The sequence below is a fragment of the Streptomyces gardneri genome, from assembly GCF_006539185.1.
GTDB lineage: Bacteria > Actinomycetota > Actinomycetes > Streptomycetales > Streptomycetaceae > Streptomyces > Streptomyces gardneri.
Genome location: NZ_BJMN01000010.1, coordinates 280,846 through 332,926, shown reverse-complemented (window position 1 = coordinate 332,926; position 52,081 = coordinate 280,846). Strand labels below are relative to the sequence as shown.

Below are 52,081 nucleotides of genomic sequence, written 5' to 3'. Positions count from 1 at the left end.
CCATCGCGGAGCACTACGGGATGATCGTCTCCGTCCACGCGCTCAAGACGGACCTCCCTGGCGACGCGGCGATGGCGCGCGACCGGATCCGGGCCGGGACGATGGGTGCGGAGGACGTCCTGCACGACCTCGGCGCGATCGGGATCACCTCCTCCGACGCCCAGGGCATGGGCAGGGCGGGGGAGACCGTCCGGCGCACCTTCGCCATGGCCGGGAAGATGAAGGCCGAGCTGGGCCCCCTGGAGGGCGACGGCGCGCACGACGACAACGCCCGCGTCCTGCGCTACATCGCCAAGCTCACGATCAATCCCGCCATCGCCCACGGCCTCGCGCACGAGGTCGGCTCGATCGAGGTCGGCAAGCTCGCCGACATCGTGCTCTGGCGCCCGCCGTTCTTCGGGGCGAAACCGCAGATGGTCCTCAAGGCGGGCTTTCCCGCCTACGGCGTCACGGGTGATCCGAACGCCGCCACCGACACCTGCGAGCCCCTGGTCCTCGGCCCCCTCTTCGGTGCCCACGGCGCCGCGCCGGCGGACCTCTCCGTCGCCTTCGTCAGCCGCGCCGCCGCCGAGGCGGGCTCTCTGGGCTCGCCGTACGACACCCTGGCCACCCGGCGCAGGCGTGTGGCCGTACGGGGAACCCGTGGCATCGGCCCGGCCGACCTGGCGCGCAACGCCCGGCTCGGGCAGGTGGACGTCGATCCCCGCAGCGGCCTCGTGACGCTCGACGGCGCTCCCATGCACTCCGAGCCCGCGCAGCAGGTGTCGCTGAGCCGCCTGTACTTCCTCTGACGTCGGCCCGTACCTCTTCTACGTCGGCCCGTACTTCCGCCGACACCGGCCGGACCTCTCCGGCACCGGCCTCTTGGCCGAACCCCCAAATCCGCATCCCTTCTCTTGACTGAATTTTCAGTCGGGAGGAGGATGCTGTTCACACCGCGTACCCGTCCCGCGCTTCCGCCAGGCAGAGCCGGCCACCGCCGACGGGTACTTCTGGCGAAACGATAGAGAGACCCGTGATGACTGCATTCCGTATGCCTGCCGAGTGGTCCGCGCACGAGGGGTGCCTGATGGCCTGGCCGGTCCGGGAGGACCTGTGGAGCAGTGTGCTGGACGACGTCAAGGAGGAGTACGCGAACGTCGCCCGCGCGATCGCCGCGTTCGAGCCCGTGACCATGGTCGCCCCGCCCGGCCACGGCGAGGAGGCCCGCACGCGGTGCGGTGACGGGATCACCGTGGTGGAGCTGGCCCAGGACGACTCCTGGTTCCGCGACTCGGCCCCGATCTTCGTCCTCGACGGCGACGGCAACCGCGCCGGCGTGGACTTCCGCTTCAACGCCTGGGGCCGCAAGCACAGCCCGTACGACTCCGACGACCGGATCAGCGCCCTGATCCTGGAGCACCTCGGCGTCGAGCGCATCGCCTCCGACATGATCCTGGAGGGCGGCGCGATCACGGTCGACGGCGAAGGCACGCTGATCACCACCGAGCAGTGCCTGCTCCACCCCAACCGGAACCCCGGGATGAGCCGGGACGAGATCGAGTCGGAGCTGAAGTCCCAGCTCGGCGTCGACAAGGTCGTCTGGCTTCCCTACGGCGGCCTCCTGGACACCGAGACCGACGGTCACGTCGACGGCGTCTGCGCCTTCGCCGCCCCCGGCAAGGTCGTCGTCTTCCTCCCCGACGACCCCGCGCACCCCGACTACGCCCGGATGCGCGCCAACCGCGCCGTCCTGGAAGCCACCACGGACGCCCAGGGCCGGCCGTTCGAGATCGTCGACGTCCCGCAGGTCGCCTACGCCGACATCGCCGGCACCCGCGTCGAGGTGTCGTACCTGAACTACTACGTGGCCAACGGCGGCATCGTCGTCCCGGTCGCCGGTGTGCCCCAGGACGACGAGGCCCTCGCCGTCATCGCCGCGGCGTACCCCGGCCGCAAGGTCGTCGGGGTGCGGGCGCCCGGCATCGCCTACGGCGGCGGCGGCGTCCACTGCATCACCCAGCAGGTCCCCGCCACCGCCTGACCGCGAACGGAACGCTCCGGGAGGGCCGCACCGGGCGGCCCTCCCACCCCGCCCCCGCACGGACATCACGGAAAGAGAGCGCGACGATGACCCCATCCCCGACCCCCGTCGGCAGACGCCCCCGCGGCAGGCGCGGACGGTTCGCCGTGACGACGGCCGCCCTCACCGCCCTCGCGGCCCTCGCGGCCTGCTCCGGTCCGCCGAAGGACGCCGGCGTCAGCGGCGCCGAGCTCGAGCTCTCCGCCTCGACGCCCCCGGCCCGCGGTGAGATCGACTCCTTCACCTGGGCCGTCTACGCCGAGCCGCCGACCCTCGACTACACGCTCGCCTTCGACTACCCGCAGAACACGGTCCTGGCCAACGTGTGCGAGAGCCTGATGCGCTGGACCCCGGGCCTCACCCTCCAGCCCGGCCTCGCCCGGCAGGCGTCGAACCCGGACCCCACCACCTGGGTCTACGACCTGCGCGCCGGCGTGCGGTTCCACGACGGCAAGGTGATGACCGCCGACGACGTCGTCTACAGCCTCGGCCGGCAGCGGGACCCGAACAACGCCGCCGCCTGGGCGCAGACCTTCCAGAACGTCGCCTCCCTGCGCAAGACGGGCCCGCTCCAGGTCACCGTCAAGCTTAAGAAGGCCGACTCCCAGTTCCCCCAGTACATGGCGACCGCCGCGGGCGTCGTCGCCTCCAAGTCCGGCGTCGAGGCGGCGGGCAAGGACTACGGCACCACCGGTGACCTCGCCTGTACGGGCCCCTTCAAGCTCGGCACGTGGAGCAAGGGCCAGTCGATCGAGCTGGAGCGCTTCGACGGCTACTGGGGCACCAAGGCCAAGGCGAAGAAGGCCGTCTTCCGGGTCCTCACCGACCCCTCGGCCCGTACCAACGCCATGCTCAGCGGGGACGTCGACGGCGGCTACCTGATCCCCACCGAGAGCTACGGCCGCCTGCGCGACAGCGGCCTCGGCACCCTCTACTTCGGCGAGGGCCTCAGCACGGTCAACGTCAACATCACCGACATGAAGGGCCCGCTCGGCGACCTCCGGGTCCGCAAGGCGCTCTCCCTCGCCCTCGACCGGTCCGGATTCGTCAAGGCCGGACTCGGCGGCGCCGGCACCGTCACCTCCTCGCTCACCACCAAGGCCGCCTGGGCCGGAGCCTCCGAGCAGACCCGGAAGGCCGCCTTCGACGCGCTGCCGCCCGCCGCCCAGGACATCGAGAAGGCCAAGGCGCTGATCAAGGAGGCCGGCGCCACCGGCAAGACGCTCACGGTCGCCACCAGCTCCATCGGCCAGGACGTCTCCCTCCTCGCGACCGCCGTACAGGCCGCCGGGACCCGGATCGGGCTGAAGATCAACCTCAAGACCATCGCGCCCAACGCCTTCACGGCGCTCTTCACCGACCCCGAGGCGCGCGAGGGCATCGACATGTTCCCGCTCACCCAGTACGGCTCGATCACCGACCCGCTGGACCTGCTGCAGAACTTCAAGACCGGCGCCTACCTGAACTTCGCCGGCTACAGCGACAAGAGCTACGACGCCCTGGTCGACCAGGCCACCGGCGTCTACCAGCCGCAGCAGCGGATGGAGATCGAGACCAAGCTCCAGAAGCACGCGGCCGAGCAGCTGCTGTGGATCCCGGTCGCCGAGTGGCCCACCGCCGTCTTCCTCAACAAGCGGATCACCGGCGCCCCCACCACCATCGCCTACATGTACTACCCGTGGGCCGCCGACGTGGGGGCCACGGAGTGAGTTTCCTCAGATTCGCCGCACGACGGGTGGCGGAGATGGCCGCCACCCTGCTCGCCGCGTCGTTCGTGGTCTTCGGCGCCATGTACCTGGCGCCGGGGAGCCCGGCCAGCTTCCTGCTCTCGGGACGCTCGGCCTCCCCGGAGGCCCTCGCCGCCATCAACGCCCAGTACCACCTGGACGACCCCTTCTTCGTCCGCTACCTCAGCTGGCTCGGCGACATCGTCCAGGGCGACTTCGGGCGCTCCATCACCTACCGCACCGACGTCTCCCGGCTCCTGGCCGACCGCCTCCCCACCACGCTGCTGCTCGTCCTGATGGCGCTGGTCGTGGTCGCGGTGCTCGGCCTGGTGCTGGGCTGGATCGCCGCCGTCCGCGGCGGCCGCACCGACTCGGCCGTCCTGGTCGGCACCACCCTCGCCGTCGGCACCCCGTCCTTCGTCGCGGCCGTCCTGCTCCAGGGCCTCTTCGCCGTCAACCTCGGCTGGTTCCCCAGCAGCGGCTCCGGCGAGGGTTTCCTCGACCGCGTCTGGCACCTCACCCTGCCCGCGATCGCCCTCGCGCTCTATCTGATCGGCATGCTCGCCCGGGTCACCCGGTCCGCCATGACCGACGCCCTCGACAGCGAGCACGTCACGGTCGCCCGCAGCCGGGGCGTCCCCGAGCGCCAGGTCATCCGCCGCCATGTGTTCCGCAACTCGCTGGGCACCGTCCTCACCACCGGCGGACTGATCGTCTCCACCCTGCTCGTCTGCACCATCCTCGTCGAGACCGCCTTCAGCATCGGCGGCGTCGGCCAGCTCCTGGAACTGTCCACCACGACCAAGGACTTCCCGACCGTCCAGGCCATCTCCCTCATCATCGTGGCCCTGTTCATGGCGGTGAATCTGATCGTCGACCTCGTACTGCCCCTGGTCGACCCGCGGATCACCCTCGGAACGAGGAGTTCCTCCGCATGACCGCCGTCCTGACACGCCGACCGGGCCTCTCCAAGCTCCGCACCGGCCGGTCCCCGCTCCATCTGATCTGCCTGGGCCTCGTCGCCCTCGTCACCGCCGCCGCGCTCCTCGCACCGTGGCTGGTGCCGTACGACCCCAACGCGGTCGACCTCGCCAACGCCCTGGCGGCTCCCTCCCCGGAGCACCTCCTCGGCGTCGACGCCGCCGGCCGCGACACTTTCTCGCGGCTGCTCCTCGGCGCCCGCACCTCGCTCCTCGGTCCCCTCGGGGTCGTGGTCTTCTCCACCGTCGCCGGCGTCGCGGTCGGCATGGCCGCGGGCTGGCGCGGCGGCTGGCTCGACTCCGTCCTGTCGCGCAGCACCGAGCTGGTCTTCGCGTTCCCCGGCATGCTCCTCGCCATCCTGATCATCTCGATCCACGGCGAAGGACTGCTCGCCCCCGTCGTCGCCCTCTCCATCGCCTACCTGCCGTACGTCAGCCGGCTCACCCGCTCGCTCGTCCTGGCCGAACGCGAACGCCCCTACGTCAGCGCCTACCAGGTCCAGGGACACTCGGCCCTCCAGATCTGCCTGCGCCACGTCCTGCCCAACATCGCCCCGGTCGTCCTCGCCCAGTCGACCATCAACTTCGGCTACGCACTGATGGACCTCGCCGGTCTGTCCTTCCTCGGCCTCGGCGTCCCCGCCCTCACCCCCGACTGGGGCCGCATGGTCTTCGACGGCCAGGCCGCCATCCAGCACGGCTACCCGCTGTCGGCGATCCTGCCCTGCGTCTTCATCGTGCTCACCGTCGTCGCCTTCAACGTGGTCGGAGAGCGCTGGGCCGACCGCGTCGCCAGGAGGACCCCATGACACCTACGCACCACCTGCACACCCTCGACGTCCAGGGTCTGCGCATCAGCCTGCCCGGCACCGCCCGCCCCGTCCTCGACGGCGTCGACCTCCACGTCGGCGCCGGCGAGACCGTCGCCCTCGTCGGCGAGTCCGGCTCCGGGAAGACCCTCACCTCGCGCAGCGCCCTGAACCTGCTGCCGCCCGGCGCCGTCGTCGAGGGCGCCGTCCGCGTCCGCGGCGAGGACGTGCTCACGATGAACGCCGACCAGCTGCGCGCCCTGAGCACCGGCACGGTGTCCATGATCTTCCAGGACCCCCGCGCGGCCCTCAACCCCCTGCGCCGCATCGGCGACTTCCTCGTCGAGAGCGTGACCCTGACCGGGAGCATGAGCCGGGCGGACGCCACCGCCCGCGCCGTCGAGCTCCTCAGGGCGGTCGGTCTCGACGAATCCGCCCTGCGCAAGTACCCCGGTCAGGTCTCCGGCGGCATGCTGCAACGCGTCATGATCGCCGCCGCCCTGATGGGCGACCCCGCCCTCGTCCTCGCCGACGAACCCACCACCGCGCTCGACGTCACCACCCAGGCCGAGGTCATCGCCCTCCTGGCCGAACTCCGCGCACGCTTCGGCACCGGCCTGCTGTTCGTCACCCACGACCTCGACCTGGCCGCCGCCATCAGCGACCGCGTCTACGTCATGTACGCCGGACGGATCGCGGAGAGCGGCCCCGCCGAAGCCCTCTTCGCCCGCCCCCGGCACCCCTACACCGCGGCGCTGCTCGCCTCCACCCCCCGCCTGGAAGCCCCGCAGGGAAGGCTCGCCGCCATCGACGGCCAGCCCCCCGACCTCCGGCAGGAACTCGTCGGCTGCCCCTTCGCCGCCCGCTGTCACCTGGCCACCGAGATCTGCGGCCGGCAGGCCCCCGAGCCGCGTCCCGCCCCCGGCAGCCCGCACCACCAGGCCGCCTGCCACCACAGCGACCGCCTCGAAGGGAGCCCCGTCGATGCCCGATAACGTCCTGGAGGCCGTCGGCCTCCACCGCGCCTACGGGAGCGTCCGCGCGGTCGACGACGTGTCCTTCACCCTCCCCGAGGGCGGATCACTCGGCATCGTCGGCGAATCCGGCTCCGGCAAGACCACCACCGCCCGGATCATCGTCGGTCTCGAACAGGCCGACGCCGGAGACGTCCTCGTACGCGGCCAGGCCCGCGGCGCACGGCGGCGCGGCCGGGCCGCGCGCCTGGCCCGGGCCCGCGAGGTCCAGATGGTCTTCCAGGACCCGCTGCTCTCCCTCGACCCGAGGGCCAGCGTCGAACAGGTCCTCCGCGAGACGCTGAGCCTGCACTTCCCCGACGCCGACCACGACCGGCGCGTCCGCGAGCTCCTCGACCAGGTCGGCCTGGGCACCCGCGCCGCCGACGCGCGGCCCCGGCAGCTCTCCGGCGGCCAGCGCCAGCGCGTCGCCATCGCCCGCGCCCTCGCCGTGGAACCGGCCGTCCTCGTCCTGGACGAGGCCGTCGCCGCCCTCGACGTCTCCGTACAGGCGCAGATCCTCAACCTCCTCGCCGACATCCGCGAGGAGACCCGGATCGGCTACCTGTTCATCACCCACGACCTCGGCGTCGTCCGCTGCGTAACCGACGACGTCATCGTGATGCGCCGGGGCCGTGTCGTCGAGGCGGGCCCCACCGCCGAGGTGCTCGCCGCACCCCGACACCCGTACACCCGGCTCCTGTTGGAGTCCGTGCCGCGCCCCGGCTGGGACCCCGAGGCGATCGCCGCCGCGCGCCGGGCGCTCTGAAACCCCCCACGCCGTCGCACACGCACGGTATGCGTGTGCGCGAGGAAAGGCAGGACAGGCATGAGCAATCACACCGCAGGCCGACACGCGAGCCGGGGCCTGAACAGGCGAGGGTTCCTCGTCGCCGCCGGAGCGGTCGCCGTGGGCGGCGCCCTCGCGACGACCCTCCCCGAGAAGGCCGACGCGGCCGGGGGGACCTTCCGCGTACCGGTCGAGGACGTCCGCCACACCCGTACGTGGATGGCGTGGCCGGACAGCACCGCGATCTGGCCCGGCAAACTGAGCGGCGTACAGGCCGACATCGCGCGGATCGCCCGGACGATCGCGAAGTACGAGCCGGTCGTCATGTGTGCCAACCCCGGGAGCGCCGCCAAGGCCCGCTCGATGTGCGGATCGACGGTCACCGTCATCAGCTCCATCCCGGTCGACGACTGCTGGATGCGCGACACCGGCCCCGTCTTCCGCACCGACGGCCGCGGCGGGCTCGACGCCGTCGGCCTCAACTTCAACGGCTGGGGCGACAAGCAGGCCCACCGCAAGGACGCCCGTGTCGCCGAGCGGATCGCCGGCTATGTGGGCGTGCCGATCACCTACGCCGACCTGGTCGGCGAGGGCGGCGCCATCGAGCAGGACGGCGCAGGCACTCTGATGGCCACCCGCAGCAGCCTCGTCAACCGCAACCGCAACCCCGGGATGTCGGAGCGCGAGCTGGAGAGGGCGATGTGCGACGCGTACGGCTCGTCCAAGGTCATCTGGTTCGACGGCGTCTACGGCCAGGACATCACCGACGACCACGTCGACGCGACCTCTCGCTTCCTCGCCCCCGGCGAGGCCCTCGTCCAGATGCCCGTCGCCGGCGACAACGACGCCTACGCCCGTGACGCCCGCCGACAGTACGGCACCCTGTCCGTCTCGACGACCTCCGCGGGCCGCGCGATGGACGTGATACGCCTCCAGGGCCCGGACTACAACCGGATCCGCTCCACCGACCAGGGCTTCCTCGCCTCCTACGCCAACTTCTACCTCTGCAACGACGCCGTCATCTCCGCCCAGTTCGGCGACAAGAGGGCCGACGAGGCCGCCCGGGCGACCCTGTCGCGCCTCTACCCCGACCGGTACATCGAGCAGCTCGACATCGACCGCCTCGGCACGGGCGGCGGGGGCATCCACTGCGTCACCCAGCAGCAGCCCGTCGCCTGACACACCACCGACTGAAATTTCCGTCAGAGAGTTCTGTCTCGGCCATTGACTGAAATTTAAGTCAGTCCTTAATGTGAGCGCACCGTACAGCGTCGGCGGGTCACGCGGGCGCTGTACCGATTCCTGGACGCATCCCTGAACAGGAGCCCACATGGGGCCAGTTGTCTCGCAGACGCATGATTCCGCAGCGCAGCACGCGGGTATCGAACAGCATTCGATCGACTGGGTGCCCCTCTCGGAACGGCACGGCAAACCCTCGAACGTCGGGGCCATCTGGTTCGTCGGCAGCCTCAACCTCACGGGTCTGGCCACCGGCGTCGTGACGCTCTCCATGGGGGCCTCGCTCGTCTGGACGGTGATCGCCACCGTCCTCGGCTCGCTCTTCGGAACGTTCTTCATGGCGTTCCACTCGGCCCAGGGTCCCCAGCTGGGCCTGCCCCAACTGGTCCAGTCCCGGGCCCAGTTCGGCTACCTGGGCGCCGCGCTCACCGTCTGGGTCTTCGCCCTGGTCAACTACGTGGCCTTCAACACCTCGGACGCCCTGCTCTCCGGCCAGGCCATGAACCTGCTCACCGGGATCCCCAACACCGCCGGCTATCTGCTGGCCGCCGGGGTGGCGACGGTGATCGCCCTCTTCGGGTACGAGTGGATCCACAAGCTCAACAAGTGGCTCACCTGGCCCTTCGTCGTCGTCACCGCGGCGATCACCGCGGCCGCCCTCTTCGGCGGCGGCCTGCCGGACGGCGTCTGGACGCCCGGCCCCTTCGAACTCGCCCCCTTCATGCTGGTGTTCGTCTTCGTCGCCGGATTCCAGCTGGGCTGGGCGCCGTACGTCTCGGACTACTCGCGCTACCTCAGACCCGACGTCCCCGTCCGCAGCACCTTCTGGTGGACCTACCTGCCGAGCGCGATCTCCGGCATCTGGGTCTTCGTCCTCGGCGCCGTGGTCTCGGCCGGCGCCCCCGAGGGCACCGACCCGGTCACCGCCCTGAAGCTGTCCGCCGACCGGCTGTTCGACGGCTTCGGAACGATCGCCGTGATCGTCCTGCTGGTGGGGCTGCTCTCCATCATGGCGATCAACCAGTACGGCGGCAGCCTCACGATGATCTCCATCGTCGACTCGTTCCGGCCGGTCAAGCCGACGCGGACGATCCGCGTCGCGACGATCGGCATCATGCTGGCGGCCGTCGGCACGGTCTCCACCCTGGTCGGCATCGACCAGTTCAACTGGTTCTTCGCGAACGTGGTCGTGGTCCTCACGTACCTGTTCATCCCGTGGACGGCCATCAACCTGGTCGACTTCTTCTTCGTCCGACGTGGCCAGTACGTCGTCAAGGAGATCTTCAACCCGCGCGGCATATACGGCCGTTGGGGATGGCGAGGAAACCTCGCCTACCTGATCGGGCTGGTCTGCATGGCCCCCTTCATGGTCATCACCGGCCTCTACGTCGGGCCCGTCGCGAAGCTCCTCGGCGGCGTCGACTGCTCCGTCTTCGTCGGCCTGCCGGTGGCGGGCGCCCTCTACTGGGCCTTCGCCCGAAGCCTCGATCTGACCACCGAACGCCGGCTGGTCCGGGAGGAGGGACTACTGGAAGACCTGCACTGAGCGACCCCGCGCCCGCACGTACAGAACTCTTTGCGAGAAGGAGCACCACGTGAACACAGAGCACGACGGCGTACGCCCCGGCATCAGCCGCAGAACCCTCCTGGCCCGGACCGGAGCGGCCGCCGCCGCCCTGGCGGTGGGACCGGTCATAGGCGGCATCCAGCCGGCCATGGCCGCATCCTGGCGGGTCCCCGGCGAGGACGCCCCGCACAAGAGGACCTGGATGGCCTGGCCGTCCAGCTCCACGATCTGGGGCAGCCTGCTGTCCAAGATCCAGGCGGACATCGCCAAGCTGGCCAAGGAGGTCGCCAAGTACGAGCCGGTGATCATGTGTGCGGACGGCTCGTCGGCCGCCTCGCAGGCCCGGGCGGCCTGCGGGTCCACCGTCACGGTGATCAGCTCCATCCCGGTCTCGGACTGCTGGATGCGGGACACCGGCCCGCTGTTCCGTGTCGACGGAGCCGGCGGCCTCGACTCCTTCGGCCTGAACTTCAACGCCTGGGGCGAGAACGCCACGACCTTCTACGGCCTGCCCTACTCGGCCTACTCCAAGGACCGCGTGCTCGCCGGCCGGGTCGCCGCCTACTCGGGCGTCGGCTTCTCGAAGTCGTCCGTGGTCGGCGAGGGCGGTGGCATCGAGTACGACGGCGACGGCACGCTCATGGCGACCGAGAGCTGCTGGCTCAACAGCAACCGCAACCCCGGCAAGTCGCGCAGTCAGGTCGAGGCGGAGCTGCTGGCCCGCTTCGGCGCCACCAAGATGATCTGGCTGCCCGGCGTCACCGGCTATGACGTCACCGACGGGCACATCGACGGCACCGCCCGCTACATCAAGCCCGGTGTGGTGATGGTGCAGCTCGCCGGCGACGTACGGCCGGACGTCTGGACCGCCAACGCCCAGGCCATGTACAACGTCCTGTCCAACGCGACCGACGCCAGGGGCCGCAGGCTCCAGGTCCTCACCATCGAGGGTCCCGACACCCTGCCCCGTATCCCCTCGGGCAAGCGCGCGGACTTCCTCAGCTCCTACATGAACTGGACGGTGACCAACTCGGCCATCATCACCACCCAGTTCGGCGACACCGCCAAGGACGCGGCGGCCAAGGCGGCGATCTCCGCCGCCTACGGCAGGCCCGTCGTCCAGCTCAACCTGGACAACCTCTACGGCAACGGCGGCGGTGGCGCGCACTGCGTCACGATGCAGGAACCCAACCGCTGAGCCAACGGAAAGAACCGGACCGGGTCTCGTCGGACGAGGCCCGGTCCGGCCGTTGTTCACCGAACCACGCGTTACTTACCGAGCCACGCGTTGTGGATCGTCAGCGTGGACGCGTTGCCCTGCTTGTCCTTGACCTCGGCGAGGAGCGAGACGCCCTTGTCCTTCGCGGGGTTCTTCACGGAGATCCTGCCGTTCCCCACCGTCACCCGCTGCCAGGTCTTCCCGTCGTCGTAGCTCACGGACACCGCGAGCGACCCGAGGTTCTTCCCGGCCGCAGCGCCCTGCACGGTCACCGGGACGGAGACCGTCGCGCCGGCCGGAGCGCGCGAGGTGATGTCGACGGGGGCCGCGAAGCGGACCGTCGACACCGGAAGCGCGGTGGTGGCGGCGACCTGCTTCGAGCGGAACGTGAAGCCGGCGTCGACACGGGTGGAGGTCGCCGCGACCGTCGCCGAGCGCTCCACGGAGGTCGTCAGCCGGTACTCGGCATCGGAGGCGTCGACCGTGAAGGGCATCTCGCCGGTCAGCGGGTCGTCGTTCTCGGCGACCTTGACGCCGTCGCGGTACAGCGACGTCTTGGCCGAGGTGAGCCTCGTGAGACCCGTGTGGCCCCCGCCGTCGGCGAACAGCGACAGGGCGCCGACGATCTGCTGCTCACCGGTGTCCGGGTCGGGCGCGGTGCGGAAGACACCCGACTTCTCGCCCAGAAGCGGGCCGAAGACGCCCGTGTTGAACGTCTCCCGGTACGTCTTGCCGGCCACATAGGTCTTCGGCCGGACCATCTCGTACGAGCCCTCGTAGGCCCGGTAGCCCTGCTCGTCGGGCTCGCCGAACTGGTGGAACCTGGTCAGCCAGGAGACACCGTCGGCGGTGGAGACGAGGAGGGTGCGGATCCCGGGCGCCGCCTGGTACGGGGAGAACGCGTTGCCCTCCGGAGCACCCGGCAGACGGGGGTGGGGGAAGACGAGCGTGCTCTTCCCGGGTGCGGAGGCGCCGAGACCGACCTTGACCGCGGCCAGCTCGTTCGCCTTCACGTGCTTGGTGTAGCCGGTCGCGACCTTGCTCGTCTTGCCGCCGAAGGCCACCGCGTACTGGGTGGTGGCGTCCTTGACGAAGTGCGCGTCCCAGGTCTGCAGGAGCGAGCCGTCGGTGACGGCCGGGCCCAGGTGGGCGGTGCGGAAGCCGGTGAAGCTGTCGAGGACCCAGCCGTTGCCGTAGCGACCGCCCTCATTGGCGACCTCGTAGTACGTTCCGGCGGAGTCCGCCGTGTCGTCGCCGGGCACGGTCAGGGCCACCGGCTTGGTGGTGCGCGCGTCGGCGGTGAGCGCGACGGGGCCGGAGATCTCCAGCTTCGGCTGGGCGATCCAGTCGGTGCCCTTGGTGTAGTCCGACGGGTCCTGGTAGACGGCCGTGCTGAAGGTGTACGAACCCTTGGGCACACGGATCGTCCGGACGCCCGGCTCGTTGTCGACGCGGGCGTTGAACCCCTTGGCGCCGCCGCCGATGCCGGTCAGGGTGTTGGAGAAGTTCACGGCGTCCGTGCCGTCGCGGCCGATGGTCCGGACCGTGATGTCGTAGGACTCCGCCTCGCGGACGGCGACCGCAGCCGTGCGGACGGACTGGCCCGCGCCGGTGGCGGTGACATAGCCCGAGTAGGTGCCGTCGGCGTCGCCGATCCTGGTGTCGGCGATCAGGTCGACCTCGGCCCTGCCACCGGCGGGCACGGTCACCTTGGTGGCGCCGAGCGAGAAGAACCCGGCCGGGGCCGGCTTGCCCGTCGGGTCCAGCGTGGCCACCGAAAGGTCGAGGGTGACGTCGCTGGTCCCGAGGTTGCGGTAGCCGACCTTCTTGGTGACGAGCGGGTCGTCGGCGTGGGGCCACTGGGCCTCGCCGAAGGTCAGCGAGACCGGATCGGCGATCACGCTCTGGGCCAGCGCCCTGTCGACCTGGACGCGGCCCGAACCCTGCTGGAAGGCGGTGTAGTCGCCGCCCTTGGTGGACGCGATCAGCGCACCCTTGAGCTCGGTCGACTTCCAGCCCGGATTCCGCTGCTTCAGGATCGCCGCCGCGCCGGCCACGTGCGGGGTGGCCATCGACGTGCCGTCGATCTGCAGGTAGCCCGGGGCCGGGTGCGGGGTGCCGGGGCGCTTGTCGATCGCGCTGCCGGGGGCGGCGGCCGCGGTGATGGCCACGCCGGGCGCGGTCACGTCCGGCTTGATGGCACCGTCGCCGGCGCGCGGGCCGATGCTGGAGAAGGCCGCCAGCTTGTCGTCCTTGTCGACCGCACCGACGGTCAGCGCGGCGTCCGCACTGCCCGGCGAACCCACGGTCTCAGCGCCGTACTTGCCGTCGTTGCCCGCCGCGACGGCGAACAGGATCCCCTTCTCGGCGGTCAGCCTGTTCACCGTCGCCTCCACCGGGTCGACGCCGGGGGTGTCACCACTGCCGAGGCTGAGGTTCACCACGTCCGCGCCTTCGGCGGCGGCCCACTCCATGCCGGCGATGACGGCGGAGTCGTCCCCGTAGCCCTCGTCGTCGAGGACCTTCCCGCTGATCACCTTGGCGCCGGGGGCGACGCCCTTGTACGCACCGCCGGACTTGGCACCCGTACCCACGGCGATCGACGCGACGTGCGTGCCGTGCCCGACACGGTCCACGGCGTCGGGAGAGGAGGAGAAGTTCTTCTCGCCGACGACCTGGGTACTCAGGTCCTCGTGGGTCTTGTCGACACCGGTGTCGAGGACGGCGATCTTGACGCCGCTGCCGTCGTACCCGGACTCCCACGCCTTGTCGGCGCCTATCTGCCGGACGCTGCGGTCCAGGCTCGCCTTGCGGACCCCGTCCAGCCATACCTTGCCGATGCCGGAGGCAGTGGCGCGCAGGCCGCTCGGCCGCGGGTTCGTCAGCGCCTCCCACACCCTGGCCACGTCGTCCTCCGGCGTACGGAGGGCTTCGGCGTTGAGGGTGGGGAACGTGCGCCGCAGCTGGGTGTCGCCGGCCGAACGCACCTCGGCCCGCGCGGAGTCGGCACCGCCGTCGTACTGCACGATCAGCTTGAGCCCGTCGCGGTGGCTCCTGCGCAGCAGCGGGTCGGCGAGCTCCTCGACGTCGAAGAGCCGCTGGTCCAGCTTGCCCGCGGAGATCAGGCGCTGCGCGTCGCTGGGCACCACTAGCGTGTGGCCATCGGTGCGTTGTACCTGTACGGGTATGTGTTCACGGCCCTTGGCGGGCTCGAAGCCCACCATCCGGCCCTTGGCGTCGACCACCAGCCGGTCGCCCGTGATGAGCCGGATCCGCTGGTCGCCGCCGAGGCGCGGGGTGTCCGGTGTGGCCGTCGTGTGGGCGGCGATCGCCGTCATCGGGCCGGTCATGCCTGCCACGAGGGCCACCGAAGTGGCCGCCGCGACGGTGAGGGCGCGTGCTCTGTGCACTCGTGCGCGCAAGTCTCCCCCAGGAGATAGGGATGAAGTGGAGTGGTCGTCTCCAGCCGGGCGTACTCCGCCCGCCGCTGGTCAGCGCAGTATGTGAAGCGAGCGGGACGTGATCAACGGCAGTCCACGGGACGGGGGTTGATCCGCGCATGTTCAGGCCATCCTGAGGTCGCCCAGTTCGATGGGGCGACGATGACCGTGTGACGGCTGTGTGACACCCGCGCGATGCTTCCGCGACAGCGCCGCACGACGGCCCGCAGGATCGCGCTCCGGGCCAGGCCCCGCATGCTTTCCGGGGCCGGCACCAGGCCGGACGGACCGCGCTCCTCCGAATGGCCCGTTTCCGCACCCCGGCGGAACGATCCTCCATCCGGCCCAAGGGACCGCCCCCGACGGGCCCTTTCGCCTGTCGCCCGACGCCGGATGCGGAGACGGGAATTCACGCCGCAATACCGCTGTACCTCAGCAGCGCGCAAGCGGTTCGACCGAGAAAATCCGTTTCGGCACACTAGACTGACGGGCTGTTTGGCGCTGGATCGGAACAACCCGGGCAGACCCGGGCTCCACCGGCGACCCGGACCATTCCGGGAGCGACACGCGAGGGCCGATGTCAGCCACACCCGAGCTCGGCGAACTCACTCAGCCCGACGACGCGGAGACGTACGAGGACTCCGGCAAAGCGGCCCGGTTCTCCGCCGGACCCGCCGCCCCGCCCCGTACGCTCGTCGACATCCTCGACGCGACCGTCCGGGCGTACCCCGACGAACCCGCCCTCGACGACGGCACCACCCAGCTCACCTACCGCGCCCTCGCGGCCGAGGTCGAGCGCCGGCGCCGCGCCCTCGCCGAGGCCGGGGTCGGACTCGGCGACCGGGTCGGCGTCCGCGTACCCTCCGGGACCAACGAGCTGTACGTCGCCGTCCTCGCCGTCCTCGCCGCCGGGGCCGCCTACGTGCCGGTCGACGCCGAGGACCCGGACGAGCGGGCCGAACTCGTCTTCGGCGAGGCGGGCGTGCGCGCGGTGCTCGGCGCCGGACAGTCCGTCGACATCACCCGGCAACCGGAGCCCGGCCACGCCCCCGCCGCCCGCCCCGGACCCGAGCACGACGCGTGGATCATCTTCACCTCCGGCTCCACCGGCCTGCCCAAGGGCGTCGCCGTCGGCCACCGCAGTGCCGCCGCCTTCGTCGACGCCGAGGCCGCGCTCTTCCTCACGGAGGAACCGATCGGACCCGGCGACCGGGTCATGGCCGGACTCTCGGTCGCCTTCGACGCCTCCTGCGAGGAGATGTGGCTGGCCTGGCGCCACGGCGCCTGCCTCGTGCCCGTCCCGCGCTCCCAGGTGCGCAGCGGCGCCGACCTCGGCCCCTGGCTGGTGGAGCAGGAGATCACCGTCGTCTCCACCGTGCCGACCCTGGCCGCGCTCTGGGACCCCGAGGACCTCGGCGAGGTCCGGCTGCTGATCTTCGGCGGCGAGGCCTGCCCGCCCGAACTGACCCAGCGACTCGTCACCGAGGGCCGCGAGGTCTGGAACACGTACGGCCCCACCGAGGCCACCGTCGTCGCCTGCGCCTCGCTCCTGACCGGTGAGGAACCGATCCGCATCGGCCTCCCGCTCGACGGGTGGGAACTGGCCGTGGTCGACGAGTCCGGCGAGCCCGTGCCCATGGGCGGCAGCGGCCAGCTCGTCATCGGCGGCGTCGGCCTCGCCCGCTACCTCGACCCCGGGAAGGACGCCGAGAAGTACGCCCCGCTCGCCTCCCTCGGCTGGCAGCGCGCCTACCGCAGCGGCGACCTCGTCCGCGCGGAACCCGAAGGGCTCGTCTTCCTCGGCCGCGCCGACGAACAGATCAAGCTCGGCGGCCGGCGCATCGAACTGGGCGAGGTGGACGCCGCACTCCAGGCCCTGCCCGGCGTCGCCGGCGCGGCCGCCGCCGTCCGCACCGCGCGCGGCGGCAACCAGCTCCTCGTCGGCTACCTCGTCACCCAGGACGCCTGGGACCACACCGCGGCCGTCGAGCGGCTGCGCGCCGAACTGCCCGCCGCCCTCGTACCGCTCCTCGCACCGGTCGACGAGCTGCCGACCCGCACCTCCGGCAAGGTGGACCGGGACGCGCTGCCCTGGCCACTGCCCGACCTGGAGTCCACCGGCACCGTCGAGCAGCTCTACGGCACCGAGGCCTGGCTCGCCGAGCAGTGGAGCGAGACCCTGGGCGTGACCGTCACCGGCGCCGCCGACGACTTCTTCGCCATCGGCGGCAACAGCCTCGCCGCCGCCCAGCTCACCACCCGGCTGCGCACCCGCTACCCCGCCGCGGCCGTGGTCGACATCTACCAGCAGCCCACCCTGCGCAAGCTCGCCCGGCGCCTGGAGAAGTCCGTCCAGGACGACACCGCGACCCGGACCGTCGCACCCGTCCCGCTCCGCACCCAGGTGATGCAGTCGATCCTGCTGCTCCCGCTGTTCACCCTGGTCGGCCTGCGGTGGTCGGTGGCACTCCTCGCCCTGGGCAATGTCCTCCACCGGTTCGGTCCCTACCCGTGGGCCCCCACCGCCTCGTGGTGGCTCGTCGCCGCCGGCGCGGTCCTCTTCTACAGCCCGCCGGGCCGGCTGGCCCTCGCGGCCGGCGGCGCCCGCCTCCTGCTGCGCGGGGTCCGGCCGGGACGTCACCCGCGTGGCGGAAGCGTCCACCTCCGGCTGTGGACGGCCGAACGACTCGCCGACCACGTCGGCGCGACCTCCCTCACCGGCTCCTGGCTGGAGCGCTACGCCCGGGCCCTCGGCGCCAAGGTCGGCCCCGACGTCGACCTGCACTCCCTGCCTCCCGTGACCGGCATGCTCAAACTCGGCCGCGGCTGCGCCGTCGAGTCCGAGGTGGACCTCTCCGGTCACTGGCTGGACGGGGACCGGCTGGAGATCGGCCCGGTCAAGGTCGGCGCGGGCGCGGTCGTCGGCACCCGCAGCATGCTCTTCCCCGGCGCACGGGTCGGCAAGCGGGCCCAGGTGGCCCCCGGATCCGCCGTGGCCGGACAGATCCCGACCGGCCAGCGCTGGGCCGGGGCACCCGCCGTCAAGCTCGGCAAGGCCAAGCGCAACTGGCCCGAGGAGCGCCCGCCGCGTGCCGTCCGCTGGCGCGCCATGTACGGAGCGACCGGCCTGTGCCTCACGGCCCTGCCCGTACTCTCCGCCCTGCCGGCGCTGCTGGTCGTCAGCCTGTTCGTGCCCGCCGACGCCGGTCTCGCCGAGGCCCTGCGCGGCGCGCTGGTCGCCGTCGTGCCCGGAGCCCTCGCCTTCGGCCTCGCCTACGCGCTGCTGCTGCTCGTCTCCGTCCGTCTGCTCAGTCTCGGGCTGCGGACCGGGACCCACCCGACGCACAGCCGGGTCGGCTGGCAGGCGTGGACCGTCACCCAGCTGATGGACCGCTCCAGGGAGACCCTGTTCCCGCTGTACGCCGGGCTGATCACTCCCGTCTGGCTCCGGCTGCTCGGCATGCGCATCGGCCGGGGCGCCGAGGTGTCCACGGTGCTCGCGCTCCCGAGCCTGACGACCGTCGGCGACGGCGCGTTCCTCGCCGACGACACCCTGACCGCCCCCTTCGAACTGGGCGGCGGCTGGGTCCGCATCGGACACTCCGAGATCGGCCGCCGGGCGTTCCTCGGCAACTCCGGAATGACCGCACCGGGCCGCAGCGTGCCCGACGACGGGCTGGTCGGCGTCCTGTCCGCCACCCCGAAGAAGGCCAAGAAGGGCAGCTCCTATCTGGGCCTGCCGCCGGTCAAACTGCCGCGATCCACCGCCGACACGGACCGGAGCCGCACCTACGACCCGCCCGCGCGCCTGCTGTGGGCCCGGGGCCTGGTGGAGCTGTGCCGGCTCGTCCCGGTGTTCTGCTCGGCCGCGCTCGCCGTCCTGACCGTGGGCGCGCTGTGCGCCCTGGCCGCGACGACCGGGATCGGGGCCGTCGGGGCCGCGCTGCTGTCCGGGGCGGTCCTGCTCGCCGCCGGGGCGACCGCAGCGGTGGTCTCCGTGGCCGCGAAATGGCTCCTCGTGGGCCGCCACCGGACGGGGGAGCACCCGCTGTGGAGCGGCTTCGTGTGGCGCAACGAACTGGCCGACACGTTCGTCGAGGTCCTGGCCGTGCCCTGGCTGGCCGGATCGGTGCCCGGGACCCCGCTCCTCGCCCTCTGGCTGCGCGGCCTCGGCGCCCGGATCGGCCGGGGCGTGTGGTGCGAGAGCTACTGGCTGCCCGAGACGGACCTGGTCACCCTGGGCGACGCCGTCACCGTGAACCGCGGCTGTGTGTTGCAGACTCACCTCTTCCACGACCGGATCTTGAGGACGGATACTGTGGTCCTCCGCGAGGGCGCCACCCTGGGCCCGGGCGGAATCGTTCTGCCCGGAAGCACGGTCGGGGCCCGCAGCACGCTGGGGCCCGCCTCTCTCGTGATGGCCGGGGAAACCGTCCCCGCCGACACCCGCTGGCTGGGCAATCCGATCGAGGCGTGGCGGTCCTGAAAGGGCCACGGCGTACGAGAACAGGGCAGGGAGCGGAAGCGGCAGTGAGCGGCCAGAGGACAACGGAGTCGGACCCGTACTTTCCGGCCAACGGCGACCCCCGATACCGCGTCCACCGGTACGAGATCGCCCTGGACTACCGCCCCGGCCCCAACCGGCTCGCCGGCACGGCCAGGCTCAGCGCGATCGTCGGCCGGGCGCCGCTCACCGAGTTCGCCCTCAACCTCGCCGAGTTCAAGGTCGGCCGGATCCAGGTGAACGGCCGCGCGCCCCACTACACCCACCGGGGCGGCAGGCTGCGCGTCCGACCGGCCAAGCCGCTCCCCGCCGGCGCCGCCTTCACCGTCGAGGTGCACTGGTCGGGCAACCCCAAGCCGGTCCGCAGCCCCTGGGGCGGCCTCGGCTGGGAGGAGCTCACCGACGGAGCGCTCGTCGCGAGCCAGCCGGTCGGCGCGCCCTCCTGGTACCCGTGCAACGACAGGCCCGCCGACAAGGCCTCGTACCAGATCTCGGTCAACACCCCCTCCGCGTACACGGTCGTGGCCGGCGGCCGGCTGCTGACCCGGACGACGAAGGCCTCCACGACCACCTGGGTGTACGAGCAGGCCGCGCCGACCTCCAGCTATCTGGTCGGCCTGTCCATCGGCATGTACCAGACGGTGCTGCTCGCCGAGCCCGGGCTCGGCGGTGTCCCGCAGACCGCCCACGTCCCGGCGCACCTCCTGCCGAAGTTCTCCCGTGACTTCGCCCGTCAGCCGGCGATGATGCGCACCTTCGAGGAGCTCTTCGGCCCCTACCCCCTCGGCGAGTACGCGGTCGTCATCGCCGACGAGGAGCTGGACGTGCCGGTGGAGGCCCAGGGCCTCTCCCTCTTCGGCTCCAACCACGTGGACGGCGTGCGGGGTTCGGAACGGCTCATCGCCCATGAGCTCGCGCACCAGTGGTTCGGCAACAGCGTCACCATCGGCGACTGGCGGCACATCTGGCTGAACGAGGGCTTCGCGAAGTACGCCGAATGGCTCTGGTCGGAGCACTCCGGAGGCCGCCCCGCGCAGGAGCTGGCGACCACCGCACACCGGCTGCTGGCGACACAGCCGCAGGACCTGGTCCTCGCCGACCCCGGCCGCAAGCTCATGTTCGACGACCGCCTCTACGAGCGCGGAGGCCTCACGGTGCACGCGATCCGCTGCGCACTGGGCGACGGACCGTTCTTCCGGATGCTGCGCGAATGGGCCACGTCCCACCGCCACGGCGTGGTGACCACCGCGGGCTTCGCCGCCCATGTGGCCCGCTACGCCACCGAGCCGGTGGACGGCCTGCTCGCGTCCTGGCTCCACGAGGGCTCGCTCCCTCCGCTGCCCACCCCGTAGGAGTACGCTCCCTGGCGTGATCGAGATCATCTTCGGGCCCGACGATCTGACGCGCATACGCTTCGCCCGCTCCCCGCTCGAGGAGCTCGTGCACAGCGTGCCCGTGCTCGCCGGCACCCGCCGGCCCGTGGTGCACCGGCCCTGGCTGGAGTTCGCGACCGGCCGGGTACGCGGCCTCGACCTGCGGGTCCTGCTGGCGCTCGCCCAAGGCCCGCGTGTCGTCCCGGACTTCCTCGCGCCGCCGCCGGCGGCGATGACCGGCGAGTTCCGCGACGAGCTGGACGCGATCGCCGCGACACCCGCCGCCACGGTGCGCACCGCGCTCGACGAACTGGGCGCAGGGGACCTCCTCCCCGCCGTCCTGCGCCCGCTGTACGAGGACCCGGAGCGGGAACTGCCAGGTCTCGTGGACACGATGGCCGCCTACTGGCGGGCCGCCGTCGAGCCGGTCTGGCCGCGGCTGCGAGCCCTGAACGACGCCGACATCGCGCATCGGGCGGGACAGCTCACCACGGGCGGCCTCGCCAAGGTCTTCGACGACCTCCACCCCGAGGCGCGCTACGAGGTCGACCGGCTCCTCATCGACAAACCCCTCCACTCGGCACGCCGTTCGTCGGACGGCACGGGTCTGCTGCTCGTCCCCTGCGTCTTCGCCTGGCCGCGGCTGCTGGTCCTGCACAACGAGCCGTACCAGCCGACGCTCACGTACTCGCCGCGCGGGATCGGCCGGCTGTGGACGGACGAGACGTCGGGGGAGACGGAGCAGCCGCTCGCCGAGCTCATCGGACGCAGCCGGGCCGCGCTCCTCGCCCACCTCGATCTGCCGTTGTCCACGAGCCAGCTCGCGGCCTATCTGGACCTGACCTCGGCCGCGGTGTCCCAGCACCTTTCGGTACTGCGGCGCTGCAGCCTCGTCACCTCGCGCCGCTCGGGGCGCTGGATGCTGCACCAACGGACCCCGCTGGCAGGCGAATTGCTGGGCGCTCCCGCACGGCACGCGGCGGCCCCGAAGCCGTAGCCGTAGCCAGGCCTCGGGGCCGCCCCCGGGTTTCGCCATATCCCTGTGGACCCCCGTCCCTCAGGGATCAGGCGAAGTAGATGCCCTTGGGGTCGACGGCGGACCAGCCGGATCCGGCACCGACGCCCGCGGCCCAGCTCGTGTGACCGCTGCCGGAGCCGTTGTTCGGGAAGTACTTCAGGGCGTCACCGGACTTGTGGACGAGGTCGGCGCGGTTGTCGCCGGTGATGTCGGCGAACCAGATCGCCGACGGGTCGTGGCCGGACCAGCCGGCACCGGTGAAGTACACCGTGCCGTACGGCCAACCACCCCCGCCGCCTGTGGTGTTGGGTGCGACCATGAACTGGTCGCCGAACCGCTCGATGCGCTCGGCGCGCTGGTCGCCGTTGAGGTCGGCGAACCAGATCGCCCGGGGGTTGTGGCCGCCGTAGCCGTAACCGACGGTCACCGGGGCGGCCCAGCTCTTGCCGTCGCCGAGGTTGCGGAAGTAGCGGAGCACGTCACCGCTCCGCTGGATGAGGTCGGCCTTCCGGTCGCCGTCGATGTCCGCGAACCAGATCGCCGACGGGTCGTGGCCGGACCAGCCGCCGCCGGTGCGGAAGTCACCGGTCCAGGGGTTGGAGCCGAATGAGGCCCCATTGTGGTACCAGGCGCGGAAGCTGTCACCGGACAGCTGGACGAGGTCCTTGTGCCCTTCGCCGTCGAGGTCGGCGAAGTAGACGGTGCGCGGGTCGACCCCGCCCCAGCCGCTGCCGTGGACCGTGCTCTCTCCCCAAGGCCAACTCCGGTCCTGGCCCTTGGTGTTCTTCCAGATGCGGAAGGAGTCGCCCTCCTTCGCCACCAGCTCGGCGCGCTCGTCGCCGGTGAAGGAGGATCCGGTGAGAATCAGCGGCGCGGCGGTGGCCGGCGCCGTGGTCCCGGCGATCCCGAGCGCGAGCGCGGTCAGGCCGAGGGCGAGCGCCTTCAGGCCCCGGAACGCCCTGGTGGGGCGGGCGGCCGTCAAGTGCGTCGCGGCGGCGGTGGTCATGCTGGTCATGGCCGTCCTCACGGTGGAAGGTGGTGTGGGTCTCGGCACCCGTCGCCGGGTGCCGAGATGAACCTTCCGCCTTGCGCGCCGGCCCCGACCACGATTTCGTCACCGCTTAATCGGAGCCGGGGCGAAGGTACGGAAACCCAGCGGGTGCCCTACCGCGTCACGCGATCTCGACGAGGAGGTCGCCGCCTTCCACCTGCTGGATCCTGGTGATGGCCAGGCGCGAGACCCGACCGCTGCGCGTGGCGGTGATCGAGGCCTCCATCTTCATGGCCTCGATCGTCGCCACCGTCGCACCGGCCTCGACCTCGTCGCCCTCGGCGACGGCCAGCGTGACCACGCCGGCGAACGGCGCGGCGACATGACCGGGGTCGGACCTGTCGGCCTTCTCCGTCACCGGGAGGTCGGCCGCCGCCGCGTTGTCACGCACCTGGATCGGCCGCAGCTGGCCGTTCAGGGTGGAGAGGACGGTCCGCATGCCGCGCTCGTCGGCCTCGCCGATGGCCTCCAGCTCGATGAGCAGCCGCACGCCGGGACCGAAGTCGACGGCGTACTCCTTCCCGGGCAGCAGCCCGTAGAAGAAGTCCTTGCTGTCGAGCACGCTGGTGTCGCCGTACGCCTGGCGGTGTGTCTCGTACGCCTTCGTCGGGCCGGGGAAGAGGAGGCGGTTCAGCGTCGCGCGGCGGTCCTTGGCCAGCCCGGTGCGGTCCTCCGCGGTCAGTTCCCGCATCGGCTTGGGGGCGGGGCGGCCCTCAAGCGCCTTGGTGCGGAAGGGCTCCGGCCAGCCGCCGGGCGGTGTGCCCAGCTCGCCGTGCAGGAAGCCGATGACCGAGTCGGGGATGTCGAAGCGGTTCGGCGCGGCCTCGAAGTCCTCGGGCGCCACCCCGGCGCCCACCAGGTGCAGGGCGAGGTCGCCCACCACCTTCGACGACGGCGTGACCTTCACCAGCCGGCCCAGCATCCGGTCCGCGGCGGCGTACGTCGACTCGACGTCCTCGAAACGGTCGCCGAGTCCGAGCGCGACGGCCTGCGTACGCAGGTTGGAGAGCTGACCGCCGGGGATCTCGTGGTGGTACACGCGCCCGGTCGGCGAGTCCAGACCCGCCTCGAAGGGGGCGTAGATCTTGCGGACGCTCTCCCAGTACGGCTCCAGGTCACCGACCGCCTGGAGGTCGAGGCCGGTGGGCCGCTCGGAGTGGTCGGTCGCGGCGACGATCGCCGACAGCGACGGCTGCGAGGTGGTGCCCGCCATGGAGGCCACCGCGCCGTCCACCGCGTCCGCCCCGGCCTGGATCGCGGCGAGGTAGGTGGCGAGCTGGCCGCCCGCGGTGTCGTGGGTGTGGAGGTGCACCGGCAGGTCGAACTCCCTGCGCAGCGCGGAGACCAGCTTGGCCGCGGCGGGGGCGCGCAGCAGACCGGCCATGTCCTTGACCGCCAGCACGTGCGCCCCGGCGGCCACGATCTTCTCGGCGAGCCGCAGGTAGTAGTCGAGGGTGTACAGCTTCTCCGCCGGGTCGGAGAGGTCGGAGGTGTAGCAGAGCGCGACCTCGGCCACCGCCGTCCCGGTCGCCCGGACGGCGTCGATGGCGGGCCGCATCTGGTCGACGTCGTTGAGCGCGTCGAAGATCCGGAAGATGTCGATGCCGGTCGCCGCGGCCTCCTGCACGAAGGCGTCGGTCACCTCGGTCGGGTACGGCGTGTACCCCACGGTGTTACGGCCCCGCAGCAGCATCTGCAGACAGATGTTCGGCACGGCCTCGCGCAGCGCGGCCAGCCGCTCCCAGGGGTCCTCGGCGAGGAAGCGCAGCGCGACGTCGTAGGTGGCACCGCCCCAGCACTCCAGGGACAGCAGCTGCGGCAGCGAGTGCGCCACCGTCGGGGCGACGGCGAGCAGGTCCTTCGTCCGCACCCGGGTCGCCAGGAGCGACTGGTGGGCGTCGCGGAACGTGGTGTCGGTGACCCCCAGGGTCGGCGACTCGCGCAGGCTCCGCGCGAAGCCCTCCGGACCGAGCTCGGCCAGCCGCTGCCGGGAGCCGGCCGGCGGCTCACCGGCGGACAGCCGGGGCAGCTTCGTGGTCGGGGCGATCAGGTCGGGCCGGGGGCCGTGCGGCTTGTTCACGGTGACGTCGGCGAGGTACGTGAGCAGCTTCGTGCCGCGGTCGGCCGAGTGGCGCGCGGTGAGCAGGTGCGGCCGCTGCTCGATGAAGGCCGTCGTGACACGGCCCGCCTGGAAGTCCGGGTCGTCGAGCACGGCCTGGAGGAACGGGATGTTCGTGGACACGCCCCGGATGCGGAACTCGGCCACCGCGCGCCGCGCCCGGTCGACGGCGGTCCCGAAGTCCCGCCCGCGGCAGGTCAGCTTGACCAGCATCGAGTCGAAGTGGGCACTGACCTCCGTACCGGCGTGGGTGGTTCCGCCGTCGAGCCGGATGCCCGAGCCGCCCGGAGAGCGGTACGCGCTGATCATGCCGGTGTCCGGGCGGAAGCCGTTGGCCGGGTCCTCGGTGGTGATCCGGCACTGCAGGGCGGCGCCGTGCAGGACGACGGACTCCTGCGTCAGGCCGAGGTCCGCGAGGGTCTCCCCGGCGGCGATGCGCAGCTGCGACTGCACCAGGTCGATGTCGGTGACCTCCTCGGTCACCGTGTGCTCGACCTGGATGCGCGGGTTCATCTCGATGAAGACGTGATTGCCCTCGGGGTCGAGGAGGAACTCCACGGTGCCGGCGTTGCGGTAGCCGATCCGGCGGGCGAACCTCACGGCGTCGTCGCAGATGCGCTGACGTACCACCGGGTCGAGGTTCGGGGCGGGCGCGAGTTCGATCACCTTCTGGTGGCGGCGCTGCAGCGAGCAGTCGCGCTCGTACAGGTGGATGACACCGCCCTCGCCGTCCGCGAGGATCTGCACCTCGATGTGGCGCGGGTCGACAACGGCCTTCTCCAGGAAGACGGTCGCGTCACCGAAGGCGGACTCGGCCTCGCGGGCCGCCGCCTCGATGGACTCCCGCAGGGTCGCCGGGTCCTCGACCCGGCGCATGCCCCGGCCGCCGCCACCGGCGACGGCCTTGACGAACACCGGGAAGCCGATGCCCTCGGCGGCCGCCACCAGCTCGTCGACATCGGTGGAGGGCGCCGAGGAACCGAGTACCGGCACGCCGGCCTCGCGGGCCGCGGCCACGGCACGCGCCTTGTTCCCGGTCAGCTCCAGGGTCTGCGCGGACGGGCCCACGAAGGTGATGCCCGCCTCCTCGCAGGCGCGCGCCAGCTCCGGGTTCTCGGAGAGGAATCCGTAACCCGGGTAGACGGCGTCGGCCCCGGCCAGGCGCGCCGCCCGGATGATCTCCTCCACGGAGAGGTAGGCCCGCACCGGATGCCCGGGTTCACCGATCTCGTAGGCCTCGTCGGCCTTCAGGCGATGCAGTGAGTTGCGGTCCTCGTGAGGGAAGACGGCAACCGTGCGCGCACCCAGTTCGTAGCCAGCGCGGAACGCGCGAATCGCGATCTCCCCGCGATTCGCTACCAGCACCTTGCGGAACATCCTGATCCCTTCACCCTGCCGGTGATGAGCCCTGAGAGCGGCAGTCGCCCGCGTCGCGCCCGGCTCGTTTCGGCAACGCTAAGGGCTGCGCCGTGGCCTTCTGAAGGTCCCACGACAGTGACATGGATCATCGCCACCACGCGGTGCGCGCGGTGTGTGCCGGCCGGTGGGCACGGCTTCTACGCCGCGCGCGTCGAGGTCAGGACGCCGATCTTGTCGATGCGGTGCTCGGGGTTGTGCAGGGCGTCCCGCCAGAAGTTGCCCGCCGCGTTGTCCTCGGGCGTCGCGCACGTGGAGAGCGTGATCATGGCCCGCGTGGGCTTCTCGCCCGGCTCGCCCGGCACCGCGGCCCGCTGCTCGGCCAGGGAGCGGGTCGATCGGAAGGACGTGCTCCGCGTCTCGGTGATCTCGTAGGTGTAGACGGTGCCTTCAGCGGTGACGTGCACCAGGTCGCCGACCTCGACCGAGGGCAGCTCACGCAGGGGCCCGCCGGCCGAGAGCCGGTGGGCGGTCACCAGGTAGTTGCCGATGTCACCGGGCCCCACGCCGCCCCGCTCGCCGTGGGGACTCGCCGCCACGCCGCGGTCCTGGATGCGCGTGCCCGCACGGTCGTCGGTGGTGCCCTCGTACGGGACGACGTCGAGGTCCTCGACGCCGATCGACGGTATGGACAGCTCGGCGGGGACGGGCCCGCGGGGCGAGGGGGCCGGTGACGACGTGGCCGGGGGAGCGGAGGGCGGGGGTGAAGGGGCCACCGACGTGATGGCCGGGGCCGCCGAGGTGGAGGCCGGGGCCGCCGGGGTTATGGCCGGGGCCGCGGGGATCACCGATGTCGGGCCGTGCGCTCCCGTGGGCGTACCGGCACCGGCAGCGTCACCGGCACCGCTCGCGCAGCCGGCCGACGCGGCGAAGCCCGCGAGGAGCGCGGCGGCGACGGCGGCGACCGGAGCCCGGCGGGAGTGCGTTCCACCGGGCAGCAGCCCCGTCCGGAAGAATCCACCACGCTCGGCACCCATACCCCCCAGGATGGCCCACTCTCCACGTTCCGGCACCCACGGCGGTCCCCCCGCGGGGTCTGGGCCGGATGGAGCACCGGGCAGGCAGGTCACGACGGCGCGTCCGATGCTGAGGCGGACCCTCTGAACCGGGTGTCCGTCCACCCGGCGCCACCGTGAAGGAGTACCCGTGTCGGCACGCCCTGAAGTCCGGTCCCGCTCGCGCGCACGTCTGCGTCTGTCCGTGGCGGGTCTGGCCGCGACCGCCGCGCTCGCCGCCCTGGTCCAGCCCGTCCAGGCCACGGGCACGCCGACACCCCCGCACAAGGACCTGCGGCAGCAGCTGAACGATCTCGTCCGTACGGCCGGAGGTCCGCCCGGCGTGATCGTGACACTGCGGCAGGGCGACCGGACGAAGGTCTACCGGGCCGGAGTCGCCGACACGAGGACCGGCCGCCCGCTCCGGGCGACCGACCACATGCGGATCGCGAGCGTCGCCAAGGCCTACAGCGGAGCGGTCGCCCTGCGCCTGGTGGACCGGCACAAGCTGGACCTCGACGACACGATCGGCGAGCGCCTGCCGTCGCTCCCGGTCGCATGGCATCAGGTGACGCTTCGTCAACTGCTCAACCACACGAGTGGGTTGCCCGACTTCTCCAGGGCTCCGGCGTTCCTCGCGATTCTGCAGGCGGACCCCAGGCACCACTTCGACTCCCGCCGGCTGCTCGATTTCGTCGCCGACAAGGACCTGCTGTTCCCGCCGGGATCGAGGTACGAGTACTCGAACTCGGACAACATCGCCGTCGCGCTGATGGCGGAGGCGGCCACGGGACGGCCGTACGAGAGGCTCCTCGACCGGCTCCTCTACCAGCCGCTCGATCTGCGGCAGACCAGCCTGCCCCAGGGCTACCGGCTGCCGGAGCCGTACCTGCACGGTTACGACGTGACCCCGCCCGCCCCGCCGGAGGACATCAGCGAGCAAATCGGCGCGTCGGGCGTCTGGGCCTCGGGCGGCATCGTCTCGACGCCGAAGGACCTCAACACCTTCATCCGTGCCTGGGCCGGCGGCCGGGACTTCCTGTCGAAGAAGACCCGCCACCAGCAGCGGACCTTCATCCCCGGCGCCGCCTCGGAGCCCGCCGGTCCCGGCGTCAACGCCGGCGGGCTGGCGATCTTCCGCTACACGACGCGGTGCGGAACGGTCTACGGCCACACCGGCAACTTCCCGGGCTACACCCAGTTCGCGGCCGGCACGGCCGACGGCAAGAGGTCCCTCACCTTCTCGATCACCACCCAGACCAGCAAGACCGTCAAGCCGGAGCTGCTCGCCAAGGTCCGCGCCGTCCAGGAGGACTTCGTCTGCGCCCTGCTGAGGAACTGACCTCCCCTGAGTAGTTCTCGATCAGCGGTTCCCGATCAGTAGTTCCCGAGCCGGATGTTGTCCTGGATGTAGCGGAAATAGGGGTCGGTCACCGCCTTGTTCTCCGTCAGCTGCGCGAAGCCGGCCTTCGGGTCGGTCGCGTTGGCGGCGTGCTCGCTGAACCAGTCGGAGACGATCTGGGCCTGGCCCTCGATGGTGAACCCGCCGGCGAACTCCGGTCCGGGCGGACCGTACAGGTACGACGTCTCTCCCTCGACCGAGGCGGACGTGGCGTCGGCGAACCAGGAGAGGTCGAAGCCCGTCCACCTGATCTGCCACGCGTGGACGAGCTCGTGGACGAGGACCTCGTACGGGATGATGGGGAGCCCGGTGGCCCCCGCCTTGCCGACGCCGTAGCCGATGGGGTCGTCGAAACCCGCCTGGCCCATGTTCAGGCGGATCTTGCCGCCGACGGGGGACGACATCGTGAAGGGCCGCTGCTCGCCGCTGCTCGCCTCCCCGCCGATGTTGGTGATGCGGAGATCCTCGTGCGCGGGGAGGGTGTGGTGGAAGACGTGCTCGTCGATGAGTTCGTACGCCTCCAGGGGGATCTCCTTCTCGTCGTAGCCGAGTTCGGTGATGGCGTGGGCGGCCACGGCGAGCAGGGTGTTCCCGGGGCCGGCCATCCACAGGACCTCCTCCAGGATCACCGCGCCCGCGCCGAACTCCCCGGTGGCGATGAGGGAGCCGAGCTCGACCCCGGCGAAGATGGCGAGCCCGCCGGCCACGTCGCCGAGCACCGACCCCACGAACCACTTGAGCCCGAGGGAGACGACGCCTTCCAGGGTCTGCCCGATATGGCTCGTGTACTGCATGTTCATGGAGGCTTCGGCGCCGAGGAGGTCCGACAGGATCCCCGCGACCGCCCCGTTCGGCGGGTGGATCTCCTCCCAGTCGTGATCCGAGCGGGAGGCCGACACGCTGCCGTTGTGCGACAGGGCGATCATGCGCTTCTCGCTGCGCAGGTAGAAGGCGACGCCGAAGTCGTAGCCGTCCGCGCCGCTGTCGTGGGCGTGGCCGTACCACTGGAGGCTTCCGTCGATGCAGACGTTCACCCCCGCCCAGCCGCCGAGTGCCGCGAGGCCGCCGCTCTCGATGGGTTTCTGGAACTTGATGACGGGGACGGGCAGGCGGTACCAGGGCCGCCAGCTCTCGAGGAACCTGGTGCCGTGGATGCCCGCGTCGGTGCCGACCCCGAAGACGTCGATCGCGAACAGGTGGGACGGCGGGGGGACGACGCGCAGCTGCACCGCGAGCGGGGTGAGCGGCGGGAGCTTGTCCTTCTCCGTCCCCCTGCGGAACCAGTACTTCGGCTGACCGTCCTCGCCGGGATGGTTCCAGTTGTCGCCGTCGAACCAGGCCCCGTACACGCAGCCGTCCGCCCCGACCCCGAACAACTCCAGATGGGAGCCGTCCCGTCGGCTGGTCGCGGAGAGCGGGGTGCCCTGAGGGAACGTCATGCCCGGGATCCGGTACCAGTCGTGCCAGCCGGCGTCCCACCAGCACCCCCACACCTCGCCGTTCTCGTCGACGGCCCAGATCTCCATCTTGTCGGTGTCGCGCGAGGCGGCGGCGATCCTGGTGCCGGGCCGGAAGGTCTTGCCGCCGATGAGGGTCCAGTTGGCGGGGTCCCAGGTGCCGTTCCAGCCGATGCCCCAGACGGCACCGTGCTCGTCGACCGCCCAGATCTCCATGGTGTCGTCGTTGCGGCTGACCGAGGTGATCGGCGCGCAGCGCGGGAACTTCGGGCCGGGCAGGGTGTACCAGCCCTTCCACTGCCCGTTCCACCACACGCCGTTGACCGTGCCGTCGCGGTCCACGAGCCAGGCGTCCATGAGGTCGGAGTTGCGGCTGAGAGTGGTCACCGGGGTGAGCGCGGGGAAGATCCCGCTGCCCGCGACGGGGACCCACTCGGGCTTCCAGCCGTCTGCGGCCGTCCACCAGATGGTGCAGAGCCGCCCGTCGCCGTCCACCGCGAAGACGTCCAGGTAGTCGCGGGACCGGGTCACCGCCGAGACCACGGTCCCGTCCGGGAAGGTCTTCGTGCCGAGCGAGAGGTACTCGTGCCACATCGTGTGCCACCAATGGCTCCACACCCGGCCGTCCTCGCCCACCGCGAACACGTCCAGCTGGCCCAGGTGGCGGGAGACGACGGAGACCGGGGTGCACGGGAGGAAGCGGACGTCCTCGCCGGCCAGGCTGTGCTCGCCGTACTCGGCGACCTTGGCGGCGTCGTCCCGTACGGCCTTCGCCGCCTTGTGCCGTCCGATCCGGTCCAGCCGGTCGGCCCAGACGGTCATCGCCCACACCAGGTCGCCGGTGGCGCCCTCGTTGTGCGGGTCCAGGTGGGCGAAGCGGCGGTAGAGACCGACGGCGAACTCGGTCTCCCGCAGCATCTCCTCGACCGGCAGGTACTGGGCCACCATCAGGATCCGGCGGCCGTAGCCCCTGAGGTTCCCCGCGGCGGCGGGGTCCTGGACGACGTCCTTGGTGATCTGTACGGACTCGCGGGCGGACTCCTCGGCCTCGGTGTGCCGCCCCACCGCCGCCTGGCGCGGGGCGAGGCGGCCGGACAGGGACTCCGCCACCTGGTCGCGCAGCCGCAGGTTCCCCGGGTCGGCCGCCGACAGCCTGCGGAACACGTCGATCGCCACCGCGGTGGCGTCGACGGCCTCGCCGGGTGGCAGGTACCGCGCGGTGTCGCCGATCAGCAGGGCGTGTCCGGCGGCGTTCGGCGGCAGGACCGGCGCCGCGAGGATCCGCCGGGTGAGCAGCACCGCCTCCCGCGCGGACGCCGCCGCCCCGTCGGTCTGCTGCGCCGCCGCCCGGCGCGGGGCGAGCTTCCCGGCGAGCACCCAGGCGAGCCAGGCGATCTGCTCCATGTCGTCCGGCCGCGCCTCGGCCAGCTCCCGGTAGATCGCCGTCGACGCCTCGGTGGCGGTCACCGCCTCGGCGGCCGGAAGGTATTCGGCGGCCGCCGCGATCCGCCGGGCGAACCCCTGGCGGGACTGCGGGAAGGCGCCCTCCGCGAGCAGCTCCCGGGTGATGGCGATGCCCTCGCGTGCCGCGGCCGCGGCATCGTCCGGCCGCAGCGGTTTCAGCGTCGGGGCCAGCCGGTCGCACAGCGCCGACGCCAGCGCGTTGCGCCAGGGGTTCCGATCGGGGCTCTGCGGGTCGCTCTGCAGCAGGTCCCGGTACTTCTGCACGTCCTGCTGGGCTTCGGTCAAGGGGTCGGCCATGGGGTGTCCTCCGGTTCGGCCACGACGTCGCCACGACGATGCCCTGGTCCGGCCCGCCCTACGGGCCCGAGCCGCGCAATCACTCTCCAGGGGGCGGCGTCCGGGCGGCGTGCCCCTCCCGTGCGGGCACGCCCCCCGCGTGCGCCTGAAGCACGTCGGGGATGCGCAGTCCCGCCAGGAGCCGGTCGAGCGCCTGCTCCGCGGCCCGCGGGTCGCCGCCCCCGGCGATCCAGAGGGCTGCCTCGTTCATCGCGCCCGAGAGCAGCCGGGCCAGGGGCTCCACCGGCTGGTCGGCGATGATCCCGGCCGCGGCCAGCGCCGCCAGGGCCTCCGCGAGGTGTCGTGCGGAGGACTCCTCGTCCAGGGCCCGCCACTCGTCCCAGCCCAGCACGGTCGGCGCGTCGACCAGCAGGATCTGCCGCACCGCCGGGTCGGTCCCCGCGGCGAGGAACGCCCGGCAGCCGGCCCGGAGCTGCTCCCAGAGGTCCTCGTACCGCTCGGCTTCGGTCGCGACCCGCTCGCCCAGCTCGCGCTGGACCTCGGCGACGACGGCCCGGAAGAGCCCCGCCTTGCTCTCGAAGTGGTGGTAGGCGGCCCCCTTGGTGACCCCGGCGGCCCGGGCCACCTCGGCCAGCACCACGTGGTGGTACCCGTCGGCGGCGAACCGCTGCCGCCCTTCGGCCAGCAGCGCCTGCCGCGTGGCCGCTCGTTGTTCCGCTCGGTTGACCGCCATCAGGCGCACCGCCCTTTCCTTTTCACATACCCGGGGTATGCTAACGCCAGGATTCACATACCCCGGGTATGTGAAACGGATGCGAAGGGCCCATGCCATGACGAACGAACACGCCACCGTGCCCACGGCCAAGCTCGGCGGCTTCTACCCCGTACTCGCCACCCGGGACGTGGCCGCCTCCCGCGACTTCTACACCCGCCACCTCGGGTTCGACGTGACCTTCGAGGCCGACTGGTACGTGAGTCTGCGCCGCCCCGACGCCCCGCACTACGAGCTGGCCCTCCTCGACCACGCCCACCCGACCGTCCCCGAGGGCCACCGGGTCGCCCTCGGAGGCGGCCTGCTCCTGAACTTCGAGGTGGACGACGTGGACGCCGAGCACCGGCGGCTCGTGACGGAGGCCGGCCTGCGCGAGGTGCTGCCGCTGCGCACGGAGGACTTCGGCCAGCGCCACTTCATCGTGGCCGCGCCCGACGGCGTACTGATCGACGTGATCACCGTCGTCCCGCCCACCGAGGAGTACGCCGCGGGGTACACCGCCGTCTGATCCCCGGGCGCCCGGTCGTCCGTCACGTCGGCCACGCTTAGGCTGGAAGAGCCGGGGGCGTCCGGGGCGAGGTGGGTGAGCGCGTGGCGGGGTCACTCGGCCCGGGAGCGGCCGCGACGGTCGGCACATTCCGTTACGTGGGACGCCGACGTGAGCTGGACCTGCTCATGGAAGCGGTGCGGCACCCGCCCGCGGTGGTCCTGATCGAGGGCGAAGCCGGCATCGGGAAGTCGCGGCTGGTCGGCGAGGCCGCCGCCGCGCTGCGCGCGGAGGGCGACAGGCCCGTACTCATCGGCTTCTGCCAGCCGCTGCGCGAGCCCTTCCCCTACGGACCGGTGTCCGACGCGCTGACCAAGGCCGCTCCCTGGCTGCCGGACAGCGGCCTGCCCGACACCGTCGGCGCACTGGTCCGGCTCCTGCCGGGCCTCGCAGACCGGCTCCCGTCGGCGCCCGCGGCGCAGGGCGGGGAGCAGGCCGAGCGCCTCCGGCTGGTCCACGGCGTCCGCGCACTCCTCGCCGCCCTCGGGCCGACCGTGCTGATCATCGAGGACATGCACTGGGTGGACGAGGCCACCAGGGACCTGCTCCTGCTGCTCGCCCGCGACCCGCCGGACGAGCTCGGCCTCGTGCTCACCTACCGTGCCGAGGACCTGCCCCCGGACACCTCCGTACTCGGAGCCGCCTACCGTCATCCTTCGGGCGCGGGCGGCGCGGTGATCAGGCTCGGCCCGCTCACGCCCGAGGAGGTCCGGGAGCTGGCCTCCGCCGCGCTCGGCCCGGTCGCCACGCCCGCGCTGGCGTCCGCGCTGTACGAACGGAGCGAGGGCCTGCCGCTGGTCGCCGAGGAGGATCTGCTCACCCTCGCCGAGCAGGGCGGCACGACCGACCAGCGGGAGGTGGTCCGGCGCCTCCAGGACACCGACGTGCCCAAGGGCCTGCGCGAGGCGGTCACCGAGCGGCTCGCCGGTCTGTCCCCGGCCGGCGCGGCGATCGTCGCCGCCGCGGCCGTGCTGGCAGTCCCCTCCGACGAGGAGCTGCTCGCCGCCGTCGCCGGGCTGGACGCCGAGACCGGCACCGACGCGCTGGTCGAGGCGCTGCGCAGCTCCCTGCTCCGCGAGACCGAGGACCACCGGTACGCGTTCCGGCACGTCCTGGCCCAGCAGGTGGCGTACGGGCACACCCCCGCCCCGCGACGGACCCGGCTGCACCGCTCGGCCATCGAGGCGCTCCAGGAGCGGACGCCGGCCCCGCTCGTGCAGATCGCCCATCACACCCTGGCGCTCGGCGACCGCGCCGCGTGGCTGCGCCGAGCCGAGGAGGCCGCCGAGCAGGCCGCCGCCGTCGGGGACCAGGGCACGGCCGCCGCGCTGCTCCACCGGATCCTCGACGAGCCCGGACTCGACACCGAGCGTCGCTCCCGCGCCGCCACCGCGCTCGCGCGGATCGCGTACAACGGCGTCGACTTCGCCGCCGCCGCCCGGCTCCTGCGGCGCCTGGTGGAGGACCCGCACCTGCTGAGGCCGGTCCGCGGGGAGATCCGCCTGGGGCTCGGTCTGCTGCTCCTGAACGAGTCGACGTCCCCGTCCTGGGTGCGCGAACTCGAACTCGCGGTCGACGAGCTGGAGGAGCGCCCCGTCACGGCCGGCCGAGGCCTGCTCGCCCTCGCGCTCAACGAACGAGCCGGTCCCGAATGGTCGGCACGCTGGATGGAACGGGCCCGGCAGGCGCTCGACGACAGCGGGGACGCGGACTTCCAGGCCGCGTACGACGCGACGCGGCTGACCCTGCTCGGCTGGCGAGGGGACCACGCCCTCTGGGACCTCCTCGACCGGCTGCCCCGGGACCTGGACTCCCCGGCCAAGCAGTGGCAGACCGCCCGGGCGCTCCACAACGTCGCCGAGGCGGCCATCGCCCTCGGGCACGACGCCCGCGCCGCCGAGCTGGTCGCGGAGAGCCGGCAGCAGGGCCGTCGTGCCGGCGCGGTGATCGTGGAGTGCTACGGGCGCGTGCTCGAACTGTGGCTGGACACCCTCGCCGGGCGCTGGGACGGTCTCGAGGACCGCTTCGACGCTCTGATCGCCGCGTATCCGGACATCAGCGTGCCCCACGCGGAGCGCCTGCTCGCCCTCGGCACGATGGCCTTCGCCCGAGGGCAGCGCGGCCCGGCGCTGGAGCATTTCGAACAGGCCGTGCAGCACGGAGCACGCCAGATCGCCGTGAGCACCGAGCTGCGCGGCACCGTCGGCCTCATGTCCGTCCGGCTCGCCCAGGGAGCCGAGCAGGAGGCATGGGCCGCGGCCGAACCCGCCCTCGCCGTGCTGCGTCGCGCTCAGGCCTGGACCAAGGCGACGGGCCTCGTCCCCGTGGCCGTCGAGGCGGCCCTCGCCTGCGACGACCGCTCCTCGGCCCAGCGGCTCGTGGAGGAGGCGCACCAAGGGCTCCGGGGCCGGGACGCACCGGCGGCGCAGACGGAGATCCACCTGGCCCGTGGGCTCCTCCGCCTCGACGACGACCCCGCTCGCGCGGCGGAGGACTTCGGAGCCGCCCGACGCGGGTGGCTGGGCATCGGGCGCCCGTACGAGGCGGCCCACGCCACCGAACGCCAGGGCCACGCGCTGGCCCTGCACGGCCGGCCGACCGAGGCGGCGGAGCTCCTGGCGGCGGCCGTCGACACGTACTCCGCGCTCGGCGCGCAGGCCGACGTCTCGCGCTGCCACCACCTGACGCGGGATCTCGGCCTCACCCAGCCGGACACTCCGGGCCGCCGCGGCTACGGGGACCGGCTGTCGCCCCGCGAACAGCAGGTGGCGGAGCTGCTGGCGGCCGGCGCGACCAACCAGGCCATCGCGGACACTCTGTACCTGTCGACGCGGACCGTCGAGAACCACGTGGCCCGCGTACTGCGCAAGCTGCGCACCACGCGCAAGGACGTGGCCGGCACCCTGGGGGAGCCGGGCCCGGAGCATTGACCGGCCTCCTGCGCGTCGCCACCTATACGTATGCCTTGAGTACCCCTAAAGCGGCCGACCCGGATTGTTTCCGTCGGGGCGCTCGCCGATCGTGGAGAGCGGGGGAAACCACCCGCCGTCTCGGGAGACCCGATGTCCATCAGCCCGTGCCTCAGCCCGGTCGTCCTCGCCGAGGACCGGCCCGTGATCCATCCGCAGGACCGACCGGACGCGTCGTACCCGGACCGGCGGACCGCCGGATGTCTGACGGTGGCGACCGCCGCTTCGGTGCCGGCCCTGCGACGGTTCGCCCGTGGTGTGGCGGCGTACTGGGGCCTGCCGGCCGGGATCGACGACGCCCTGAGGCTCGTGGTGAGCGAGCTCGTGGGCAACGCGGTGCGGCACAGCGGGGGCCCCGACGTGGCGCTGCTGCTCTCCGCCGACCTCTCGACACTCTCTGTGGAGGTCAAGGACAACGGCCGGTGGCGGCCGTGCCCCGGCCGCCCCCGGCACGAGGGGGAGATCGCCTGCGGCGGACGCGGCCTGGACCTCGTCGAGGCGTACGCACGGCGCTGCACCGTCCACACGAAGTCCGGCGGCACCCATGTGATCGCCGAGCTGTCGCTACGGGACTGAAGGGGCACCCGCCTCGTCGGACGTCGCCGAGGGTCACGCCGCCGGGGAGCCCCGCTTTTCCTCTATGCTTCAAGGCGGCCCGCGGGGCGGTGGCCCGTCGCCGTGTGCGGCAACCGATCACCACGACCCCTGGGAACGAGCGAAGACTCCCAGGAGAAGTGAGGTATGTCGGTGATCTGCGTCGGAGGCATGATCGGGATCGGCAAGACGAGCGTCGCCGAGCTGCTCGCCAAGGAGCTGGGCACCGAGGTCTTCTACGAGAGCGTGGACGACAACCCGATACTCCCGCTCTTCTACACGGCGAGCCCCGAGGAGATCCAGGCCAAGCGCTACCCGTTCCTGCTCCAGCTGCACTTCCTGCGGACCCGGTTCGCCTCGATCAAGGCGGCGTACCAGCAGGACGACAACGTCCTGGACCGGTCCATCTACGAGGACTGGTACTTCGCCAAGGTCAATCACGACCTCGGCCGGATCAGCTCCCTCGAGATGCAGGTGTACGAGGGCCTGCTCGACGAGATGATGCGCGAGATCGACGGCCTGCCGTACCGCAAGGCGCCCGATCTCATGGTCTACCTCAAGGCGGACTTCGACACCGTGCTGCACCGCATCGGGCTGCGGGGCCGCGATTTCGAGCAGGACGACAGCCTCGTCGAGTACTACCGGACGCTGTGGTCCGGCTACGACGACTGGGTGAACAAGCACTACTCGGCCAGCGACGTCCTCGTCGTCGACATGAACCGCTCTGACGTGGTCAACAACCCCGAGGACGCGGCCCGTGTGGTGGCGGACGTCAAGGAGGCCCTGGACGCGGCCCGACGTCGTCGGCTCTGACGGGAGGGCGCGGTGTTACGCAACAGCCGGACCGCGGGCCGGCCGCCCGCGGTGCTGCACCCTTCGGTGCGCGTATGGCTCGGGTCGGTCGCGGTTCTCGCCGCGCTGACGGTCGTCGCGCTCTGGGTGCTGTACGCCGGTGACAGCGGGCCCGGCGCGGTGGACACGCGGATCCGGTCGGCCGTGGACGGTGCGGGGCCGCGGTGGCGGCATGTCGCCCTGGCCACGGACTTCCTGGGGGAACCCGTCGGGGCGGCGCTGCTCGTGGCGGCCGCCGTGACGGGCTGCCTGGCCCTTCGGCGTCCTCGGGCGGCGGTGCTCGTCGTGGCAGGCGTCGGTATCAGCGTGGGGGCGACGAAGCTGCTCAAGCCCGTCGTGGCACGGACCATCCATGGCGAGAACCTGTCCTTCCCGAGCGGCCACACCGCCTTTCTCACCGCGTTCGCCCTCGTGGTGGCGCTGGTCGTGACCGGCCGGCTCGGCCTCGGCAGGCCGGCCGGCACGGCACTCGTGCTCGCCGCGGCACTCGTGGCCGGCGGCGCCATGGGCTGGGCGCAGGTCGCCTTGGACGCGCACTATCCGACGGATGCGCTCGGTGGCTGGTGTACCGCGCTGGCCGTGGTCCCGGCGACCGCGTGGCTGGTCGACCGGACGGCCGACCGGCGGGCCGAGGGGAAGGCCGACCGGCGAGCCGAGGGGAAGGCCGACGCCGGTCGGCGGCAAGGCCGCTGACGCGACCTCACACCGAGCGGCGGAACACCGGCTTCACCGGGCGTCCGGCCAGCCAAGGTGTGGGGTCCGTCGCGTCAAGGGCCTTCCGGTACACCGCACACGCCTGGGCCACCACATCGACGGTGTGGTCGATGTCGGCGTCGCTGAGCGCGCTGCTCACGACGAACGACGGGGCCAGGACGCCGCCCGCCAGGAGGCGGCGCAGGAACAGCGTGCGGTACTCCTGCGAGGGCTGCCCGTTCTCGTCGAGAGTGGCGAAGACCAGGTTGCTGGCCCGGCCCCGGACGACGATGTGGTCGCCGACGCCCATGGAGGCCGCGGCGTCGCGCACGCCGGTGGCCAGGCGTTCGCCGAGGGTGTGGAGCCGTGTGGTGACGTCCTCCTCGGTGTAGGTGGTCTGCACCGCCATCGCGGCGGCCAGCGAGTGCGTCTCCGCGCCGTGGGTGGTGGACAGCAGGAAGACCCGGTCGCCGGAGTGGCGCAGTCCGCCCCACTCCATCAGGTCGCGGCGGCCGGCCAGCGCGGAGACCGCGAAGCCGTTGCCCAGTGCCTTGCCGAAGGTGGAGAGGTCGGGGACGACGCCGTACAGGCCCTGGGCGCCCGCCTCGGACCAGCGGAAGCCGGTGATCATCTCGTCGAAGACCAGGACGCAGCCGTGCCGGTCGGCCAGTTCGCGCAGGCCGGCGAGGTAGCCGGGCGGAGGCTCGGTGTGGGTGGCGGGCTCGAGGATCAGACAGGCGACCTCGTCCTTGTACCGGGTGAGCAGCTCCTCCGTGGCGGCCAGGTCCCCGTAAGGGAACGCCACGGTGAGCCCCTCGGTCGCGGCCGGGATCCCGGCGGACATCGGTGTGGTGCCGATGAACCAGTCGTCGGTGGAGAAGAAGGGGTGGTCGCCGCAGAGGGCCACCCGCGGCCGGCCGGTGACGGCGCGGGCCAGGCGCACGGCGGCGGTGGTCGCGTCGGAGCCGTTCTTCGCGAACTTCACCATCTCCGCGGTCGGCACCGTCGCCAGAAAGCGTTCCGCCGCCTCGACCTCCACGAAGGACGGCCGGACGAAGTTGCTGCCGCGGTCGAGCTCCCGCCGGACCGCCTCGACCACGCGGGGGTGGGCGTGGCCGAGGCTGACCGACCGCAGACCGGAGCCGTACTCGATGTAGCGGTTGCCGTCGACGTCCCACACATGGGCACCGCGGCCGTGGCTGATGACCGGGGCCAGGTTCTCGGGGTACTGGTCGTCGCCCTTGGCGTAGGTGTGCGCGCCCCCGGGGATCAGGGCGTGCAGCCGCTCGTTCGCCTCCCGCGACCGGGGAAGGACGAGCTCGCCGGTGTCTCGGGTGTCCACGTCGGCCTCAGCTCTCCTTCTGCTTCAGGGCCTCGGCGAGGCTCGGGGCCTCCCGGTCCCGCCGGGACATCGAGGTGGCCGGCAGCGGCCAGGGAATGGCGAGCTCCGGGTCGTCGAAGGCGATCGTCACGTCCTCGGCCGGATCGTGCGGGCGGTCGATCCGGTACGAGGTGTCGGCGATCTCGGTCAGCGCCTGGAAGCCGTGGGCGCACCCCGCCGGGATGTACAGGGTCGCCTGCGTCTCGTCGGACAGCTCGAAGAAGGCCCGGTTCCCGTAGGTCGGCGAGTCCGCCCGCAGGTCCACGACGACGTCGAAGATCCTCCCGTACGAGCACCGCACGAGCTTGGCCTCGCCGGCGCCGGAGCGCAGGTGCAGGCCGCGCAGCACGCCCCGCACCGAGCGGGACAGGCTGTCCTGGACGAAGGCGTTCGGGTCGAGGCCCACCGAGCGGAGCACGTCGGCGTCGAAGGTACGGCTGAAGAAGCCGCGCTCGTCGGCGTGCGGCGTCGGCTCGAACAGGTACGCGCCGGCGATCTCCGGGACTTCGGTCGCTTTCATGGTGCCTTCCGCTGGGTGGTGGCGTGGTCGGACGTCGGGAACAGCGCCGCGGTCAGGGCGGCGAAGTGGTGGTCGAGTTGTCGGGCGGCGGTCACGTTCCGCTCGGCGAGGGTCCCGCGCAGCTCGGCCGACCGCTTCTCCAGCTCCCGGAACTGGTCGAGCAGCCGGTCGGCGTCGACCTCGCGCGCCGGGTGGCAGTACGCGGCGAGCCCCATCCGGTCCATGAGCGCCTCGCTCTTCGCCGCGTAGCCGAGCGCGAGCGTCGGTGTGCCGGCCTTCAGCGCGCAGATCAGATTGTGGTACCGGGTCGCCACCACGGTGTCGGCGGCCGCCGTCTCCTTCATCAGGTCGGCCAGCGAGGCGGCCTCGGCGGCGGTCACCAGCGGCGAGTCCACCGCGTCGAGGATCGCGGCGACCACCCGCGCGTCGCACGCGTCGCCGGTGAGCAGCCGGACCTGCCTGCCGTCCTCGACCAGCGCGCGGACGAAGCGGGTCGTCCCGTCGACGTACCGCCGGTGGATCTCCTCGGCCCGGGCGCGGTCGTCGTTCCCGCCGTGGAAGTCCATGACGCCCACGCAGACCGTCCCCGGCGCGTCCGAGGGCGTCCTCGCAGGCGGTGCCGGCAGGGCGAACGCGAGGTCCGGATGGACCTCGTCGCGCGCGGTGTCCACGCCCATCGCCCGCATCGCGTCGCGCGACAGGTCGTCCCGGTACGACCGGTACGCGGCGAGCCGCGCCGACCAGCGGACCAGAACCCTGGTGGGCCGTTCGGCGATCGGAGCGGCGCCGACGCCGATCAGCGCGACCGGGGTGCCGGTCAGCCGGCCGGACGCGCAGAGCAGGAACAGCGCGTACGGGAAGCCCCACGGCCGCAGCGGCAGCGTAGCCTCCAGGACGCCCATGCCCGGCACGATCACGACGTCGTGCCGCCGCACCCAGGCGGCGGTGCGGAAGGCATCGACCAGTTTGCCGAGGCCCTTCCCCGCGATCGCGCCCGCGCGTGACGCCGTCCGGTACTCCCCGCGGTACCAGTGCAGCCGCGTCGCGGGGATCCCGAACCGCGCCGTCACGACCTCGGGCCCGCCGCACAGCGCGTCCACGACCGCGCCCGGGTGCCGGTCGCGGAGGTATCCGAGCACGGCCTCCAAGGACCCGTCGTTGCCGAGGTTGCCGGAGCCGAGCAGGCCGAACACCCCCACCCGTACGGGAGTCATGCCCGCCGACCTTCCCGCCCGGCGACGAGGGCGTCGACGGAGACCGTCAGCCTGCTCGGGTCGACCGGCGCGCGGTCCTCGACCCGCTCGCCGGCGCCCGGCCGGGCCCGGCTGCTCATCCACTCGGCCAGGTGGCGGTAGCACGCCCGCCGGTCGGCCGCGGACAGGGGCGCCCGCCGGATCGCGGCGACGAAGCCCCAGACGTACTCGGCGAGCAGCCGCGGCGTCGGGTGCAGCGCGCCCGCCCGGCGCGGGTCCAGATTGACGCACCGGGAGCGCTTGGACGGGTTCGCCCGCTCGGCACGGGTCGGGTGGTCGCGGCGGAAGTACAGCAGCTCCGGCACCTGGTGGAACCGTCCGTTGAGGCCGATCTCGGCGACGAACGTGCGGTCCGCGTGGTGGTAGCTGTCGTGCGGCCTCACCCGGCGCAGCACGTCGGCCCGCATCACCCCGTAGAAGTCGTCGCCGCCGGGCTCGAACAGCATGCTGCGGAAGCGCTCCGGCGCGCTCGGGGAGGCGGTGGCGAGCCCGTACTCGTACGGGACCTTCACCTGGCCGTCGCCGTCGATGACCGCCTGGTCGGCATGGGCGAGGATCACGTCCGGCCGCTCGTCCAGCGCGTCCACGCAGCGCCGCAGCAGGTCCCGGGCGTACAGGTCGTCGTGCGAGGCCCACTTGAACAGCTCGCCGTGGCATTCGGTGAACACGTAGTTGTGGTTCGGCGCGGCACCGATGTTCCTGAGCAGCCGGATGTACCGGATGCGCGGGTCCCGCGCGGCGTAGTCGCGGCAGATCTCCTGCGTACCGTCGGTCGAGGCGTTGTCGGAGATGACCAGCTCGAAGTCCTCGTAGGTCTGGCCGAGCAGGGCGTCGAGGGATTCGGCGAGGTACTCCTCGCCGTTGTACACGGGCAGCCCGATGCCGAGCCGGGGGTGGGCGGTCATGACGTCCTCACTTCGGGAATCGGTTCTTGGTGGTGCTCGCGCAGGGCGGAGCGCAGCTCCAGCCACCACACGGCGGAGCTGCCGACGGTCGCGGCGGCGACGCCCCAGGCCGAGCCGACCGCGCCGGCCGCGACCGCTCCGCCGAGCCCGCCGCCGGCATAGAGGGCGGAGGCGAACAACTGGCAGCGCAGGCTGCGCCGGGCCGCGCCGAGCGCGCGCAGGCCGGCCGCCGCGCCGGTGCCGAGACTGGCGCCGGCGACGCCGAGCGTGGCCGGCACGACGAGCAGCGAGGCGGAGTGCCAGACGCCGCCGAGCACGAGCTCGCCCAGCCGGTCCGGTACGAGGAGCAGCGCCCCGCCCCAGAGGAGCGCGGCGGCGGCCTGCCCCCCGCCCAGCAGGAGACAGAAGGCGCCGAGTCGGTGCGAGGCCTGCCGCAGCACCCGGGCCGCCTCGGCGACGGTGACGAGCGACAGGCCCATCAGCACGGCGAGGAACGGGCCGAGCAGGAGCTCGGCGCCCCGGACCGCGCCCACCGCGCCCAGCCCGGCGATCGCGCCGAGCCCGTACGCCCGCAGCTGGCCCGCGCCGCTGAGGCTGACGTTCTCGACCAGGTACCGGGAGCCGAGGTCGCGCTGCTCGCGGAGCCACTCGCGCGCCCCGGACGGCCGCGGCCGGATGCCGGACTGGAAGCAGCCGTACACCGCGGCCACGGCGGCGGACCCGCCCCAGGCGAGCAGGAAAGCGGCCACGCTGCCCACGCGGGCCGCCACGACCATGGCCGGGACGAGCGCGACGCCCCACACCACGTCGTTGACGAACGCCTTCCGCCCGTCGCCGGCGGCGAAGAACGCGAACCGCCAGGCGTCCTGCAGCAGCAGTCCCGGCAGCGCGACGCCGAGGCAGAGGAACGCCGTCCCCAACGGGCCGCCGAGGGCCGGACCGGCCGCCGCACACGCAGCGCCGATGGCCACGCCGACGCCGAGCGCGGTGCCCGACGAGCGGGCCACCGCTCCGCGCCAGGACGCTTCCGACACGCCGCTGAAGCGCACCACCAAGGGGTCGGTGGCCAGCCCGCGGGCGACGTTGAGCACGACGCCGTAGGTCACCCAGGCGAGGCTGAACACGCCGAACGCGGCCAGCCCGAGGGAGCGGGCCACGTAGATCCCCACCGCGAAGTTGGTCATGCTGGAAGCCGCCTGGTCGGCCAGCCCCCAGGACAGCCGGCCGACGATCGCCCGCCGGGCGGACCCGGCGGATCTCGTCGTCTTCTCCCCTTCGGTGGTGGTCATCGGGGTCACTCCTTGATCAGCCCGGCGCCGAGCAGGGCGTCGGCCGCGGCGGCGACGGTGTCGAACGGCAGCCCGGACCGCTCGGCGACCTCCAGCAGGCTGTGCTCGCCGTCGGAGAGGTTGAGCACCCAGAGCATGGCCATCTGGGCCTGCTTCGTGTCGCTGCGGCCGCCGAGTGCCTCGTACAGGCCGCGTCGGCCCAACTGCGGTTCGCCGTACGGGCTGAGGTTGACGTACCGCCGGTCGCGGTCGAGCACGGAGAACGCCTCGCGGCAGACGGCGAGCGTGTCCGCCATCGCCTCCGGGGAGACGAAGTCCGGGTTGTCCGCCGAGGTGTGGTACTCCGGGTAGCCCGCGTACGGAGTGCGGGTGAGCGAACCCACGCCGAGATCGAACCCGGGCGAGCAGTACTGCCGCTCGTCGTAGCCGTACGGAGTGAACTCGTTGACCTGGTGCGGACGTTCGGACACGGCGAGCACGTGCCGCATCACCCGGTCGATCCCCGAGTCGCCGCGCCTGCTCTGCTTGTACGTCAGTCGGCCGCGGTCGCCGGCGCAGGCGAGCACGAGACCGTGCTTGACCTGCTCGATCCGCTCCGCGTTGCGGGCCAGCCAGGTGATCGCCCCGATCGTGCCGGGGGCGAAGACGAACCGGTAGGTGTGGTACGGCCTTTGCTCCGCCAGTGCCCGGGCCAGGAACACCGCCACCGCGACGCCGGCCATGTTGTCGTTGGCCAGCGCCGGGTGGCAGACATGGCAGGAGACGATCACCTCGTCGGCGACCTGCCCGGGGACCACGTGCTCCGCGTACGTGAGGTGTCCGTCGACGAGCGTGGAGTCCACGCACACCTCGTAGTCACCGTCCGGCAGCGCGTCCAGGGTCTCCTGGGCCAGGCAGAACCCCCACTCCGGCTTGTAGTAGCTGGTCCGGTACGGCACCCAGGACGGGTGGTCCGGCAGCGTGTGCAGATGTCCGCGCAGCTCGGCCAGCGGCATCGTCGCCGACACCGGCACGCTGTAGCCGAGCACGTGCAGGCTGGACGCGGCGAAGTCGACGACCCGCCTGCCGGTGGAGTCGGCGACGTACGCGTCCCGGATGTTCCACTCCTGCGGCACCGTCCAGTCGAGCACCTGCGTGCCGGTCGGGACCTCGTGGACCTGCAGCGGGATGTACTCGCCGACGATGTCCAGCGTCGCGCGCACACCGTCACCGGTGATGCTCCGGCACAGCGGGTACAGGCGCTCCACCAGCGCGTGCATCTCCTCGCCGGGCCCCGTCATCGGCGCCACCGCAGGGTGTCGTCGACGGCGCCGGAGTCGGACGCGGCGCGCAGCACGGCGAGCCGGGTGAAGCGCCGCTCGAAGTCCTCCCGGGTCAGCCCGTGCTTCCGGTAGGCGTCCGCGAGTTCGAGCGCGCCCCGCTTCACGGTCCACTCGCAGTCGAAGCCGGGGATCGCCGCACGGAACCGGGAGAAGTCCACCCGGTACGACCGCGGGTCGGCGCCGTTCTCCCCGGTGATCCGCACCTTCGATCCGGGCACCGCCTCGGCGACCTGCTCGGCGATCTCGGCGACCGTGACGTTGTTGACCTCGCTGCCGATGTTGAACGCCCGGTCGTGCACCGCCTCGCGCGGCGCGCTCAGCGCGGCGGTGAAGGCCCGGGCGATGTCGGCGGCGTGCACCAGCGGGCGCCAGGGGGTGCCGTCGGAGAGCACGAGGACCTCGCCGGACAGGAGCGCGTGGCCCACCAGGTTGTTCAGCACGATGTCGGCGCGCAGCCGTGGCGAGTAGCCGAAGGCGGTGGCGTTGCGCATGTACACCGGGCTGAAGTCGCCGTCGGCCAGCGCGTGCAGGTCGTCCTCCACCCGCACCTTGGACTCCGCGTACGGCGTCACCGGGCGCAGCGGGGCGTCCTCGGCGACCAGTTCGTCACCGCCCGCGGCGCCGTAGACCGAGCACGTCGACGCGTACAGGAAGCGCCGCACCCCGGCGTCGCGGGCCAGCCGCGCGATCCGCACGGACGCGTGGTGGTTGATGTCGTAGGTGAGCTCCGGAGCCAGCGACCCCAGCGGGTCGTTGGAGAGCGCGGCCAGGTGGATCACGGCGTCCACCCCGGCCACGTGCTCGGCCGTGACGTCGCGCAGGTCGACTCGCGGCCCCGGCGGGTCCGCGGGCGTCGGGCCGAGCACACAGTCGGCGAACAGGCCGGCGTCGAGCCCGACGACCTCGTGCCCGGCGGCCGTGAGGACGGGGGCCATGACGGTGCCCAGATAGCCCTGGTGCCCGGTCAGCAGTACGCGCAAGGTTCATTCCCCCAGGTCGAGAGTGAGTTTGGTGATGTCGAACGCCTCGGCGTAGCGCGCGTGGCATTCGATGCCGCGGATCCGGGCCAGCCCGAGGAAGGCCTCCCGGTCGTACCAGGGACGGTGCCGCTGCGAGGGGTAGTGCTCCTGCAGCAGCCGCACCTTCCGTTCGGCGATCTCCGGCGACAGCGGCTGGTACGCCGCCGGTCGGCCGAGGTCGCCGTCCCACTTGACGATCTCGTAGCCGAGCACGAGGTGGTCGCGGAACGCGGTGGTCATGAGCTGCGCCAGGCCGCGGTGGTCCTGGTGCGCGTCCTCGGTGCGCGGGGCGAGGACCAGATCGGGCTCGGTCCGCTCGCGCAGCTCCTCGATCGCCCCCTTGGCCTCGTCCCAGTGCGCGGGCAGCCGGCCGTCCGGCAGCTTGTGCACGGTCAGCCGCAGGTCGGCGCCCGGGCAGAACGCGGCGAGCGCGGCCCGCTCCTCGTCCTCCCGCTCGCCGCCACCGCCGGAGAGCACCAGCGCGTCCACGCGGATGCCCGGCCGCGCGAGGCACAGCGTGAGCAGCGTGCCACCGGCGCCGATGGCGATGTCGTCGCAGTGCGCGCCCACCGCGACGACCCGGTCGAGGCGCCCGGCCCCGAGCCGGATCACGCCCGGGCTCCGGCGCCGGCCGCGGCCGCCGCCGCGCCGTCCCGCTCCCACACGGCCCACGGGCGGTCGCCCCGGGCGTAGGCCTCGTCGAGCGCGGCCCGCTCCTTCACGGTGTCGGTCGGCTTCCAGAAGCCGCGGTGCTGGTGCGCCACGAGCCGGCCCTCCTTGGCCAGGGCGGCGCAGCCGTCGGCGACCAGGTCCCCGTTCTCCGGTATGTGGTCGAAGACCTCCTGGCGGAGCACGAAGTAGCCGCCGTTCTCCCACAGCGGCAGTTCGCTGACCGCGGTGATGCCTCCCACCAGGCCGTCCTCGCCCAACTCCACGCAGTGGAAGGAGGATTGGGGCGGCACCACCATCATCGACGCACCCGCGTCGCGCCGGGAGAACTTCTCGATCATCTCCGGCAGCGGGGCGTCGGTGAGCACGTCGGCGTAGTTGGCGAGGAACATCTCGTCGCCCTCCAGGTGGTGCCGCACCCGGCGCAGCCGCTCCCCGATCGGCGACTCGATGCCGGTCTGGGCGAAGGTGATCGTCCAGTCGGCGATGTCGGTGGACAGCAGCTCGGTCCGTCCGCCGCGCAGCACGAAGTCGTTGGACGTCGTCTCCTCGTAGTTGAGGAAGAAGTCCTTGATGTGATGCGCGCCGTACCCGAGGCACAGGATGAACTCCTTGTGCCCGAAGTGCGCGTAGTAGCGCATGACATGCCAGATCAGTGGCCGCGGGCCGACCATCGCCATCGGCTTGGGCACGTCGTCGGAGGCGCCGTTGCGCATCCGCATCCCGTAACCGCCGCAGAACAGCACGACCTTCACGGCTTGACCTCCACGATGCTCAGCTCCGGTATGGGGAAGACCAGCCGGCCGCCCCACTCGTGCACGAAGGACAGCTGCTCGACCAGCTCGGCCCGCAGGTTCCACGGGAGGACGAGGACGTAGTCCGGCTTGTCGGCGGCGATCCGCTCGGGCGGCAGGATCGGGATACGGGTGCCCGGGGTGAACCTGCCGTGCTTGTAGGGATTCCGGTCGACCGTGTACGCGAGCAGGTCGGGCCGGATGCCGCAGTGGTTGAGCAGGGTGTTGCCCTTGCCCGGGGCGCCGTAGCCGACGACCGTCTCGCCGCGCTCGGCCGCCTCGATGAGGAACCTCAGCAGGTCCCGGCGCACCTTGGCGACCCGGGCGGAGAACTCGGCGTACCCCGACAGCTCCTGGAGCCCGGCCGCCTTCTCCCGGTCCAGCACCTCGGCCACCCTCCGGGACGGCTCGCCGGCCACCTCGGCCGGCCGGGCCCACAGCCGGATGGAGCCGCCGTGCGTGGGCAGCAACTCGACGTCCACGAGCGTGAGTCCGCCGCTCTCCAGCGCCCGGATCGCGGACGCGACCGTGTAGTACTGGAAGTGCTCGTGGTAGATCGTGTCGTACTGGTTCTCCTCGATCAGCGTCAGCAGGTGCTGCACCTCGATGGAGACCCAGCCGTCGTCGGCGACCAGGGCGCGCAGCCCGCGGGTGAACCCGACGACGTCGGGGATGTGCGCATACACGTTGTTGGCCACGACCAGGTCCGCAGGGCCGTGCTCGGCGCGGACGGCCGAGCCGGTGTCCGGGCTCAGGAACTCCGTGAGCGTCGGGACGCCCTCGTCCCGCGCCGCGGCGCCGACGTTCACCGACGGCTCGATGCCGAGGCAGCGGATCCCCTGGTCCACCACGTGCCTGAGCAGGTACCCGTCGTTGCTCGCGACCTCGACCACGAAGGATTCGCCGCCGAGACCGAGCCGCTGCACGGCGCCGTCGACGAACGTGCGCGCGTGCTCCACCCAGGACGTCGAGTACGAGGAGAAGTACGCGTACTCCTGGAAGGTGTCCTCCGGCGTGATCAGCGGCGGGATCTGCGCCAGCCAGCAGTCGGTGCAGACCCGCAGGTGCAGCGGGTACGCCGGCTCCGGCAGGTCCAGCCGGTCCGCGGCGAGGAAGCTCTCGCACGGCGGGGTCGCCCCGAGGTCGACGACGCTCGCCAGCGCCGCCGAGCCGCAGAGTCGGCATCGTGTCATCTCATTCCCCCATCCCGCTCGCGGCGGTTCCCCGCCGCGAGCCAGTGTTCTCGTCCCCTACCGGCGGCGGGCCGTCCCCGCCGCCGTACCGCCCCGCTGTCGCGGCGCGGTACTCCTCCACCAGGCGCTCAAGACCGACCGCCGGGCTGAAGTCCCGCTCGTAACGGCGCCGGGCCGCCAGTCCCATCTCCCGGTTGAGGGCCGGCTCGGTCGCGATCCGGCGCAGGCGGGCCGCGAGCGAGGCGGCATCGCCCGGCGCGTGCAGCAGCCCGGTCACCCCGTCGTCGACGAGCTCGACGAAGGCGCCGTGAGCGGCGGCGACGGCCGGGACCCCGGCCGCCATCGCCTCCGCGACCACCAGGCCGAACGTCTCCAGGGACATCGAGGGGGCCACCACGGCCACCGACCGCGCGACGGCCCGCCGGCACTGGGCGGGGTCGTACAGACCGACGTACCGCACGTCGTCGCGGCCCGCCGCCCAGGCGGACACCTCGCTCTCCAGCGGCCCCGCGCCGGCGATCACGAGCGGCACGTCCAGACCGCCGTCCGCCGCGATCGCGTCCCACGCGGCCATGAGCAGCCGCACGCCCTTGGTCTCCGCGAGCCGGCCGAGGAAGAGCAGATGCTCGCCGGTGCCCGCTCGGGTGACACCCGGGTCCGGCACGAAGTTGTGCTTCACCACGAGCCGTTCGGCCGGCATGCCGGACCTCACCAGGACGTCCCGCTGCGCGGCGGAGATGCAGAAGAACCGCTCCACGCCGGACCACCAGCGCCGCCGGTTGACCGAGAGGCTGACCGCGAGCGGAACCGTCGCGAGCCGGGAGTTCCGGTAGCAGCCGTGCCGGACGGCCGGCAGCGCCGTCGCCGATCCGACGCACTCGGTGCACGGCCGGCCGTCCCTGTGCAGGGTGCCGGGCGGGCAGACCTGGGTGTAGTTGTGCAGCGTGGCGACGACGGGCACACCGGCGTCGGCGCAGGCGGCGAGCACCGCGGGCGACAGGAGCGGGAAGACGTTGTGGACGTGCACCACGTCCGGTCGCTCGGCGCGGAGCCGGGCGGTGAGCTCCGTGCGGACCGCGGGGTTCCACGGCACGAGGAGCGGCACCGCGGCCTTGGCGAGGAGGGACCGGGCGGCGATGTCGTCGCTGCGCCGCTCGAAGACGTCGACCCGGTGGCCGGCCGCGCGCAGCAGCCCCACCTCTTCGTCGACCACCCTGTTCTCACCGCTCGGCTGCGCCGAGGAATAGCGGTTGTGCACGACAAGGACATGCATGCTCAGGTCACCTCCGGGCCCATCGCGGGATACGTCGTCGGGGAACTTCGGTCATGGGCAGGGCCGTGGGGACGAGTGCGGCGAGGGGCGTGGCCGCCGCGGCGGGGGCCGCGAGGAGCGAGGCGGCCAGGGCCAGATGCAGCAGATACGCGGAGGCGTCGCCGAGACCGACCTCCGTGTACGAGGAGATCGCGCAGTAGCTGATCAGGAAGATCGCGCAGGCCCGCGGCAGCGACGGCGGCCGCAGCAGCGCGACGGCGCCCAGCACGACGATCATCGCCGCCACGATGGTGACGCCGACCAGACCCTGCTCGTGGTAGACGGCCAGCCAGCTGTTGTCGATCGGCAGCCCGTCGAACGACTTGTCGCCGAGACCCGTGCCGAGCGCCTGCTCCCCGAGCGTCCGGGGCGCTGCCAGGAGGGCGTCCCAGACCTTCGCCCGGCCGGTGAGGTTGGAGAAGTTCTCCTGGCTCTGCCCGCGCAGGAACCACGACCGCAGCGCGGAGCTGAACACCACCGCGGCCACCGTGGCGCACAGCACCGCCCAGGCGAAGACCCGGCGGGCGGCGGCGCTGGTCAGGACGAGCGAGCCGATCGCCAGCGTCAGGGCGATGATCAGGCCGAGCGTGGCCGTCCGGGTATGGGTCATCGCGAGCAGGACGAGCGACGGCACGACGACGACCGCCGCGCCGGCCCCGGTGGTCCGCCGGCCCAGCACGAGCAGCACGGTCAGCCCGATGACCACCGCGGCGTACTGGCCGATCTGCGGCGGGGTGAGCGGCCACAGCGCGCCGACGAGGCGCCCGCCGTAGTACTCGGGCATGGCCGTGCCCGGTGCGACGAGCAGCCCGGCGGCCACCAGGACGAGCACCGCGAAGTACATCCGGATGTGGTGGCGGACGAACGTCAGGCCGCCGTCCCACCAGCGGCTGAGCAGCCACAGCGTGGCGACGAAGAGCGTCAGCCGGGCGCAGCGGAACAGCGCGCCGACCCCGACCTCCAGGTGCACGCTGGAGATCACGCTCGGCACGAGCAGCAGGGTCAGCAGGAAGAGGAAGGCGCTGGCCCGGACGCGCAGCCGGGGATTGACGACGAGCGCCAGCGCGAACGCGGCGACCAGCGCGCCCATCGTGACCATCTGGATGAGGGAGCGGGGGAGCGGGACGACGGTCTTCGCCCCGGCGGAGCCGAGCGTGTTGAGCGCCAGCAGCGCCCAGGCCGTGCCGACGATCTTCGGCGTGTGGTCCGCGACCAACTCAACCACCGTCCCGTGCGCGGAAGGTGCTGCCCTCGTCCTGCCGGTACGGCGCGCCCCGCCACTCGTCGAGGCTGAGTGTGCGGCCCGGGGCGTGGGCGACGAACGTCCACGGCCCGAGGTAGTCGTTGTCGCGCCAGCGGTTCTGCTGCCCGCGGGTGATCGCCTCGGACACCCGCTCGCCCTTGTACGGCGACCAGTCCGGAGACGTACCGGAGTTGGCCACCACCGCCATGCGGTCGCACCCCACCGTGCAGTCGAGGGCGGACTTGTCCAGGACGAAGCGGTTGCCGTGGATGTCCACGCGCTGGGTCTTCCACCGGCAGTCGTCCCGGAGCGGCGCGGCGGCGATCGCCGGGGGCGCGCAGCGGGCGGGGTCCTTCACCAGCAGCGTGCAGTATCCGGTGGAGGTGTTGGACGGGCTGTTGCAGAACCGGTCGGCGTTCTCCCACAGGGTGATCCCGGACCAGTTGTTCTCCAGCACGTTCCCGTAGATCTCGATCTTGTCCGTGCGGGCGGGGACGCGGGGCTCGCCGCCCGACTCGGACACGTAGACGGTCCCGTACGGGAAGTCGTCGCCGTCCTCGGCGTAGCCGCGGGCCTCGACCACGTTGTTGCGCCGGATCGTGTTGTTCCGGATGACCGCGTTGTAGCTGGTCTCGTAGATCAGCGCGGCACCGTCGTTGGCTTCGAGGACGTTGTCCTCGAAGCGGAAGTCGTTGTTGTTGGTGTCCGCCCAGAGTCCGGCGCCGCGGTTGTCGTGCACCCAGTTGCCGCGGATGTCGGCGCCGTCGACCGCCCAGAACTTGATGCCGGCGGTGCAGCCGCAGCCCGGCTGC

38 protein-coding genes (1 of these 38 cut by a window edge) are annotated in these 52,081 nt (G+C 72.2%); 19 read left to right on the top strand and 19 right to left on the bottom strand.

Annotated features, from left to right (window positions below):
- The 10 genes from SGA01_RS08145 to SGA01_RS08100 form a co-directional block, all read left to right on the top strand.
- The coding region (locus SGA01_RS08145; RefSeq protein WP_141294733.1) for an amidohydrolase family protein at nt 1–791 on the top strand (791 nt) is incomplete at its 5' end.
- A 227-nt stretch (nt 792–1,018) separates the two neighbouring features.
- Complete coding sequence (locus SGA01_RS08140; protein ID WP_141294731.1) at nt 1,019–2,023, top strand: agmatine deiminase family protein; 1,005 nt, start codon at nt 1,019–1,021, stop codon at nt 2,021–2,023.
- A gap of 86 nt (nt 2,024–2,109) precedes the next feature.
- Complete coding sequence (locus SGA01_RS08135; protein ID WP_141294729.1) at nt 2,110–3,771, top strand: ABC transporter substrate-binding protein; 1,662 nt, start codon at nt 2,110–2,112, stop codon at nt 3,769–3,771.
- Nucleotides 3,768–4,727, top strand: a complete 960-nt coding sequence (locus SGA01_RS08130) for an ABC transporter permease (RefSeq protein WP_079037247.1) — start codon at nt 3,768–3,770, stop codon at nt 4,725–4,727. Before SGA01_RS08135 ends, SGA01_RS08130 begins: the two co-directional genes overlap by 4 nt.
- The gene (locus SGA01_RS08125) at nt 4,724–5,578 is read left to right on the top strand and encodes an ABC transporter permease (RefSeq protein WP_141294727.1); all 855 of its coding nucleotides are present in this window, start codon (nt 4,724–4,726) and stop codon (nt 5,576–5,578) included. Before SGA01_RS08130 ends, SGA01_RS08125 begins: the two co-directional genes overlap by 4 nt.
- Nucleotides 5,575–6,573, top strand: a complete 999-nt coding sequence (locus SGA01_RS08120; protein ID WP_141294725.1) for an ABC transporter ATP-binding protein — start codon at nt 5,575–5,577, stop codon at nt 6,571–6,573. Before SGA01_RS08125 ends, SGA01_RS08120 begins: the two co-directional genes overlap by 4 nt.
- Entirely contained in the window at nt 6,563–7,360 is a 798-nt protein-coding gene (locus tag SGA01_RS08115) for an ABC transporter ATP-binding protein (protein ID WP_141294723.1), read from the top strand. The genes SGA01_RS08120 and SGA01_RS08115 overlap by 11 nt, the downstream gene beginning before the upstream one ends.
- A 60-nt stretch (nt 7,361–7,420) precedes the next feature.
- Nucleotides 7,421–8,560 carry an agmatine deiminase family protein gene (locus SGA01_RS08110; RefSeq protein WP_141294721.1) on the top strand — a complete coding sequence of 380 codons (1,140 nt, stop codon included), beginning with the start codon at nt 7,421–7,423 and terminating at the stop codon, nt 8,558–8,560.
- 226 nt (nt 8,561–8,786) lie between these two features.
- A complete protein-coding gene (locus SGA01_RS08105) occupies nt 8,787–10,166 on the top strand; it encodes a purine-cytosine permease family protein (protein ID WP_229918289.1) in 1,380 nt (459 codons plus the stop codon).
- A gap of 49 nt (nt 10,167–10,215) precedes the next feature.
- A complete protein-coding gene (locus SGA01_RS08100; RefSeq protein ID WP_141294718.1) occupies nt 10,216–11,385 on the top strand; it encodes an agmatine deiminase family protein in 1,170 nt (389 codons plus the stop codon).
- A gap of 71 nt (nt 11,386–11,456) precedes the next feature.
- Here the strand turns inward: SGA01_RS08100 and SGA01_RS08095 are convergent, their stop codons facing one another.
- The gene (locus SGA01_RS08095; RefSeq protein ID WP_371866010.1) at nt 11,457–14,816 is read right to left on the bottom strand and encodes a S8 family peptidase; all 3,360 of its coding nucleotides are present in this window, start codon (nt 14,814–14,816) and stop codon (nt 11,457–11,459) included.
- A 607-nt stretch (nt 14,817–15,423) separates the two neighbouring features.
- Here SGA01_RS08095 and SGA01_RS08090 point away from each other — a divergent pair.
- Genes SGA01_RS08090 through SGA01_RS08080 form a run of 3 tightly spaced genes read left to right on the top strand, consistent with a single transcriptional unit; the run spans nt 15,424 to nt 21,720 of the window.
- Nucleotides 15,424–19,332 carry a Pls/PosA family non-ribosomal peptide synthetase gene (locus tag SGA01_RS08090; protein ID WP_141294716.1) on the top strand — a complete coding sequence of 1,303 codons (3,909 nt, stop codon included), beginning with the start codon at nt 15,424–15,426 and terminating at the stop codon, nt 19,330–19,332.
- A gap of 44 nt (nt 19,333–19,376) precedes the next feature.
- Nucleotides 19,377–20,702 (top strand): M1 family metallopeptidase, encoded by a 1,326-nt coding sequence (locus tag SGA01_RS08085; RefSeq protein WP_141294715.1) that lies wholly within the window; start codon nt 19,377–19,379, stop codon nt 20,700–20,702.
- A gap of 16 nt (nt 20,703–20,718) precedes the next feature.
- Nucleotides 20,719–21,720 carry an ArsR/SmtB family transcription factor gene (locus SGA01_RS08080; RefSeq protein WP_141294713.1) on the top strand — a complete coding sequence of 334 codons (1,002 nt, stop codon included), beginning with the start codon at nt 20,719–20,721 and terminating at the stop codon, nt 21,718–21,720.
- A 67-nt stretch (nt 21,721–21,787) separates the two neighbouring features.
- Here SGA01_RS08080 and SGA01_RS08075 read toward each other — a convergent pair whose 3' ends face one another.
- From SGA01_RS08075 to SGA01_RS08065, 3 genes are all read right to left on the bottom strand, one after another.
- Nucleotides 21,788–22,756 (bottom strand): FG-GAP repeat domain-containing protein, encoded by a 969-nt coding sequence (locus tag SGA01_RS08075; RefSeq protein ID WP_141294711.1) that lies wholly within the window; start codon nt 22,754–22,756, stop codon nt 21,788–21,790.
- 157 nt (nt 22,757–22,913) lie between these two features.
- Complete coding sequence (locus tag SGA01_RS08070; RefSeq protein WP_141294709.1) at nt 22,914–26,288, bottom strand: pyruvate carboxylase; 3,375 nt, start codon at nt 26,286–26,288, stop codon at nt 22,914–22,916.
- 179 nt (nt 26,289–26,467) lie between these two features.
- Nucleotides 26,468–27,304: a class E sortase gene (locus SGA01_RS08065; RefSeq protein WP_174867228.1), complete on the bottom strand. Its 837-nt coding sequence runs from the start codon at nt 27,302–27,304 to the stop codon at nt 26,468–26,470.
- Nucleotides 27,305–27,473: 169 nt separating this feature from the next.
- On the opposite strand from SGA01_RS08065, the gene SGA01_RS08060 reads away from it, so the two are divergent.
- The gene (locus tag SGA01_RS08060; protein ID WP_141294707.1) at nt 27,474–28,664 is read left to right on the top strand and encodes a serine hydrolase domain-containing protein; all 1,191 of its coding nucleotides are present in this window, start codon (nt 27,474–27,476) and stop codon (nt 28,662–28,664) included.
- Between the two features lie 35 nt (nt 28,665–28,699).
- Here SGA01_RS08060 and SGA01_RS40945 read toward each other — a convergent pair whose 3' ends face one another.
- Nucleotides 28,700–31,942: a PLL family lectin gene (locus SGA01_RS40945; RefSeq protein WP_167534041.1), complete on the bottom strand. Its 3,243-nt coding sequence runs from the start codon at nt 31,940–31,942 to the stop codon at nt 28,700–28,702.
- Between the two features lie 79 nt (nt 31,943–32,021).
- Nucleotides 32,022–32,675: a TetR/AcrR family transcriptional regulator gene (locus SGA01_RS08050; RefSeq protein WP_141294705.1), complete on the bottom strand. Its 654-nt coding sequence runs from the start codon at nt 32,673–32,675 to the stop codon at nt 32,022–32,024.
- A 97-nt stretch (nt 32,676–32,772) separates the two neighbouring features.
- Here SGA01_RS08050 and SGA01_RS08045 point away from each other — a divergent pair, with 97 nt between their 5' ends.
- From SGA01_RS08045 to SGA01_RS08025, 5 genes are all read left to right on the top strand, one after another.
- Nucleotides 32,773–33,222, top strand: a complete 450-nt coding sequence (locus tag SGA01_RS08045) for a VOC family protein (protein ID WP_141294704.1) — start codon at nt 32,773–32,775, stop codon at nt 33,220–33,222.
- A gap of 137 nt (nt 33,223–33,359) precedes the next feature.
- Nucleotides 33,360–36,191 carry an ATP-binding protein gene (locus tag SGA01_RS08040; RefSeq protein ID WP_229918288.1) on the top strand — a complete coding sequence of 944 codons (2,832 nt, stop codon included), beginning with the start codon at nt 33,360–33,362 and terminating at the stop codon, nt 36,189–36,191.
- 132 nt (nt 36,192–36,323) lie between these two features.
- Nucleotides 36,324–36,806 (top strand): ATP-binding protein, encoded by a 483-nt coding sequence (locus tag SGA01_RS08035; RefSeq protein ID WP_141294702.1) that lies wholly within the window; start codon nt 36,324–36,326, stop codon nt 36,804–36,806.
- Between the two features lie 165 nt (nt 36,807–36,971).
- Nucleotides 36,972–37,637, top strand: a complete 666-nt coding sequence (locus SGA01_RS08030; protein ID WP_141294700.1) for a deoxynucleoside kinase — start codon at nt 36,972–36,974, stop codon at nt 37,635–37,637.
- 12 nt (nt 37,638–37,649) lie between these two features.
- The gene (locus tag SGA01_RS08025) at nt 37,650–38,369 is read left to right on the top strand and encodes a phosphatase PAP2 family protein (RefSeq protein WP_141294698.1); all 720 of its coding nucleotides are present in this window, start codon (nt 37,650–37,652) and stop codon (nt 38,367–38,369) included.
- Nucleotides 38,370–38,376: 7 nt separating this feature from the next.
- On the opposite strand, the gene SGA01_RS08020 is transcribed toward SGA01_RS08025, so the two are convergent.
- The 13 genes in view from SGA01_RS08020 to SGA01_RS07960 are tightly spaced (at most 7 nt apart) and all read right to left on the bottom strand, a layout consistent with a single transcriptional unit that may run on beyond the window.
- Nucleotides 38,377–39,711: a glutamate-1-semialdehyde 2,1-aminomutase gene (locus SGA01_RS08020; protein ID WP_141294696.1), complete on the bottom strand. Its 1,335-nt coding sequence runs from the start codon at nt 39,709–39,711 to the stop codon at nt 38,377–38,379.
- Between the two features lie 7 nt (nt 39,712–39,718).
- The gene (gene rfbC, locus SGA01_RS08015) at nt 39,719–40,270 is read right to left on the bottom strand and encodes a dTDP-4-dehydrorhamnose 3,5-epimerase (protein ID WP_141294695.1); all 552 of its coding nucleotides are present in this window, start codon (nt 40,268–40,270) and stop codon (nt 39,719–39,721) included.
- Entirely contained in the window at nt 40,267–41,484 is a 1,218-nt protein-coding gene (locus tag SGA01_RS08010; protein ID WP_141294693.1) for a polysaccharide pyruvyl transferase family protein, read from the bottom strand. The genes rfbC and SGA01_RS08010 overlap by 4 nt, the downstream gene beginning before the upstream one ends.
- On the bottom strand, nt 41,481–42,428 hold the full coding sequence (locus SGA01_RS08005) for a glycosyltransferase family 2 protein (RefSeq protein WP_141294691.1): 948 nt from the start codon (nt 42,426–42,428) through the stop codon (nt 41,481–41,483). Before SGA01_RS08005 ends, SGA01_RS08010 begins: the two co-directional genes overlap by 4 nt.
- On the bottom strand, nt 42,425–43,717 hold the full coding sequence (locus tag SGA01_RS08000; protein WP_141294689.1) for an MATE family efflux transporter: 1,293 nt from the start codon (nt 43,715–43,717) through the stop codon (nt 42,425–42,427). Before SGA01_RS08000 ends, SGA01_RS08005 begins: the two co-directional genes overlap by 4 nt.
- Nucleotides 43,718–43,722: 5 nt before the next feature.
- Nucleotides 43,723–44,997, bottom strand: coding sequence for a DUF4910 domain-containing protein (locus tag SGA01_RS07995; RefSeq protein ID WP_174867227.1), 1,275 nt, complete (start codon nt 44,995–44,997; stop codon nt 43,723–43,725).
- Nucleotides 44,994–46,019: an NAD-dependent epimerase/dehydratase family protein gene (locus SGA01_RS07990; RefSeq protein ID WP_141294686.1), complete on the bottom strand. Its 1,026-nt coding sequence runs from the start codon at nt 46,017–46,019 to the stop codon at nt 44,994–44,996. The genes SGA01_RS07995 and SGA01_RS07990 overlap by 4 nt, the downstream gene beginning before the upstream one ends.
- Before the next feature lie 3 nt (nt 46,020–46,022).
- Entirely contained in the window at nt 46,023–46,670 is a 648-nt protein-coding gene (locus tag SGA01_RS07985) for a PIG-L deacetylase family protein (RefSeq protein WP_141294684.1), read from the bottom strand.
- On the bottom strand, nt 46,667–47,482 hold the full coding sequence (locus tag SGA01_RS07980) for a sugar phosphate nucleotidyltransferase (RefSeq protein ID WP_024759341.1): 816 nt from the start codon (nt 47,480–47,482) through the stop codon (nt 46,667–46,669). Before SGA01_RS07980 ends, SGA01_RS07985 begins: the two co-directional genes overlap by 4 nt.
- Nucleotides 47,479–48,714, bottom strand: a complete 1,236-nt coding sequence (locus SGA01_RS07975; protein ID WP_141294682.1) for a class I SAM-dependent methyltransferase — start codon at nt 48,712–48,714, stop codon at nt 47,479–47,481. The genes SGA01_RS07980 and SGA01_RS07975 overlap by 4 nt, the downstream gene beginning before the upstream one ends.
- Nucleotide 48,715: 1 nt before the next feature.
- Nucleotides 48,716–49,987, bottom strand: a complete 1,272-nt coding sequence (locus tag SGA01_RS07970) for a glycosyltransferase (RefSeq protein WP_141294680.1) — start codon at nt 49,985–49,987, stop codon at nt 48,716–48,718.
- A 7-nt stretch (nt 49,988–49,994) separates the two neighbouring features.
- The gene (locus SGA01_RS07965) at nt 49,995–51,242 is read right to left on the bottom strand and encodes an O-antigen ligase domain-containing protein (protein ID WP_141294678.1); all 1,248 of its coding nucleotides are present in this window, start codon (nt 51,240–51,242) and stop codon (nt 49,995–49,997) included.
- Nucleotide 51,243: 1 nt separating this feature from the next.
- Nucleotides 51,244–52,081, bottom strand: partial view of a right-handed parallel beta-helix repeat-containing protein gene (locus SGA01_RS07960; RefSeq protein WP_141294676.1) — the 3' portion only. Its footprint extends 737 nt past the window's final position; the window shows 838 of its 1,575 coding nt (coding positions 738–1,575); its start codon lies off the right edge, out of view; it ends in the stop codon at nt 51,244–51,246.

Coding starts and splice junctions, on each gene's coding strand:
- SGA01_RS08140 (WP_141294731.1), top strand. CDS start 1,019: ATGACTGCATTCCGTATGCCTGCCGAGTGGTCCGCGCACGAGGGGTGC.
- SGA01_RS08135 (WP_141294729.1), top strand. CDS start 2,110: ATGACCCCATCCCCGACCCCCGTCGGCAGACGCCCCCGCGGCAGGCGC.
- SGA01_RS08125 (WP_141294727.1), top strand. CDS start 4,724: ATGACCGCCGTCCTGACACGCCGACCGGGCCTCTCCAAGCTCCGCACC.
- SGA01_RS08120 (WP_141294725.1), top strand. CDS start 5,575: ATGACACCTACGCACCACCTGCACACCCTCGACGTCCAGGGTCTGCGC.
- SGA01_RS08115 (WP_141294723.1), top strand. CDS start 6,563: ATGCCCGATAACGTCCTGGAGGCCGTCGGCCTCCACCGCGCCTACGGG.
- SGA01_RS08110 (WP_141294721.1), top strand. CDS start 7,421: ATGAGCAATCACACCGCAGGCCGACACGCGAGCCGGGGCCTGAACAGG.
- SGA01_RS08090 (WP_141294716.1), top strand. CDS start 15,424: ATGTCAGCCACACCCGAGCTCGGCGAACTCACTCAGCCCGACGACGCG.
- SGA01_RS08075 (WP_141294711.1), bottom strand. CDS start 22,756: ATGACCAGCATGACCACCGCCGCCGCGACGCACTTGACGGCCGCCCGC.
- SGA01_RS08070 (WP_141294709.1), bottom strand. CDS start 26,288: ATGTTCCGCAAGGTGCTGGTAGCGAATCGCGGGGAGATCGCGATTCGC.
- SGA01_RS08065 (WP_174867228.1), bottom strand. CDS start 27,304: ATGGGTGCCGAGCGTGGTGGATTCTTCCGGACGGGGCTGCTGCCCGGT.
- SGA01_RS40945 (WP_167534041.1), bottom strand. CDS start 31,942: ATGGCCGACCCCTTGACCGAAGCCCAGCAGGACGTGCAGAAGTACCGG.
- SGA01_RS08050 (WP_141294705.1), bottom strand. CDS start 32,675: ATGGCGGTCAACCGAGCGGAACAACGAGCGGCCACGCGGCAGGCGCTG.
- SGA01_RS08045 (WP_141294704.1), top strand. CDS start 32,773: ATGACGAACGAACACGCCACCGTGCCCACGGCCAAGCTCGGCGGCTTC.
- SGA01_RS08035 (WP_141294702.1), top strand. CDS start 36,324: ATGTCCATCAGCCCGTGCCTCAGCCCGGTCGTCCTCGCCGAGGACCGG.
- SGA01_RS08030 (WP_141294700.1), top strand. CDS start 36,972: ATGTCGGTGATCTGCGTCGGAGGCATGATCGGGATCGGCAAGACGAGC.
- rfbC (WP_141294695.1), bottom strand. CDS start 40,270: ATGAAAGCGACCGAAGTCCCGGAGATCGCCGGCGCGTACCTGTTCGAG.
- SGA01_RS08010 (WP_141294693.1), bottom strand. CDS start 41,484: ATGACTCCCGTACGGGTGGGGGTGTTCGGCCTGCTCGGCTCCGGCAAC.
- SGA01_RS08005 (WP_141294691.1), bottom strand. CDS start 42,428: ATGACCGCCCACCCCCGGCTCGGCATCGGGCTGCCCGTGTACAACGGC.
- SGA01_RS08000 (WP_141294689.1), bottom strand. CDS start 43,717: ATGACCACCACCGAAGGGGAGAAGACGACGAGATCCGCCGGGTCCGCC.
- SGA01_RS07995 (WP_174867227.1), bottom strand. CDS start 44,997: ATGACGGGGCCCGGCGAGGAGATGCACGCGCTGGTGGAGCGCCTGTAC.
- SGA01_RS07975 (WP_141294682.1), bottom strand. CDS start 48,714: ATGACACGATGCCGACTCTGCGGCTCGGCGGCGCTGGCGAGCGTCGTC.
- SGA01_RS07970 (WP_141294680.1), bottom strand. CDS start 49,987: ATGCATGTCCTTGTCGTGCACAACCGCTATTCCTCGGCGCAGCCGAGC.